Source organism: Vibrio sp. 1751 (assembly GCF_033339895.1).
Classification (GTDB): domain Bacteria; phylum Pseudomonadota; class Gammaproteobacteria; order Enterobacterales; family Vibrionaceae; genus Vibrio; species Vibrio alginolyticus.
This window is the reverse complement of sequence record NZ_JAWOVM010000015.1, coordinates 1-57,671: the sequence shown is the minus strand read 5'-3', so window position 1 is coordinate 57,671 and position 57,671 is coordinate 1. Positions and strand designations below refer to the sequence as shown.

Below are 57,671 nucleotides of genomic sequence, written 5' to 3'. Positions count from 1 at the left end.
GCCTTTGGGGGGCAATAATGGTCGGTTTGTTTGCCTCGTTATTTGGTGGTTCTAATACGTTAATATCAGAACCGACAGGGCCAATGACGGTAATCATGACCGCAGTATTAACCAGTATGATGGCGAAATACCCAGAAACGGGCATGGCTATGACTTTCACGGTTGTCATGATGGCTGGCGCATTCCAAATCCTATTGGGGACGTTAAAACTGGGTAAATACGTTACCTTAATGCCTTATAGCGTTATTTCCGGGTTTATGTCTGGCATTGGTGTGATTCTTATCATTCTGCAGTTATCGCCTTTGATGGGACATGCTGCGCCTTCAGGGGGAGTACTCGGAACGTTATCTGCTTTGCCGGAGACCATTTCTAACCTTAAATTCAGTGAGTTGTTTTTGGGACTACTGACTTTGGGGATTCTTTTTTTCTTCCCTAAGCAATATCGTAAATACGTTCCTGCACAGCTCGTGGCATTGGTCGCGGTAACTTTATTGTCTGTGATTCTCTTTGATACAGAAGATATTCGTCGTATCGGTGAAATTCCTGCTGGGTTACCTTCTCTCGTCGCCCCTTATATTGACACAGATATGTTTGTCGAGATGGTCATTGATGCATTAGTGCTCGGCACATTAGGTTGTATTGATACTTTGTTAACGGCGGTTATCGGTGACTCATTAACTCGTAAAGAACACGACTCAGATAAAGAGCTGCGAGGTCAAGGGTTAGCTAACATGATCTCAGGCTTGTTTGGTGCGCTGCCGGGGGCGGGGGCTACCATGGGGACGGTAACGAATATCCAAGTTGGGGCTCGTTCGCCATTATCTGGTGTGATTCGTGCACTAATGTTGGCGTTGGTTGTACTGGTTGCTGGCGGGTTAACAGAGCCAATCCCGATGGCTGTGTTAGCAGGCATTGCGGTGTATGTTGGCTTTAACATCCTAGACTGGAGCTTTATTCAGAGGGCACATAAGGTAAGCTTTTCCGGAATGGCGGTGATGTATGGCGTTATGTTGCTTACAGTATTCGTTGATCTTATCGTTGCGGTGGGTTTAGGCGTCTTTATCTCGAACATTATCATCATCGAGCGTTTGAGCCGAGAGCAGGCGCGACAAGTAAAAGCGATCAGCGACGCGGATGAAGATGATGTGCCGCTGACTGACAGCGAGCGTGGTTTGTTGGATCGTGCTAATGGTAAAGTGCTGTTCTTTTATCTTTCCGGTCCGATGATCTTTAGTGTTTCTAAAGCCATTTCACGTCAGCACTCTAGTATTTCGGACTATGACGTGATGATTCTCGATCTTACGGATGTACCAATGATTGATGTGACCGTCGGTTTGGCGTTAGAGAATGCGATTAAGGATGCTCTCGATGCCAATTGTGCCGTGTATTTATTATGCCCGAATGAGCGAACACGAGAACAGCTAGAGAAATTCCATGTGATTGACCTTGTGCCTGATGAAAATATGTACCAATTCCGTTACGAAGCATTGAATGCGGCGGTGGCACATGTTGAGGCAGACCAGTATCAGCGCATAACGGCGTAATCATTCTGACAGTTAAAAACGCAACAGTGTCCTGTTACGTTTTTTTATGCTCTATTTTGTCTTACTCAGAGATAACCTTTACGAGGTAAGGGTTATATTTCCAATATTATCGAAAGGTTTATTTGTAATCATCGTTATTCAACGATAAACTGATGGACCTCCAATACGATACCCAAGGCGATTTTGTAGTAAACCGCTGCTAAATATGAGTCGGTATTAGTAATCACAAACAAACGGCAATCAAGACCTTATGTACGCATTAGAAATTGAACAACTGCGCAAGACGTATGCAGGTGGCTTTGAGGCGTTAAAAGGTATAAGTCTCCAAGTGAAAAAGGGTGACTTCTACGCGCTTCTGGGTCCCAATGGTGCAGGAAAATCGACCACGATTGGCATCATTTCCTCCTTAGTGAATAAAACCTCCGGAACGACGAAAGTTTTCGGTTATGACATTGATACCGACCTCGAATTGGCCAAGCAGAATTTAGGCTTGGTGCCACAGGAGTTCAACTTCAACCAGTTTGAAACCGTTGAGCAAATTGTGATGCAGCAAGCTGGCTATTACGGTGTGTCTAAAGTATTAGCCAAAGAAAGAGCAGAAAAATACCTGAAAAAATTGGATTTATGGGAAAAACGCCAAGAGCGTGCTCGTAACCTATCCGGTGGGATGAAGCGTCGTTTAATGATCGCAAGAGCTTTGATGCACGAGCCGCAATTACTCATTTTAGATGAACCAACGGCTGGAGTGGATATTGAACTACGCCGCTCAATGTGGGGGTTTCTGAAAGAGATCAACCAAGAGCAAGGAATTACGATTATTTTAACGACACACTACCTAGAAGAAGCGGAGATGCTGTGTCGAAATATCGGCATTATTAATCGTGGTGAGCTGATTGAAAATACCACCATGAAGGCGTTACTAGGTAAGCTAAGCGTCGAGACATTTATCTTGGATATTGAGTCAGAAGTCGAGGTGCCTGAGCTTGAAGGTGTTAATCGACAAAGTATTGTTGATGGCTCTTTAGAGATAGAACTAGATAAGAGCCAAGGATTGAATTCGGTATTCAGTCAGTTAACAGAGCATGGCATTAAAGTTCTCTCAATGCGTAACAAAGCCAACCGACTTGAAGAGTTGTTTGTCAGCATTGTAAGAGAGGGGAGTAATTAAATGTACGGTTTATATTGGACGGCATTTCGCAGCTTGCTGAGCAAAGAAGTCACTCGTTTTACACGTATTTGGGTGCAAACCTTAGTGCCGCCAGCCATTACGATGACGTTGTACTTCATCATTTTCGGCAATCTTATTGGCTCTCGAATTGGTGAGATGAGCGGCTTTAGTTACATGGAGTACATTGTTCCAGGTTTGATCATGATGTCGGTGATCACTAACTCATACTCGAACGTGGCGTCGTCATTCTTTAGTGCAAAGCTACAGAAGAACATTGAAGAACTGCTGGTGGCACCGGTACCAAACTATGTGATTATTGCTGGCTACGTGATGGGCGGCGTGACTCGAGGTTTGTTGGTCGGTGCAATTGTTACTTGTGTGTCACTTTTGTTCGTTGATTTGCAAGTGGAGCACTGGGGCATTATTGTCGCGACTGTCTTCATGACGTCGGTGGTATTTGCTCTCGGTGGCTTGATCAATGCGGTTTACGCAAAAACGTTTGACGATATTTCGATCATCCCTACGTTTGTATTGACTCCTCTAACTTACTTGGGAGGTGTCTTTTATTCGATTAGTCTTCTGCCTGAATTTTGGCAAGGCGTTTCTAAGATCAACCCAATCGTCTACATGGTGAATGCGTTCCGTTACGGCTTTTTAGGTGTCTCGGATGTAGGCATTATCACTTCATTTAGTGTACTTGCAGTGTTTGTTGTTGCACTGTATGCCATTGCGTATTATCTAGTAACCAAAGGGATTGGGCTAAGAAGCTAAGCCATTCTCATAAAGCAAAGAGCGGCGATTCACGCTGCTCTTTCGCATGCATAACAATACATACCCATACAATTTTTCGGTTTTTATCATGGTAGGTTTCAATCATTTGTAATAAATGAGTGATCCTATGAATATTGTCCCGCCGCCGCCTTTCTCCTATCAGTTACTTAAGCCCAAATATTGGTCTGTATGGCTGGCATTTGGATCTTTAGCGATTCTTGTTAATGTACTGCCATACGTAGTATTGCGAATCTTAGGTAGAAGCATCGGCTGTATTGCGATGCATGTAATGAAGCGCCGACACAAGATCGCTCTGCGTAATCTCCAGCTGTGTTTCCCTGATTTTACGGATTGGCAATGTAAGGACGTAGTACGAAAAAACTTTCAATATACTGGAATGGCGATCATCGAAACCGGTATCGCTTGGTTTTGGCCAGATTGGCGGATACGTTGGATAACCTCTATTGTTGGAAAAGATCGTTTACTCGCTGAGGAAAAGAATGGACGTGGTGTGTTGGTGGTGTGCAGTCACCATTTAAACTTGGAGATAACCGCTCGTATTTTTAGCCAGTTTGCCCAAGGTTATGGCGTTTATCGCCCAAATTCGAATCCTGCTTATGAGTTTATTCAACATCGAGGTCGAACTCGTTTTGGACATCAAATGATTGATCGAAAAGACGTGAAATCAATGCTCAAAGTTCTGAAAAAGGGTCATCGACTTTGGTATTTGCCCGACCATGATTATGGCGTTAGCCATTCTGTTTTTGCGCCGTTTTTTGCTGTTGAACAAGCGGCGAGTACCGTCGGGTCTAGTGTTCTCATTGATGCAACAAAGTGCGCGGTTATATCTGGCGTTACAGTGAGTAAAAATCACCATTACACGCTGTACATTGGAAAAGACATTAGCGAGCGTTTCGAGAGACGTAATGCGGTTAAAGCGGCAAGCATCTTGAACCAAGAGCTTGAGAAAATGATAAAACGTGATATTCCAGCGTGGATGTGGCTGCACAAGCGGTTTAAAACTCGCCCTGAAGGGTTAGATTGCGTCTATACGTAGAGTATAAAAAAGGTCGACTAAGAGTCGACCTTTTTACTTTTATGACTCAGAGCTTACTCTGCGCTCTCTGAGTTTGTATTGTTAGATTCAGCTTCTTCCTTCGCTTCGACAACCATATCTACCGTTTGGTTATCGATAAGACGAGCCTTGCCTAGGAACGCAGACATCAGAATGACAGCTTGTGTCGTTTCTGGTGTGATCACTTGTAATGTACGAGCATCACGAATGAAGATCTCATCAGGGTGCAGACCTGCAGCTCGAAGTTGGTCGCTTGCATCTTCGATGATCGATGCGTAGTCATCGCGGCCACCGCGAATGGCACTGCTGATCCAACGCATTGTACGAGCAAGTACAGGCGCACGTTGACGCTCGTCCAGCGTAAGCAAGCCATTGCGTGAACTCATTGCTAAACCGTCCATTTCACGTACGGTTGGTACACCGATGATTTCAATGTCCATTGCTAGGTCATCAACCATCTTGCGGATAACAGCAAGTTGTTGGAAGTCCTTCTCGCCGAAGCACGCGACATCCGGTTGTACGATGTTAAACAGCTTATTCACAATCGTCGTCACGCCACGGAAATGACCTGGTCGAGACGCGCCTTCGAGAATTGTTGATAGGCCAGGGACATCGACGAAGGTTTGCTTGTCCAGACCTTCTGGGTAGATAACTTCTGGTGTTGGCGTAAATACCACATCGACCCCTTCAGAGGTTAACTTGCTTAAGTCTTCCTCTAGCGTGCGTGGGTAATTATTTAAATCGTCTGCACGATCAAACTGCATCGGGTTAACAAAGATGCTTACGACAACGATATCAGCGTATTCGCGTGCTTTACGCACTAAGGTTAAGTGGCCTTCGTGAAGGTTGCCCATGGTAGGGACAAACGCCACTTTACGACCTTCACGTTTAAAGGTTTTAAGGTGTTCACGAACTGCTGAGATTTCCGCAAAAGTTTGCATGCATTTATCCTCTAGGCAATGGTATGAGCGTCGTCTGGGAATACACCGTTGGCTACATCTTCAATGTATTTAGTAACGGCTTTGCGCATATCACCTGTTTCAGCAAGAAAGTTTTTGGAGAATTTCGGCATGTAGTTGGCAGAAATACCAAACATATCATGCATTACGAGAATTTGACCATCTGTTACGTTACCTGCACCAATACCGATAACAGGAACGTCAAGCACTTGCGTAATACGTTCAGCAAGCTCAGCTGGTACGCATTCTAGTAAGACGATTTGAGCGCCTGCTTCTTGCAGCGCTAATGCGTCTTTTACCATGCGGTCTGCTTTTTCTTGATCGCGACCTTGGATTTTGTAACCACCAAAAATATTAACAGCTTGAGGAGTTAAACCAAGATGAGCACAAACTGGAACTGATCGTTCAGTGAGCATTTTCACCGTGTCGACAAGCCAGTCACCACCTTCAATTTTTACCATATTGGCACCAGCACGCATCAGTTTAGCCGCATTTTCGCAAGCTTGCTCTGGCGTGGTGTAGCTCATGAATGGCATGTCTGCCATCAACAAACAATTTGGGCTACCAGCGCGTACGCAACGAGTATGGTAAGCGATATCATCGACCGTTACTGGCAGAGTATCGTTGTGACCTTGCAAAACCATACCTAGAGAATCACCAACAAGAAGTACTGGCATTTCTTGGCTTTCAAACAGTTGGGCAAAGCTCGCATCATAAGCGGTTGAAGTAGCAAATTTACGACCTTCTTGCTTCCACTTGATTAGGTCGTTGATGGTCATTTTTTTCATGGTTTTATCCTTACTAGGAGTTGGCTATGACTGCCAGATACTGAGGCCGTTTCTATCTACTTGTTCCAGTAGTTTAGAGACCTCGGTCCCATCAGGGAGTTGTAAACTTGGTGCAATTTCCGCAAGAGGGTAGAGTACGAATTCACGCTCTTTCATTCCATAATGAGGAACGATCAGCCTCTCGGAATTAATCACCTCATTGCCATAAAGCACAATGTCGAGGTCCAAGGTTCTTGGTCCCCAGCGTTCGTCTTTACGGACACGCCCTTGTTCTTGCTCTATGGCTTGTGTGCAATTGAGCAATTCAATAGGCGTCAAACTGGTGTTAATAGACACAACCGCATTGATGTAATCCGGTTGGTTTTGTGGCCCCATTGGCGTGCTGCTGTATAGCGAAGAAGCTTGAACAAACTCTGATTTAGGCAGCGTTTTTAATGCTTCAATCGCTTGCTTCGCTTGGCTGACAGGATCAGCCAAGTTACTGCCTACCGCAATGTACGCTGTAATCATGATTTGGGCTTACTCTTTTTCTTGCGATAAGTTTTACGGCGGCGCTGGCCTGTTTTCGGTGATTGACCGTCTAAGTCGGCAGCCATTGCTTGACGCATTTCTCGGCCTGCATTTTGAAAAGTTTCCCACCACTTGGCAAGCTTCTGAGTGTCACCACCTTCAATTTCACCGCGCATTTCAAGAAAATCAAAGCCAGCTCTAAATTTATTGAGCTCCATAAGACGGAATGCACGTTTACCGTTACGTCGTGGAAGACGAAGCTGTAACTGCCAAATCTCGCGAATGGTTGCGGTGTGGCGTCTTGGAATGGCAATTGTGCGAACTTGCTCGTCAAGAATGATGTTGCTCGCTTCCATAATGGCGTCGTAATGGCCTAAGTTGCGCTCTTCCATCAGTTCATCGGCTTTCGCACACAGTGGGTACCACAGCATTGCAGCAAACATAAATGCTGGATTGATGCGTTTCCCATCTTCGATGCGCATGTCGGTAGAATCTAGGACAAGATCCAACATCTGCTCAGTGTGAGAGGAGTAATCTTCTGTAAAGTGCGCTGCAATCGTCGGGAATAGTTGCTGGAATAGGTTGTACTCACGCAGTAGGTGGTAGGTTTCTAAGCCATGACCGGATTGCAATAATTTGAGTGACTCTTCAAAAAGACGCGCTGACGGAATGTCACCGAGCAACGGTGCCATGTGTTCGATTGGCGCTGCGGTGTCTTCTTCAATATCAAAGTCTAGTTTTACCGCGAAACGAACCGCACGCAGCATGCGCACAGGGTCTTCACGGTAGCGTGTTTCTGGATCACCAATCAGTCGAATTAGGCGATCTTCTAAATCTTCAATACCACGTGCGTAGTCGTGAATCGAGTAATCTGCGATGTTGTAGTACATCGAGTTAATCGTGAAATCACGGCGCTCAGCATCTTCATCGATGGTGCCGTAGACGTTGTCACGCAGCAGCATACCCTCTTTTGATTGCTGAGAAATGCTCTTATTCTTTTGCTCTTGGTGGTGACCACGGAACGTCGCAACCTCAATGATGTCTCGGCCAAACATAATATGAGCCAAGCGGAAGCGGCGACCAATCAAACGGCAGTTACGAAATAGCTGTTTGATCTGTTCCGGCGTTGCGTTGGTCGCAATGTCAAAATCTTTTGGTTTTTGTCCAAGCAGTAAGTCTCGAACCCCGCCACCCACAAGAAAAGCATCGAAACCAGCACCATTTAGGCGGTACAGTACCTTCAGCGCATTATCACTGATCTGCTTACGCGAAATGTTGTGCTCTTCACGAGTTATTACATTGAGAGCGAGCTCTGGAATTGTGGCAGGTTCGCTTGGTGTATAGTCGTTTGTATTCATGTGCATCTGGCAATAACTGGGTTTAATCCAATCTTGCTTTGGTTAGTTTTATACGCCTCTAGGGCCTAATTTGCGGCTAATGATAGCCTACACAATGCCATTTGAGAATCACGGTGTGATCTCGATCTCTGCTGGAAGCTGTTCCAACCGCCAGTTTTCGCAGCCCCAACGAAGAATATCTTCTATGTTGGCCGCCCTTACGGTTTCAGGTATCTCGAAACCTAAAAATGTCATGGCGCGCAATAGAGTAGGTTTTGGTGTATCTATATCAATAGCCGTCGCGTGATTTTGTTTCGACAATTTATTGCCGTTGTTGTCCATCGCCAATGGTAAATGCAAGTAGCTAACTTCAGGCTGACCAAGTATTTGGTACAGGCTAATTTGACGCCCTGTCGGCTCGATTAAGTCTGCACCTCGCACGACTTCTGTGACGCCTTGGTCGATGTCGTCCAATACTACCGCAAGATTATAAGCAAATAATCCATCTCGACGTTTAATAATGAAATCTTCATTAACGAGTTGCTCTGGAATAGTAATGGTTCCCCGCTTTTGGTCGAGGAAATGAGCGACAGGCTTGGTCATTTTTAGGCGAATCGCGCCGTCTTTCAAGTTTTTATCGCGGCAAGTGCCAGGATAAAAACCGCCATGCTCTTTAATTTGCTTACGAGTACATTGGCAATAATAGGCTTCTCCATTTTCGAGCCATTTGTTTATTTGAGCTTGGTAAAGGTCGTGACGTTCGCTCTGGTATACCACTTCTCCATCCCAATGCAGCTGATAGGCCTTGAGTGCCTCTAGGATAAGTTGCGCTGCACCTGGCATTTCTCTTGGTGGGTCTAAGTCCTCAATACGTACTAACCAAGCTCCGTTTTGTGCTTTCGCTTGAAAATAACTGCCAAGAGCGGCAATCAGTGAACCAAAATGCAGTGGACCAGAAGGAGATGGGGCGAATCGACCTACATAGCGTGTCATGCGTGTATCTCGAATTTAGTAAACAAATAGGGTGCGAAGGTAGCCAAAACAAAAAGGGAGCCTGAGCTCCCTTCAACAATCATAATGCTGGGTGATTAACCTTGCATTTGCTTCTCTTTGATTTCTGCAAGTGTTTTACAGTCAATACAAAGGTCAGCGGTTGGACGTGCTTCAAGACGGCGAACGCCAATCTCTACGCCACAAGACTCACAGAAGCCAAAATCGTCTTCTTTGATTTTATCCAAAGTCTTTTCAATCTTCTTGATCAAACGGCGTTCGCGGTCACGGTTACGCAGTTCTAGGCTGAACTCTTCCTCTTGAGAGGCGCGGTCAACTGGATCTGGGAAGTTTGCTGCTTCGTCCTGCATGTGGTGAACAGTACGATCCACTTCAGCTCTTAGCTGGTCGCGCCAAGCTGTTAAGATTTTCGTAAAGTGTTCAACCTGCTCTGGTGACATGTACTCTTCACCAGGTTTTTCCTGATATGGCTCCACGCCGGCAATGGCTAGGATGCCTATCGTTTTCTTCTTTGATTCTGGCATACAGCATCTCCTACTTACACCTAGTCAACTGCTACGCAGTCAATTTAAGGCGGGTATCTATAGCAAAAAGAGGCGGTGCAAGCAAATACTGAATCGCAAAGTTATCGTCAATGTGAAGACGACATCATTTTTTCTCTTAATTGATAAAATCAATAGCGGAAATCAGCTTCATTCCAGTATCGCTCAGTTCAGCTTTGTAGCAGAGAACTTCCACTCCAGCGTCTTGTGCTTGTTTGAGTAATAGTGAATATTTCGCGTCTATATGGTGCGCCGCGGATACTTTTTCAATACCTGAATGTAAAACAGTGAATAAAAGTATGGCTCTACTTCCATTTTGTGCCATTTCTGTGAGCTCTCTCAGGTGTTTTTGTCCCCGAGTCGTGACCGCATCTGGGAAGTATCCTTGTCCAGTAGAGTCGGTCTCATCAAGAAGAGTGACGCTTTTCACTTCTATATAGCACTTTGGCTTGTCGTCTGCGCTGAGCAAGATATCAATTCGGCTATTTTCATTGCCGTATTTCACCTCAGTTTGAAGTGTGTCATAACCACAAAGCTCTGAAATGACATTATTTTCAATAGCCTCTACGGCTAATTGATTGGCGCGCGCGGTATTGATACAAATACGGTGGCCTTGTTCGGTTTCACTCAACTCCCAACTATTGGGGTATTTTCGTTTCGGGTTGTCGGAAGTAGAAAACCAAACTTTGTTTCCGGGCGTTGCACAACCCGTCATTGCACCTGTATTTGCGCAGTGGATTGTACGGATTTCACCAGTATCGAGCTCGATATCGGCAAGAAAGCGTTTATAGCGTTTGAGTAGAGTGGCGGACTCTAAAGCGGGTGTGAAATGCATTTGCTTATTTAGACAAAAAATTTTTTATGTACAATGTTGCCACCATTACACCATAAGGTATTTCCTTTGTCACAATTGCCGATTGAAGCCGTGATGCCTGAGTTGCTGACGGCGGTCAAAAATCAACATCAAGTGATCTTAAAAGCGGCGCCTGGTGCCGGTAAGTCGACTTACTTCCCTTTGCAGTTACTCTTAAATCATTCGGTTGATGGAAAAATTATCATGCTTGAGCCAAGACGACTCGCGGTGCGTAACATTGCCCGTTATCTTGCTGAGCAATTGGGAGAGCAAGTAGGTCAACGCGTGGGTTATCGAGTCCGTGGTGAGGCAAAGGTAAGCTCAGCAACGCAGCTGGAGATCGTAACCGAAGGGATTATGACTCGGATGATCCAAACAGACCCGGAGTTGGATGGGGTTGATCTACTGATCTTTGATGAGTTTCATGAACGCAGCATTCATGCCGATACCGCTTTGGCATTCAGTTTAGAAGTTCAAGAGGCATTGCGAGACGATCTCAAGCTGGTGGTAATGTCAGCAACGCTTGATCAACAAGCATTACAATCGCTGTTGCCAGAAGCCAGTTACATTGAATCTGAAGGGCGCAGCTTTGATGTGGCAATGCGCTACCAGCCGTTAGGTGTGAACGAGCATTTACCTACGAGTATGGCAAAAACAATAGAAAGTCTTATGAACAAAGAGTCTGGATCTTTGTTAGCTTTCCTACCGGGTGTTGGTGCCATAAAACAAGTTGAAGAGCGGTTGTCTCATTTAGCGGATGATATCGACGTATGCCCACTTTATGGTCAACTGAGCTTTGCAGATCAACAAAAAGCGATTACGCCAGCAGAACAAGGTAAGCGTAAAGTCGTTCTAGCGACCAACATTGCAGAAACTTCACTAACGATTGAAGGCATTCGCCTCGTCGTTGATTCTGGGTTAGAGCGTATTGCCCGCTTTGATTTGAAAAACGGTTTAACACGCTTAGAGCAAACACGCATTGCACAGTCTTCAGCGATTCAGCGTGCAGGACGAGCGGGACGAATAGAAGAGGGCATTTGTGTTCGTCTTTATTCTGAAAACCAGTTCAAGCAGCAACCGCTGGTTCCCCAACCCGAAATTTTGCATTCCGATTTAGCTAGTTTAGTTATGGAGCTTGCCTTTTGGGGAGCGAGTGATATCCACGATCTAAAGTGGCTTGATGTTCCCGCTAATGCGTCATTGGAACAAGCGAAGCAGCTATTGGTGTCATTGGGACTACTGACGGAAAAAGGGCAATTAACGTCCGAAGGAAAACAGGCGCATGAACTAGGCGTTGAGCCTCGTGCGGCTGCGATGCTAATTAAAGCGCAATCTTACAGTGATAAGATGTTAAATGCTGCTTTGGCGGCGGTCGCACTGATTGAAGAGCCAGAGAGAAATGTTACCAATATCGCTCATAGCTTGCATCGTTGGCTTGTTGGTACTCATCCAAAAAAGTCGATGTTGTTCAAGCGTGCTCAATCTCTAGCGTACAAATTGGATACGGTGTTTGACCTGAAAGGCGTGGATGAAGATGCATTACCGCTGGTGTTAAGTTTGGCATTTCCAGATCGCATTGCGCAGCAGCGCACAAATCAATTTGGGCGATTTACTTTGGCTAATGGTCATGGTGCAGAATGTCGTCAGGAAGACATGCTAGGTGGCTGTGAGTATTTGGTTGCCGTTGACTTAATGCGTTCTCATTCTAATTCAAGTCAAATTCATTCGGCATGTGAATTGGATGTCAATATATTGCGAACGACCTTTGATACGCTATTTTCGTCTGAAGAAGTAGTGGAGTGGGATGAAAAAAGAGGCCGTCTAATAGCTGAGCGACAAACAAAACTCGGTCTGCTGGTCGTTGAACGCGAGCCGTTGCCAAGCCCGGGCAAAGAAAAAATGACACAAGCTTTACTCACGTATGTCCGCCGCCAGGGCTTACAGAGTCTAAACTGGACACCGGCAGCGGAGAGCTTGTTAGCTCGGATTCGTTGTGCGGTGGAATGGTTACCTGAGCAGTCATGGCCAATGTTTGATGAAGTCAGTTTGCTGGATTCATTAGAGGAGTGGTTAGAACCATACATGACGTCTGTCAGTTCGGTTAAAGACCTGAGCAAGATAAACTTGGTCGAAGCGTTTAATGCTCGATTAGGTTGGCCACTCAATCAACAACTGGATGAATGGTTACCTGAGCATTACCAACTGCCCACAGGTTCAAAGAAGCGTATCCGTTACCAATATGGCCATGAGCCGATATTATCGGTGCGTATGCAAGAAGTATTTGGGGAGAGTGGTTCCCCAACGGTGGCTCTTGGCCGCAAGCGTTTGGTGCTTGAACTGCTTTCACCGGCACAACGTCCATTGCAAGTAACGTCGGACTTGGCGGCTTTCTGGAACGGAAGCTACAAAGACGTTCAAAAAGAGATGAAAGGGCGCTACCCAAAACACGTTTGGCCAGATGATCCTGCCAATCATGTAGCAACAACGAAAACAAAAAGACAATTGAATAATGACTGACAGCAAGAAGCCTAGCGCGAAAAAAGCGCCAGCGAAGAAAAGTACAACCAATAAAGGAGCCGCAAAACAGACTCGACGTACGCCGAGTAAAAAGCCGACTAACGAGAAACGTTCGTGGTTGAAAGTTCTGTGGTCGTTTAGCTGGAAAGCTGGCGTTGCACTTGCCGCTGTTTTGCTGTTTGTTGGGATTTACTTAGATAGTGTGGTGAAAGAACGCTTTGAAGGCCAGCTGTTTGAGCTGCCAACGGTGGTTTATGCCCGTATCTTGAATCTAAGCCCTGGTGAGAATATCACCATCCAAGAACTGCGCAACGAGCTAGATGTGTTGAATTACCGTAAAGTGAGTCAACCTCGTTACCCAGGCGAATATTCCTCTTCTTCCACTCGGATTGAATTGATTCGTCGTCCATTCGAGTTTGCCGATGGTCCCGAGCCGGATCGTCACATTATGCTGCATTTCTCTGATTCCGGCTTGCAACGTATTCAGTCTTTAGAATCTCGAGGAGACCTTGGTTACTTGCGCCTAGAACCGAAGATGTTGGGCATGCTGGAGAAAGACCGTGATGAACAGCGCCTTTTCTTACGTCGTGATCAGTTCCCTGAAATTTTGGTGGATGCACTGCTTGCGACCGAAGACCGGGATTTTTATCAACATGACGGGGTGTCACCGCTCGCGATTGCACGTGCATTGGTTGCGAACATTAAGGCGGGTCGTACTGTTCAAGGTGGTAGTACGCTGACTCAGCAATTAGCAAAAAACCTATTTTTGACTCGTGATAAAACACTGTGGCGTAAAGTTCGAGAAGCGTATATCGCGCTAATTTTGGATTACCGTTACAGCAAAGATCGTATCTTAGAAGCCTACCTAAACGAAGTGTACCTAGGTCAAAGTGGAGGTGAAGCGATCCACGGGTTTGGCTTGGCGTCGCGTTACTATTTTGGGCAGCCAATCCAGGAGTTGCGAATCGATCAACTGGCGATGTTAGTTGGGATGGTAAAAGGGCCGTCTTACTACAACCCAATTCGTTACCCTGAGAGAACGAAAGAACGTCGTGATCTCGTTCTGCGCCTGTTAATGCAGCAAAACATGTTGACTTCAGAGCAGTATGAACAAGCTGTAAGTCGTCCACTCGATACGCAAAGCAAGCCACGTATTGCGAGCCGTCAGCCAGCTTATTTCCAACAATTGAGTATTGAATTAAAAGAAAAAGTTGGGGAGCGATTTAAGGCAGAGACCGGACTGCGCGTATTTACGTCTCTGGACCCAGTATCGCAAAGCAAAATGGAACAAGCTATCGCGAAAAAGATCCCAGAACTAGCTAAACGGGGTGGTAAAGAGTTAGAAGCCGCTGCTGTGGCCGTTGATCGCCATAGTGGTGAAATCCGTGCGATGGTTGGTGGTAAACGTGTCGGTTATGAAGGCTTTAACCGCGCGCTCAATGCCAGTCGTCCAATTGGTTCTTTAGTGAAACCAGCGATTTACTTAACGGCTCTAGAACAACCGGATAAATACAACCTAGGCACGACGCTACACGACACGCCGTTAAGTCTGAAGAGCAGTAAAGGTAACGTGTGGACGCCGCGCAACTACGATAGAAAATATCGTGGTGATGTGCCACTTTACATTGCTTTAGCGAAATCACTTAACGTACCAACCGTGCGCTTAGGTATGGCACTTGGCATTCCTGAAGTCTCCAATACTTTAGAGCGTTTGGGCGTGAACAAAGACGAAATTCGCCCAGTGCCTTCGATGTTTTTGGGTTCGTTTTCTTTGACGCCATTCGAAGTCGCACAGATGTATCAGACTCTGACGAATTCAGGTAAGCGTGCAAAACTGACCGCTCTGCGCTCAGTCATGGATATGGAAGGTAATGTGCTGTATCAATCCTTGCCTCGTTCATCAAGAGCCGTGGATGAACAAGCTGCATGGCTAACGACCTACGCGATGAAACAAGGGGTTGCTCAAGGCACTGGCCGCTTCTTACAAAGCCAGTTTGGTTGGGCTGCATTGGCAGGAAAAACGGGTACCAGTAATGACAACCGCGATAGTTGGTTTGTCGGTGTTGATGGTCGTGAGGTGACGACAATTTGGCTAGGCCGCGACGATAATAAACCCGTGAATCTAACGGGGTCGAGTGGTGCATTACGAGTGTACGCAGAGTACTTGAAGCAGCGTATTCCTGAGCGCTTAGAGCTCCCATGGCCAAGAGAAATCACCACATTAGGGTTCAAGCCTACATCTGATGGAGGTTTAGAAATGAACTGCCGTAGTGATTACAAACTGCCGGTTTGGGATAAAACCGGTCAGATAAAGCAACAGTGTGAGAAGAAATCAAACTGGTTAAATAGCATATTTGATTGGTAGCATCGCCAAATCAACAACATTAGCTTGTTTATCTGATTAATTCTTAGTACATATTAGGGCGTGTTAGTACAGTACTGCTAGCACGCCCTACTTGATCAGATATTCAATAAAGGAAGAAGTGAATGTTCAAAAAGCTGTTATCAAGCCCATCGGTTCGCAACTTTGCGCTTTGGGTTAGTACCTTTTTGATGATCACTCCTTCTGTTTCCCTCGCAAACTCTCTAACAAAAACGGATGACTTGGAACCTCGACCAAAGGTGGCGGTTGTGCTCGCTGGTGGCGGAGCGAAAGGGGCGGCACACATTGGGGTTTTAAAAGCATTGGAAGAAATGCAGATCCCTGTCGATATTGTGACCGGTACCAGTATGGGCGCCTATGTGGGTGGGCTCTATGCCACGGGGATGAGTGCTGATGAAATTGAGAGTTTTATCTACACCGTCGATTGGGGCAGCGGTTATCGAGATCGTGTTGACCGTAGCCAACGTCGAGTTCGTGACAAAGAGTATGAAGACCGCTATCAAATTAATACCGATCTCGGCTTAAGGTTCGGTGAGGTACGAGCACCAACGGGTGTGGTGCAAGGCCAGAACATGTTGCGAGTATTGCGTGAGACTACAGGGAACTTAGGGCGATTCGATTCTTTTGATGATCTTGCCATTCCCTATCGTTCTGTTGCGACAGATATTCTTGCCCTAGAAGAAGTCGTACTGGGCAATGGTTACCTTGTGGACGCCATGATGGCTAGCATGTCTGTACCAGGAGCGCTTCCTCCCTATAAGCTCAATGGCCATATGCTTGTCGATGGCGGTGTCGTCAATAACATGCCTGTCGATGTGGCTCGCGCCATGGGGGCTGATGTCGTTATTGCCGTCGATATTAGCACCGACTACAAAACCGAAGATGAATTTACGGGGCTGTTTACTGTCGCGGACCAACTCTCTAACTATCTCGTTCGTCGTAGTACACAACAGCAAGTGGACGAGCTTGAACCTCAAGATATCTATATTCGTCCCAATGTGGGCACCATGGAAACTGTCGAGTTCGACAAAATGCCTTGGGCTTTTCAAGCTGGGTACGATATTACCAAGCAGTTAAAAGACAAGCTGAAAGGGTTGCGCTTGTCCAATGCGGACTATCAAAAATACATCGATCGCAAACAAGAAGTTCGTAAAACTTTGATTTATGGCGATCAGCGTGTGGTTGATGACATAGTGATTGTTAATAACACGCACTACAGCGATGTGTTGTTGACGAATCGTATTGAATTAGAAACCGGACGTCGTATTTCAACGGCCGAAATTGAGAAAGCCGTTGAAAACCTCTACGCGTTAGATCGGTTCGAGCTCATCACTTATCACTTTGAAGAGGTTGATGGTGAGACATTGTTGGTTTTTGATGTTAACGAGAAGTCGTGGGGGCCTAATTATCTCAACTTCCGATTTTTTCTTGAAGATGACTTCGATACAGATAGCCAGTACGGCATAGGAATATCGACCAACTTTACCAATTTAAACTCTCATGGCGCGGAGTTGGCGTTCAACGTAGAAATGGGCACGGATAAGCTGATTGAAGCTGAGTTGTATTCCCCTGTTTTATCTAGCCAAGAACTTTTTGTATCGGGGCGAATTTCCTATGGTAGTGAGAGCCGAAACTTACCTTTAACAGAGCCTCAAGCACCAGATTTAGAGTCAGTAAATGACTTTTTTCCGGTCACTTACGATGATTTTACAACAGAGTTAGCGATAGGTATCCAACCCACATTGTGGCAAGAACTTCGATTTGGCGCTCGCTACTCAACCGGAGATATTGAGCTTTCTACTTTGGCTTCTGCTGGTAAATTGGATTTTGAACGTCGTGGCCTGTTTGCCAATTATCGCCTAGATACACTTGATGATTTCGCATTTCCGACTCGTGGGCTTTTAGTCGATCTCGAATATTTAGTGTCTCATGATCAAAGTCCTCAAGGCGTTAGCCTTTTAGAAACTGACAAAATTATTGAAGATACCGTTTATGAAATCTCTGCACGATTTAAAGGTGCAGTGAGTCATCAGCGTCATACTTTAGTCGGACATGCTGAATATAGTTTTGTAGAGAGTAAAAACTCATCTTTACCGCTTGATCCCAGAGAGTTGGGCGGCTTCTTAAGCCTATCGGGAATCCCAAGAAATAGCCTGATCGGACAGAACTTATTTTTCAGCAGTTTGGTGTACCGATATAAGTGGTTTGATAATGATTTCGGATTGTTTGAAGCTCCAGTCTACCTGGGCGCATCGGTCGAATATGGCGGTGTTTGGTCTGATAATGATCTGAAACTAAACGAAGCGCCGCTTTACAATGCTGGCTCCATCTTCTTTGGTGTTGACTCACCAATAGGACCAATAATGTTGGCATACGGTCGTACCGAGCAAGATTTGGATGCTGTGTATTTGATCGTAGGAACATCGTTTAATTAATCGGGTATGAGAAAGCAAAAACTTGGCATATTTGGTCAAAATTAGCAGAACTTTAGTCGTAAGTTGCTATGTTGGTCAAAATGATAAGATTTTAATTTAAGGTTAAATTTGCTATTATTTTGCCCACAGTTTGGCCTCTACGGCGCTGTTTCTCAATCATAATTGAATGAAAACAAGGGCAATGGAGAGCCAAGTTTCCAAGGATGTTCACTCCTTTACTTTAACAATAGTAATAATAGAGGAGGAACCGCAATGAGAGGAAAAAGTCGTGCTTGAAGCCTACCGTAAACACGTCGAAGAGCGTGCTGCTGAAGGAGTTGTTCCTAAACCGCTAGACGCAGAACAAGTTGCTGGACTTGTAGAACTTCTGAAAAATCCCCCGGAAGGTGAAGAAAAAGTCATTCTTGACCTACTTGAAAACCGTATCCCTCCAGGTGTTGATGAAGCTGCTTATGTAAAAGCGGGTTTCCTAACAGCAGTAGCAAAAGGTGAAGTTAAATCACCATTAGTGAGTCGTGAAAAAGCGGCTGAACTGCTAGGCACTATGCAAGGTGGTTACAACATCGAACCGCTAGTTGAGCTATTGGATGATGAAGCACTGGCAGAGATCGCAGTAAAAGCGCTGTCTCATACGCTGCTAATGTTTGATGCTTTCTATGACGTAGAAGAGAAAGCAAAAGCAGGCAATGCGCATGCACAGAAAGTACTTCAATCATGGGCTGATGCTGAGTGGTTCCTTTCTAAGCCTAAGCTTGAAGAAAAAGTCACTCTAACCGTATTTAAAGTAACAGGTGAAACGAACACGGATGACCTTTCACCTGCACCTGACGCTTGGTCTCGTCCTGATATCCCAGTACACGCACTGGCGATGCTTAAAAACGAGCGTGAAGGAATAAACCCTGATCAACCGGGTACTATTGGCCCGATCAAGCAAATTGAAGAGTTAAAAGACAAAGGTCATCAATTGGTTTACGTTGGTGATGTTGTTGGTACTGGCTCTTCACGTAAATCTGCAACCAACTCAGTGCTTTGGTTTATGGGTGATGATATCCCTTACGTTCCAAACAAACGAGCTGGTGGGTATGTGCTTGGTGGCAAAATTGCCCCTATCTTCTTTAACACAATGGAAGATGCTGGCGCACTACCAATCGAAGTTGACGTAACTAAGCTCAACATGGGCGATGTTATCGATGTTTACCCATATGAAGGTAAAGTTTGCAACCACGAAACTGGTGAGGTTCTAGCTGAATTCTCGCTAAAAACAGAAGTACTGATTGATGAAGTTCGTGCTGGTGGTCGTATCCCATTGATCATCGGTCGTGGTTTGACAGACAAAGCGCGTCAATCGCTAGGTCTTGAGCCTTCGGACGTATTCCGCAAACCTGGTGAAATCGCAGATTCTGGCAAGGGTTACACGCTTGCACAGAAAATGGTTGGTAAAGCATGTGGCGTAGAAGGCATCCGTCCTGGAACCTACTGTGAGCCGAAGATGACGACAGTAGGCTCGCAAGATACTACAGGCCCTATGACTCGTGATGAACTTAAAGACTTGGCGTGTCTCGGCTTCTCTGCTGATCTTGTCATGCAGTCTTTCTGTCACACATCGGCTTATCCAAAACCAGTAGACGTTAACACTCACCATACACTTCCGGACTTTATTATGAACCGCGGTGGTGTATCTCTTCGTCCTGGTGACGGTATTATCCACTCATGGCTAAACCGTATGCTACTACCGGATACTGTCGGTACGGGTGGGGACTCACATACTCGTTTCCCTCTGGGTATTTCATTCCCAGCAGGCTCGGGCTTGGTTGCCTTTGCAGCTGCGACAGGCGTTATGCCGCTAGACATGCCAGAGTCAATCTTGGTTCGTTTTAAAGGTGAAATGCAACCGGGTATTACACTGCGTGATCTTGTTCATGCCATCCCTTACTACGCGATTCAGCAAGGTCTACTAACGGTAGAGAAAGCGGGCAAGATCAACGAATTTTCTGGCCGTATCCTTGAGATTGAAGGCTTAGAAACGCTAACGGTTGAGCAAGCATTTGAGCTTTCTGATGCATCTGCAGAGCGTTCGGCGGCAGGTTGTACTGTGAAATTGTCTCAAGAGTCGATCGAAGAGTACTTAAACTCTAACATCGTGATGCTGAAGTGGATGATCTCTGAAGGCTACGGTGATCGCCGTACTATCGAGCGCCGCATTACAGCAATGCAAGAGTGGCTAGCAAACCCTGAGCTGATGCAAGCAGATAAAGACGCTGAATACGCACATGTGATTGAAATCGATATGGCTGAAATCAATGAGCCAGTACTATGTGCACCGAATGACCCAGATGACGCTCGTTTGTTGTCTGAAGTACAAGGCACAGCGATTGATGAAGTGTTCATCGGTTCTTGTATGACGAACATCGGTCACTTCCGCGCAGCAGGTAAATTGCTTGATAAGTTCAATGGCCAGTTAGCAACGCGCCTTTGGGTAGCGCCACCAACAAAGATGGATAAAGACCAACTGATTGAAGAAGGCTACTACGGTATCTTCGGACGTGCAGGGGTTCGTATTGAAACGCCAGGGTGTTCACTTTGTATGGGTAACCAAGCGCGTGTTGCAGATAAATCAACAGTAATGTCGACTTCAACGCGTAACTTCCCGAACCGTCTGGGTACTGGTGCGAATGTTTACCTGTCGTCAGCTGAGCTAGCTGCAGTAGGTGCAATTCTAGGTAAGATTCCAACCAAAGAAGAATACCTAGAATACGCGAAGCAAATCGACGCTACGGCAACGGATACGTACCGCTACTTGAACTTCCATAAAATGGATCAATACACCAAGAAAGCGGACGAAGTGATCTTCCAAGAGCCGGCATAATCAGAAATGCACAATTCAAAAGCACCTCACATGAGGTGCTTTTTTTATGGGAGCAATTCGCTATACTCGCACCAAATTGATACGAAATAGGCAATCTCGGTGGAATTTGAATTCATTCGTAACACGTTGATGGGCGAGTACTACGTAAAATGTAGCATGGGACATGAGATTGTAGGGCGCTGGTTGCAAGAAGAAATTGGCAAAGATCCGATGAAGATTGCACAAGTTGAAAAGCTAATTGAGCAGTCATTTTTAGCGCCTTCTCAGGAGCATAACCTAACAGGCACGGAAATTAGCTTGATGATTCAGGGCGACGAAGTTCTTGTACAAGAAAACGCATTAGCCCATGAATATGATGTCGAGATGGAAAGTGAGTTCGACTTCTACAATGCAGAAAGTACAGCAAGTTGTGGGATAGAGGATTTCATGACACTTATCGAACAATGGAAAGACTTTTTGAACATTTAATGCACAGTTTTGGGTAACTTCTCTGCCGTTGCTTTAAATTTGTGAAAAGGGCGCACCGATATGGTGCGCTCTTTTTGTTTATAGATATGTAAATTGAGGTTAGCTTTTATTATTCAATGACTTAAAAACTTGGCACGTAGATTGGATTATAAGAAGTGTTTCAGGATGAAAGCTTCGGAGATAACTCAATGAAAATAATCAATGCCATTATTAAGCCGTTTAAATTAGACGATGTACGAGAAGCATTGGCTGATGTCGGTATCGAAGGGATGACAGTATCAGAAGTTAAAGGGTTCGGTCGTCAAAAAGGTCATACGGAATTGTACCGCGGTGCAGAGTATCAAGTTGATTTCCTACCAAAGGTGAAAATTGAAATCGCGACTCACGCAGACAATGTAGATCGTGTTGTTGAAGCAATTACAAAAGCTGCGCAAACCGGAAAAATCGGCGACGGTAAAATTTTTGTTTACGATCTGAACCAAGCGGTGCGTATCCGAACTGGCGAAATGGACGCAGAAGCACTTTAAGAATTCAAAGGATTGGAGATACTTATTATGGAATTAACAACAACAGTAACCGAGTTACGTTACGCACTTGACACCTTTTTCTTCCTCATTTCCGGTGCGTTGGTAATGTGGATGGCAGCAGGCTTTGCGATGCTAGAGGCTGGCCTTGTGCGCTCTAAAAACACAACAGAAATTCTTACGAAGAACATCTGTTTGTACGCCATCGCATGTACGATGTTTCTGATCGTCGGTTATAACATCATGTATGTCGATAATGGAGAAGGAGGCTGGTTACCTTCATTTGGTACGCTAATTGGTACTCAAGGTGAAGGGGCCGACCACTCTTTAGAGTCTGACTTCTTCTTCCAAGTTGTCTTCGTTGCAACTGCCATGTCCGTCGTTTCTGGTGCGGTAGCTGAGCGCATGAAGCTTTGGTCTTTCTTGATTTTCTCTGCGATTTTAACTGCGTTTATCTATCCAATGGAAGGTTACTGGACATGGGGTGGAGGCTTCCTAGCAGAAGCTGGATTTAGTGACTTTGCGGGTTCTGGTATCGTACATATGGCAGGTGCTTCTGCTGCTCTAGCTGGTGTGTTACTGCTTGGCGCGCGTAAGGGTAAGTACGGTAAAAATGGTGAAATTTATCCGATTCCAGGTTCTAACATGCCTTTGGCAACGTTGGGTACTTTTATCCTTTGGTTTGGCTGGTTTGGATTTAACGGTGGCTCTCAGTTGATGGTTTCAGATTTTGAGAATGCTACAGCGGTTGGTCAGATCTTTCTAAACACTAACGCAGCAGCGGCTGCCGGTGCAATTGCGGCGCTATTCGTTTGTAAAACTACTTGGGGTAAAGCCGATTTAACGATGATTCTCAATGGCGCGCTAGCTGGCTTGGTTGCCATCACTGCAGACCCTCTATCGCCATCACCACTGTACGCGGTTGCGATTGGTGCAGTGTCGGGTGCACTAGTTGTATTCAGTATCATTGCTCTAGATAAACTTAAAATTGACGATCCAGTAGGTGCTATCTCAGTTCACGGTGTGTGTGGTTTCTTCGGCCTAATGGTAGTGCCACTGAGCAACGGTGATGCAACGTTTGGTGCACAGCTTTTAGGTGCCGTAGTTATCTTTGCTTGGGTATTTGGTGCCAGCCTAGTTGTGTGGGCAATCTTGAAAGCAACCGTTGGGATTCGCGTTACAGAAGATGAAGAAATGGAAGGTATGGACATGCATGATTGTGGTGTTGGTGCTTACCCAGAGTTTGTTACGGTGAAATAATCATTAGCTTGTAATAAATGGTTACACACTTAACACAATAAAACCTGCTCCGATGAGCAGGTTTTTTAATATTCGTCATTGTCTTCTTATTGAACATACATATAATAACGCAACTGATAAACGTTATCATTAGCATGGTAAAGGATTAAACAATGAAAAAACTGCTAACTCTTTCAGCACTAACTTGCGCTACTCTAGCTCCAACAGCAATGGCTGCTGAAGAAGTGAACGTCTACTCTTACCGTCAACCTTTCCTAGTTGAACCTATGTTCAATGAGTTCACTAAAGAAACTGGCATCAAAGTAAACGTAAAATTTGCTAAAAAAGGCTTAGCAGAAAAGCTAGCTCAAGAAGGTGAGTACAGCCCTGCTGACGTTATTCTTACGACAGACATCAGCCGTCTAGCTGAACTGACAAACAAAGGTTTAGTTCAGAAAGTCGATAGCAAAATCATTGAAGAAAACGTACCTGCTCAATACCAAGATAAAGAGAATGAGTGGTTTGCTCTAACTCTACGTTCTCGTAGCGTTTATTCATCACGTGATCGCGTAGGTAAACTAGGCGCAGATTTCAACTACGCAGACTTAGCTAAGCCAGAGTTCAAAGGTAAAATTTGTACTCGTAGCGGTAAGCACCCGTACAACGTTTCTCTAGTTTCAGCAATGATTGCTCACAATGGCGAAGCAGAAACCAAAGAGTGGTTGGAAGGTGTGAAAGCAAACCTTGCTCGCAAACCACAAGGCAACGATCGTGCACAAGTTAAAGCGATCAAAGAAGGCCTATGTGATGTTTCTCTAGGTAACAGCTACTACCTAGGTAAAATGGTTAACGACAAAGAGCAAAAAGCTTGGGCTGATGCAGTTTACATCAACTTCCCTAACCAAGAGACTACAGGCACTCACGTGAATATCTCTGGTATGGCGATGGCGAAGTACTCTCCAAACAAAGACAATGCTGTGAAGCTAATGGAATTCCTAACGGGTGACAAAGCGCAGCAAATGTACGCAGAAGTTAACTATGAGTACCCAGTTAAAGAAGGCGTGAAGCGTTCTGAGCTTGTGGAATCTTGGGGTGACTTTAAAGCAGACAAGCTTTCTCTAGACGATATTGCAGCCAACCACGAAGCGGCAATTAAGCTATTAGACGAAGTGAAATTTGACCTTTAATTCCTTGTGGGGGTATAACAGTACCCCCATTTGATTAAAGGATATGAGATGTATTTGCAACAGCATTTGTATTTCATACAGCCTTGCAGTAATTAGGCGATGAAAGATAAACACTCTTTATGGAAAGCCAGTAGTGGGGTAATAACTCTGCTACTGGTTTTGCCGATCTTAGCGATCTTCTACACCGCAATTGGTGAAACGGATGATTTGTTTGCTCATTTAATGGCAACGGTCATGCCGACTTATATTTTTAACACGGTTGCGCTAACTGTTGGCGTAATGGTGCTTTCCTTAATTCTTGGTATTCCAAGCGCTTGGATAATGGCCATGTGTAAACTGCCGACCGAAAAATGGTTGCAGTGGGCATTGGTACTACCTCTTGCAATGCCAGGTTATATCATTGGTTATATTTTTACTGATTGGTTTGATTTTGCAGGCCCGATTCAGATCTTTTTGCGTGATGTAACCGGATGGGGACCTGGCGAGTATTGGTTCCCTGACATTCGTACGTTGCCTGGTGCGACCTTTGTGTTAGCTTTGGTGTTGTATCCTTACGTGTATTTATTGTGCCGGGCTGCGTTTATGGAGCAAAATGTCTCTTTATTGCAAAGCGCGCGTTTGCTCAAGTGCTCTCCATGGGAAAGCTTTTGGCGCATCTCGATGCCGTTAATAAGACCCTCTATCGCAGTGGGTTTATCATTGGTCGCAATGGAGACCATTGGTGACTTTGGTACGGTAAGTTACTTCGCGGTGAATACGTTAACCACAGCGGTCTACGATACTTGGTTGGGGTACTCTAATCTTAATGCGGCAGCCAAGATTTCTGCCATGATGCTCGTCATTGTAGTACTGCTTCTTAGTGCAGAACGATACAGCCGCCGTAAACAAAAGCTTTTTCAAAGCCAATTTAACAGTCACGAAGATTTTCGTTACGAGTTGACGGGCTGGAAAAAGTGGACCGCACTGGTTTGGTGTTGGGGCTTGGTTTCAGTCGCTTTTATTTTGCCGCTACTACAGCTGATTGATTATGCGATCACTTATTTTGCGCAGAGTTGGACCTCAGAGTTTCGTGAATACGCATGGAATAGCTTAGTTGTGTCTGTTATTGCTGCGATTATTGGTGTTGCTGTCGCACTGATCGTTAACTTTACCCATCGAGTCAATGGTAAACGAGAAAGCTTGGCATTTATGCGTCTTTCTTCTATGGGCTATGCAGTACCAGGAACGGTACTAGCCATCGGTGTGATGGTCGCTGTGCTGTTTATGGATCATCGTGTCAACGACGTTGCTAAAGCCATGGAGTGGGGAAGACCGGGACTTATTTTTTCTGGCTCCATGTTCGCCCTGGTTTTTGCCATGGTTGTGCGCTTTTCAGCGGTGGCGATTGGTAGTATCGAAAGTAATTTAAATAAAATTTCTCCGTCGTTAGATATGGCATCGCGCACTATGGGTTGTAAGCCCAATGTCATGCTGTGGCGCGTGCACTTTCCGCTGGTTAAGCGCGGTGCACTGATTGCAGCTTTATTAGTGTTTATCGAGTCGATGAAAGAGCTTAATGCGGCTTTGTTACTTCGTCCGTTTAACTTTGAAACACTAGCCACATACGTTTATAACTTCGCCTCGGATGAGCATTTAGAATTGGCCGCTTTGCCAGCGGTTCTGTTGGTTCTTGTTGGGTTGATCCCGCTTGTTGTTGTTAACCGTTCACTGGAGCAAAATCACTGATGAGCTGTGCATTATCAATTAAAAACCTAACGTGCCAATATGATGATCAAACCGTACTCGAATCATTGTCTCTTGAGGTAGAACAAGGGCAGATTGTTTGTTTGCTAGGAGCTAGTGGCTGTGGGAAAACAACACTATTAAAGGCCGTTGCGGGATTATTGCCGTTAACGTCAGGCGAAATGAGTCTAAATTGCGTCACAATTGATGATGGGGAAAACTGGTTGCCGCCAGAACAGCGTAATATAGGGATGATTTTCCAAGATTACGCACTTTTTCCTCACTTGACGGTGGAGCAAAACATTGCCTTTGGCTTAAAGCAGTGCTCGACAAAAGAGAAAAATGCCAAAGTTCAAGAGATGTTAGAACTCGTGCATCTTCAAGGTTATGGCGATCGTTATCCTCATCAATTATCTGGTGGACAGCAGCAGCGTGTTGCGATTGCTCGCTCATTAGCTTACAGCCCAGACTTACTGTTACTGGATGAACCGTTTTCTAATATTGATACGCAAGTTCGCCATGAGTTGATAAGTGAGATCCGTAAGATTTTTAAGGCCCAAGGTGTGACTGCCATTTTTGTTACGCATAGCCGTGAAGAGGCTTTTGCTTTCGCCGATAAAATGGCAGTGATGAACAATGGAGTCATCGAGCAATATGGCACAGCATCTGAGCTTTACTACCAGCCTTCAAGTAAATTTGTCGCTGATTTCTTAGGTGGTGGCAGTTACCTTGCTGCTAAACGGGTTTCGAATTCAGAATATGAAACCCACTTGGGCGTGGTTGAAGCCACGGCTCAACAAGATATTCCAGTACAGGCGGAGTGCTCTTTACTGCTAAGACCGCAGCATGTGCAAATTCAATCCGATGAAGATAGTTCGGTAACCGTATTGGAACAGCATTTTATGGGTGATCACTGTCGTTATGTGATTAACGCGAATGGTGATCGTTTGTTAGCTACAGCTTCGCAAGCATTAAATATAGGTGAGTCCGTCGCGGTAAAAATTGAAACGCAAGGCGTCCTGGCATTTGCTTAACGCTCCTGAGTATCTTTGCTATCTCGTTTACGACTTTCCAACATACAATAAAAAAGCCCGGCAGTGGGGCCGGGCAAGTGCTCTTCTCCTGTTGATGAGCGCCTTTTCAGACAGTGTTGACTCTCATCATAGTGCTCGAAGCGGGCACAAGGTTCAGTTATAAAGACAAGAAGTCTTTAAACTGTTGAAGAACACGTTCCGCAGTGTCCTTATCTTGCATCTCTGCAAAAATTCGTAGCAGTGGCTCAGTGCCAGAGAAGCGAGCGATGATCCAACCGCCGTTTTTGAAGTAGACTTTCGCACCATCTTCATAGCTGACTTTTTCGATTTCAAACTCAAACTCAGGCAACTGTTTTTCAACATAAATTTTGTTGAACAGAATGTCCTTTTGCGCTGGTTTGAACTTACAATCGCCTTCTGCCATGTAGGCATAGCCGTACTTGCTGTAGATTTCATCCAGCAACTCAGACAGCTTCTTGCCGGTTACTGAAATCATTTCTACCAATAGACTTGATGCGAATACGCCGTCTTTACCTTTGATGTGGCCGCGAATGGTTAGGCCGCCAGAGCTTTCCCCGCCAATCAGTGAGTCATCCGCTTCCATTTTGGAACTGATGTGCTTAAAGCCTACAGGAACCTCAAAGCATTTTTCGCCATGATCTTCGGCGACTTTATCGAGAAGGTGTGTGGTTGCGATGTTACGTACCACGGAGCCTTTCCAGCCTTTGTATTCAAGTAGGTAGTAGTAAAGCAGCAGTAGCACTTCATTTGGATGAATGAAGTTACCTTTTTCGTCGATAATACCAAGACGGTCCGCATCGCCATCAGTACCGATGCCAATATCGTAACCTTGCTCTTTCACTAGGTGCATCAAACGGTAGAGTGTTGCAGCGCTTGGCGAAGGCATTAACCCACCGAAGTCTGGGTTTTTGCCATCGTTAATCACATCAACGTCACAGCGGCCGTTGATTAATACGGTTTGCAGTGCGTTTTTCGCGACACCAAACATTGGGTCGATCAAAACACGTAAATTCGCCTTCTTGATCGCTCCGATGTCGATAAAGTCGATGATTGAGTCAACGAATTCGTTCATCGGATTGATGATTTCAATCAGCTTATCTTCAACCGCTTGTTCAAAGTCGACGCTTTTTACATCTTGCGCAGTGAGCGCGTCTATTTGTGATTCGATTTTTTGGGTGATGATTTCATCTGCGTCACGACCACCTTCAATGAAGACTTTAATGCCGTTGTAATCGGCAGGGTTGTGTGATGCGGTAATACATGCCGAGTATGCGCAGCCCATTTCTTTCGCTTTAAACATTACGATAGGTGTTGGGACAAATTTGTCGATAAAGCTAACCATAATGCCGTTTGCTGCTAGAACTTCAGCGAACCAACGACCTGCTTTATCGGAAAGAAAACGACGGTCATAGCCAATCACAAAACCGCGATCAGCAACCGATTCGTTATTCGTGATGTTTGCAACTGCTTGGGCAACCAAGCGTACGTTATCTTTGGTGAACTCCTCACCAATAAATGCACGCCAACCGCCTGTACCAAATTTGATCATGATTCGATCCTCGATAAGAGCGGCATCCCACCGCGTCTTAAATCTTTGCTAGCGAACCGATGCACTTGTAAAACATAAATGCACCGGATAAATCAAAAGGGGAGAAGGACTCCCCCAAAAGATGATTAACCTAGAGTAACGATAACTTCGTTTACTGAACCTTCCGCTTGAACTGGTACAGATGCACCATTTACAGCTTCACCGTTCACGGTAATCGACTTAACGCCTTTGCTTACTGAGTCTGGGTTAACGACTTTGATGTTGTACGTTGCTCCTAGCCATTGGCGAGTCACTTCGAAACCAGGCCAGTTCGTTGGGATACATGGATCGATAGTTAGGCCATCGAAGCCTGTACGCACACCAAGAATAAAGTTGGTAACAGCGAAGTAAGCCCAGCCTGACGTACCTGTTAACCATGGGTGGTTTGCACGACCGTGGTCTTGGTGGTCACGACCCATGATGAACTGAACGTATGAGTATGGTTCTGCAATACGTTTTTCGATGATGTCGTTCTGGTTGTATGGGTTTAGCGCATCGTAGAACTTCATTGCACGATCACCACGACCCAGTTTCGCTTCAGCTACCCAAGCCCATGGGTTTGGATGCGAGAATATCGCACCGTTCTCTTTTACGCCTTGGTAAACACGAGTTACGAAGCCGATATCATCATTCGGTGTTGCAAAAGATGGTGAGTTTAGGTGGAGGCCGTATTCAGAGAATAGGTTCTCATCGACAGCGTCCATCGCTTTTTCGCCGCGCTCTTGAGATACCGCACCAGAAAGTACCGCAAGTGTGTTTGACTCTAGGTGTACACGACCTTCTTTTTGTTGCGCTGTACCGATCTTTTCGCCGTTTTTCGTTAGACCACGGATATACCAGCCGCCTTCTTCGTCCCAAAGGTGTGTTTCACACGCTTCACGCACGTTTGCTGCCATCTCGGTGTATTTTTCAACGTCGGCTTCCTTACCTAGGTATTTCGCTAGGTCGATGAACTCCTGCAGTGCCCAGAAATGTAGGAACGACACCATTGAAGATTCGCCGCCACCTAGGTTCAGACAGTCGTTCCAGTCTGCACGCAGACCTTTACAGATACCGGTTTGACCTACGTATTCAGCCGAGAAGTCTAGCGCGGCTTTCATGTGGTCATAAACCGTTGCATCGCCACCGTCGGCGTAAGGGATCACTTCGTCGAAGAAGCTGTGCTCACCGGTTTCCATCACGTACTTACAGATGGTTGGAACTAGCCATAGGTGATCATCAGAACAGGTGTCTTCGATGCCGTGAATTTTGTCTTCATCAGAAGGTGTTGGAACTACGGTTGGAGATTTAGATGGTTTAACATCCGCTTTTTCTGGATCAAACCAATCTGGATCGAATAGGTGTAGACCGTAGCCCGCTTTTACTTGGCCGCGCAGTAGGTCAACGATACGTTTGCGCGTCATTGCTGGGTTAGCGTGAGGAACTGAGATTGCATCTTGCGCTGTATCGCGGTAACCAAGACCTGTACGGCCTCCCACCTCGATGAATGAAGCAAAGCGAGACCACACCACACACGTTTCCGCTTGGTATAACGTCCAAGCGTTGATCATGGTATCTAGACCTTCGTTTGGTGATTTCACTTGGAACTTGCCACAACGCTCATCCCAGTGTGCTTTGATACCCGCAAATGCGTTGTCGACTTCTGCAAGGTCTTGGTACTTAGCACGCAGACGCTCTCCGTTGCCTTTACCGATACCGAGAATGTAAGCAAAGCGAACTTCTTCACCCGGCTGAATAGTAAATTGCTTATGCAAAGAGCCACAGTGGTTGTAACAAGTTTGCGCTGTATTGAAACACTTACCTTGTTCTACCGCTAACGGGTTTGCTTCGTCACGGTATAGGCCTAGGAAGCTGTCACGTTGGCCGTCGTATGAATCTGGGGCAAATGTTGAAGCTAGGTAGTAGAAGCCTTCGAAATCGTTGGTGTTGTAGTACAGGTCGTACTCTATCACGCCTTCGTTGTAAGCCGTACCTGCCGAGTACAGAGACATCTGATGGTTTTGGTTATCAGATTGAATGTGGCTGAATGAGAACTCAACAAATGAGAATGCACTGATCGTACGTGGTTTGTCAGAGGTGTTTTTAATCACTACATCCCAGATTTCAGCGTCTTCGCCTTTTGGCACGAACAGAGTTTTTGTTGCGGTAATACCGCTGTATTCACATTTGAACTTAGAGTAAGACAAGCCGTGACGAACTTCGTAGTTTGCTTCGTCTAGGCTCTTCGCAACTGGTTGCCAAGAGATTGACCAGTAATCACCTGTCTCATCATCACGCAAGTAAACGTAGTGTCCTGGGCGATCGAATGTCGCATTTGGACGGAATTTAGTAACACGGTTGTATTCTGGAGAGTTGTAGAACGAGTAGCCACCCGCGTTGTGCGAGATAACCGTACAGAACTTCTCAGTACCTAGGTAGTTGGTCCATGGTGCTGGTACGTCAGGGCGAGTGATGACGTATTCGCGATTCTCGTTATCGAAATAGCCGTATTTCATTTGTGTCTTTCCTTTTTACGAAGCTGCATCAGCAGCCAAAATTTAAAAACTCTTCAAGCGTGATGTTTCGACATCAGTTTTGTATTACTTCCACGGTTTACGGTAATTCACTCCCTGCAAATCAAGCAGAGGTAGATGGCTTTTCAAGCGTGATAAATAGTCGGTCCAATCTCGGTGTTGTTTGTCTGTCCAACATGCTTCTGCCATTGCAGTTAAACGAGGGAAGATCATGTAGTCCATGCGAGGTTGGTTATTGATAATTTCGCACCATAATGCTGTTTGAATGCCCCAAATGCGCTTACGTATTGGGTCGTCAGCAGGCACTTCAGCGAGCGGCTCGTAGTTGTAAGCTTTTTCTAGTGGCAGTGGGTTTGCCCAGTCCACGCCCGGTTCTTCAGGTGCGTAGTCTTGGGTCATATCTAGGTAAGTGGTTTGTGCTGGTTGCAGCACCACATCAAAGCCTTGGCGAGCACAGTTCAAGGCCGCTTCTTCGCTTAGCCATGAGTAGATCACCGTATCTTTACTGACTTTGTCGCCGTGTTGAGCTTCTTCCCAGCCCAGCATGCGTTTGCCCAATTTACGAAGTTTGTCTTCGGCATAACGCAAGAAGTGTCCTTGCAAATCTTTGTAGTCGCTGTAACCCAGTTGTTCCATTAGTGCTTGGCATGCTGGGCTTTTTGACCATACGCCGTTAGGTACTTCGTCGGCACCAATATGAACGTAAGGCGCAGGAAAAAGCGCAGAGACTTCTTCTAGCACTTTGTCGATAAATTCATAGCTCCCCGGCAGAGCTGGGTTAATGACGTTGTCGTTGTAATGCTGAATACTGCGGTATTCGGTGGTATCTTCCGCTTCTACCAATAGGTGTGGTAACGACTTGATGGCGGCTCGGCAATGACCAGGTACATCAATTTCAGGAATGATGGTGATGCCGCGTTGCGATGCAAATTCGATAACGTCTTTGATGTCTTCTTGTGTGTAGAAGCCGCCGTAACGTTCATCAAAGTGCGTGTACTGTGGTTCATTGATCTCATCCAATCCGCGCCAAGCACCAATATCGGTCAGTTGAGGCAGTGATTTGATTTCAATTCGCCACCCCTCATCGTCGGTAAGATGCCAATGGAACGTATTGAACTTGTAATGAGCCAGTTGGTTGATCAAGCGTTTGACTTGCTTAACGGAGTGAAAATGACGAGCACAATCCAGCATCATACCGCGGTAACGAAAACGTGGCCTGTCCTTGATTGAACAGCAAACTACTTCCATTGAGTTAGGTTGATCGCCAACTTTGATTAGTTGTAATAACGTTGCACAAGCATGGGTAAAACCAGACGAAGATCCTGCTTCAATTTTGATTGACTCTTCGGCTACTTTCAGTTTGTAAGCGCCTTCATCCAAGGTTGGGTTGCCTTTGAAGATGATCTGACTGCCATTGTCTGATGCGAACTCAAATTGGTGAATGCGCTTAAGCTCATCAAGTAGCCATTCTTTAGCTGAATTGGCCAGGCTTGAATAAACCGCGACGCCAGCATGATGATCAAAGCTAAAATAGTGATCGCTGACCTCAATATGGTTTGGTTTTGGCAGCAAGGGCTGTGCATGGGTTAAACTTGCAGGAATCTCACTGCGTTCACGGTATGGTGAAGCTAATACGATAGGCGTGACATCCACTTGTGCGCGCTGTGGGTTTCCATCAACGACAAAGTTGATCATCGCTTCGTTAAAGCCATCCGAGTAATAACGGAATGGGTTCGAACCAATACTGAATTCACAGTAATAGTGATGGTTGGCAGCCAGTACCACCCCTTCTGGCTTAAGTGTGCAAAAACTACCAATTTGAGTCAGTTGACCATTTGAAACGCTGTCTGGAAGAATGTAACGATCGAAAGCGAAAGTTAAGCTCCAGCTGTTTAGGTCTTGGTCGCTCAAGTTATGAAAGGTGAGGCCAAAGCGGCAGTTTTGTTTCTGCTCAGAAAGGACCACGAGATCAACACGATATTCCATATCTACTCCTACGCCGCACTGAGCGAGTAAAGGTTATGTTCTGGTTTGCCAGCAAACATAATTGCGCCTTCAATCGCGTCAAACTGTGGCTCAACAATCCATTGCTGAACTGGTGGTGAGAGCCAACGTAAAATGCGTTCAGCAATGCTACCCATTAAACAAATACGTGTTGCGCCGCGCTTGTTTAATGCCACGAGAAACATTTCTATATCCGCTGCGGTTTGCTTCAGTATTTCAATGGCCAGTGCATCGCCTTGTTCCGCATGTTGGAAAATAGCCGGAGAAAACTGCCCATAATCACGAGGAAGCGCCTGTTTTGACCACGCCACCACGTTGTCGACCTCATTTTCGAAATGCGTCATAAAGTGTTGTGCTAGGGGCGTTTTTTCTCTGATGCCATCTTCAGCTAACAAAACTTGCTGAACTAGGCGTAGCCCCATCACTGCGCCGCCACCTTGATCCGAAATAGGGAACTCACGACCACCGACAACGTGTTGCTCCAATCCTTTAAGGTAGATGCCACAAGAACCGGTTCCCGCAATCATGATTGCGCCATCTTCGCCATTGTGCGCACCAACGCACGCACCGTAAGCATCGGTATTCAGAGTTATACTGGCAAATGGATGAGGAAGAGACATGAAGGCTTGCCAAGATGCTTTGTGCTCTGCGCCAGCAAGGGCTAAGCCGACGTGCATCGACGCGAAATCTTGTTGTGTTAGACCGCCTTGCTCGGTAGCCGAAGTGATGGATTCAAGAATCGAAGCCATTGCTATTTCAGCACCTAGCATGATGTTGGCACTGCCGCTTTTGGCCTCGCCAAGAAAATTACCTTGTGAATCTTTAATCCTGGCTCGACATGACGTGCCGCCACCATCGATACCGACAAAATACATTCCCATGATTATTCTTCCTTCATATTTTTAGAGGTCGCCAACTGAGAAACATGCTGAGCTTGACTCATTATCGCGAGTAAGTACCAAGCGCCATGCGGGATCCATTGTTCGCCCCAGCGCCAGTTTTGTAACACGTCTTCTTTTTGTGCTGGTGGGTTAAATGCAATGTCTTCCTCGTCTTCAAAGCCGCCAGTGATTCCGTTACACACGCCACCTTTTGCGTTGAAGAAACCATATTGAGGGAGGTAATCAGGGTTGTTACGACCATGGCCATCTAGCATGCACATGTCGTATGGGTTTAAGCCTACAACCCAGTTCAATGCATCTTGAGCAAACACAGAAAGTTGTTGCTGTACTTCTTGCGACGCTATATGCGGTTGAGCAAGGTACGACATGGTCGCGAGTGAGCCCAGTCGAGCATTCTCGCCTTGCCACCAATAGCCGGATTCATTGTTGTGTGCGACAAAAAATGCCTCGCGTTTTGACTCATTTACGCCTTTAACATATTGGCGAGGGTAACCGAATGGGTTGATCACTTTATTCGATATTGTGATCTCAAACTCACACGCTAGGTTGACGATACGTTTTACCGATTCCGCTCGTGCTGAGTCGTCTTCAATTGATAGATATTCGCATAGGGCAATAACTGGTAGACCAGCTTCGGCTGCGTGAAAATATGGACGGCTGCCGTCTTGGTTTGCTGACCAAAAGTGTTGAATCTGCTCGTCGCTCATTTGGCGTGCAACTAAACGTTGCGCCCACAAACGGCTCTCTTCCAAGTAGCGAGTTTCTTTGGTTGCTTTAAACAGTTCTACACAAGCCAGTAGCGCACAGTATTCGTCGATAATGTTTTCTTCCCCATCATTGAGGTACTGCGTATTGTGCTCTTTTAAGTGCCAGTAACCATTTTCGGCAGCGTTGCGGTATTTTTGTTGATCGTATTCACCGTGAACACTTAAACGCGACGCTGCCGCTAGCGCTGCAATGGCGACACCGCCACCTTGTCGAAAGCCTGCTTGATAGTCGTCAAATTTGTGACCAAGTTGAGTTTCGTACGCGCAAATCTCGCGTTGCGCAGTATCTTTGCTCCACTTGTCAAAGACCGTCATGTAGAAAAAGCCTTTTTCGTTTTGCATACGCACAAGAAAGTCTGCACCGAACAGGGCTTCTTCAATCAGACGTGTACGTGTGAAAGCTGCAATGTCTTCGCTTCCTTCAAGCAATGAAACCCCTTTTAGGATGTTCCAAACCACCATTGGGGTTTGTTGAGGATTCAAATAATTCGCGTATGAAAGGTGACTTAAATACTTGCTAACGTCTCCTGATGCGTCGTACCAGCCGCCGTGTACATCAACCTTTTTATTGGAGTTTAGTACTGGAAGTTGTCGATCTTGTTTATCGAAGATCCCGCCGCAACGTTGCGATTTGAAGTAGTGGATCACATCTGACAAAGTTTGATCCAACAGAATGTGTTCGCCAACGATGAAAGAGGAAGAGCGCGTATCTTCTACTTGCAAGAAATAGTCACCTGACGTTGTGAAAGAGGAAAAGTCGATGAGGTAGAAATAGCCCTGATGCCAGTTCGCCACTTTACCTTGTTCTTCAACCGCAAAAGTTGCCACGGTTTGCTCGCTAGTGGCACAAATCAATTGAGCAGTGTAAGAAGACAAGTGTGGTTGTTCGGTCTGGATAATGGCTTTCTTTGGGCCCAGACGTTCATAACCAATGTGGTTAGTCAGTAGCAGCATTCAATGTCTCCGGGAAACGATAAAAACAGGAATGGGTCAGGCTGAACCTGACCCTCGTTATGATTAATCTTCAAATAAGTAACAGCGGACAAAGTGGTTGTCGGACAGTTGAGTGACGCCCGATAGTCGTTCGCGACATTTGTCGGTAGCGTGTACACAACGTCCAGCAAATGGACAGCCGACAGATTCTGGTGTCCAAAGTGGGATTTCCCCTTTGTTGCCTTTCAGTTTCTCGTGAATAGACTTCGATGGATCTGGAACCGCAGATACCAACAGTTGCGTATATGGGTGTTGAGGATCGTGAATGATTTCTTCAGTATCGCCCCATTCAACCATGTGACCTACGTACATGACCGCGAGATCTTCAGCAATGTAACGCGCTGTTGCGATGTCGTGAGTGATGTAAAGCAGAGACATTTGTTTCTCGAACTTCATCTCTTCCATCAAGTTCAGAACACCGGCACGGATTGATACATCGAGCATCGATGTTGGCTCATCCGCCAATACCACTTCAGCACCAACTGCGATGTTACGAGCTAGGTTTACACGTTGACGCTGACCGCCAGATAGCTGGTGCGGGAACTTTTGCGCCGTTTCTTTTGGTGGAATAAGACCAACTTGTTCAAGTAGGTCGTACACACGCTCTTCCAGTTCTTTCTTGTTGCCCGGTGCTACTTTCTTATGAATCAGCAGCGGGCGCGCAATATGGTGGAAGATATTGTGCGTTGGGTTTAGCGAGCCAAACGGGTCTTGCCACACCATTTGTACACCTTCACGGTAGGTCATTAAATCGTGACGAGAGGTGATGTCTTGGATATCACGACCTTTGTATTCAATGATGCCATCGGTTGGTGCGTACATTTTTGCAATCATTTTTGCAGTAGTAGACTTACCTGAACCAGATTCACCTACCACTGACAAGCCGCGGCTCTTGTACATTTTGAAAGAGACGTCGTTGATTGCGCGCATCTTAGATTGTTTGATTGAGTTACTGTTTAAAGGGAAGTCCTTAACGACATTTTTACCCTCAATCAGCAGTTCGCCGAATTGTTTGCTCATAATTCTCTCCAGTGTAATTTTTGTTCTTAGCTAGCGTTTTTTTGTTGTTAAACCTTAGCTTGAGCAATGGTGTCGCCGTACAAATGGCAATTTGAGAGGCGACCTGGTTCAATTTGACGTAATTGGGTTGGTACACGTGTACATGCTTCATGTACGCGATCGCAACGAGCTTGGAAGCGGCAGCCCCGTGGTACTTCTAGCAAGTTCAACGGGTTACCTGGAATACCAGTCAATTTGGTCTTTGGTCCAGTTAGTGGAGGGAAAGAGCTACCCAAACCTTTGGTGTAAGGGTGGTAAGGACTTTCCAGAATTTGCTTAGAAGGCGCGACTTCAATCAACTCACCTGAGTACATGATGCCGATACGATCCGAGAACTCGACCATCAATGACAAGTCATGTGTGATGAACAGAATTGAGAAACCAAACTCTTCTTTAAGCGCGTAAATTTTTTGTAGAATTTCACGTTGAACCACTACATCCAATGCGGTAGTCGGTTCGTCCATGATGATCATTTTTGGGTTCAGAGCCAAAGCGATTGCGATTACTAGACGTTGACGCATACCACCAGAGAACTGGTGCGGGTAATCACTCAATCGGCTAGGGTGGATATCAACGATTTCCAGCAGACCTTCAGCGCGTGTTTTTGCTTGAGCGCGAGTCATATTGGTATGACGCATGATGACGTCACAGAACTGCTCTTCCATGGTTAGAACAGGGTTCAAAGCGTTCATCGCACTCTGGAATACCATCGACATTTCACTCCAGCGGAACGCTTGCATGCGATCATCGCTGTACTGAAGGATATCTTCACCGTTGAAGATAACCTCACCACCTGTGATAAACGCTGGTGGCTTATGAAGGCGCATTAGTGAGAAGGCAACAGTGGATTTGCCACAGCCAGATTCACCAGCCAGACCGAATACTTCACCTGGTGCAATGTCGAAGCTCACGTTGTTACAGGCGCGGACATCGCCCGCGTCTGTGATGTAGTCTACGCATAGGTTACGGATGGAAATTAGTGGTGCAGTCATGATTATTTATCTCCGCTCCATAGTGCATTTTGTGGTGCCAGTTCAGGCTCACGCTCTTTCTTGTCTTTTGCTGCTAGTTTTTTCCAGCGTTTCATGCCTTTGTGAGAACGAAGTTGAGGGTTCGCAATTTCGTCAACGGCAAAGTTCAACAGAGCAAGACCAGTAACCAGTAGTGTTAGGGCAATACAAGGTGCTAGTACTTCCCACCATGCGCCAATCAGCATGGCTGATGAGGTTTGCACGTTGTAAAGCATGATGCCCCAACTGATCGTGTTGGCATCACCCAAACCTAGGAACGAAATTACCGCTTCAGTGTTGATCGCCAGCATTACTGAGCCAATGAAGCTCGCACCGACAATTGGGATAAGGTTTGGTAAAATCTCAACGAAGATGATGCGGAATGAAGACTCTCCCAATACTTCGGCAGCTTTAACGAACTCTTTCTCGCGTAGTGCCATAGTTTGAGAGCGGACAACACGTGCACCCCATGCCCAAGAAGTACCAGCGATAATCAAGGCAATGGTGAGTGGGCCTGCTTCACCGATAAAGGCCGCCAACACGAATAGCAATGGATACTGCGGGATTACTAACATGATGTTCATCGCGGCACTCAATACGTCATCCACTTTACCGCCGAAGTAACCTGCCGATATACCAATGACTGTTGCTAAGAAACACACGATGATGCCAGCACCAAAGCCTACACCCAGTGATACTCGTGCACCGTAAGCCACCTGCGACCAGATATCGCGACCCATTCGGCTAGTACCTAATACGTGGTCGGCCTTTTTAGACATAAGCAGTGTACGACGATCGTCTGCTAGGTTTTTAGCGACCCAACCATCAGGGTTGTTTTGTGCCTGTTTTACAACAAAGCTTGGGTATTCGTGTGGGTTACCGGTTCGCTTGTCTGGCGCATGCTTTGTAAGTAAAGGAGCGGCAATCGCAACGAACACGAACAGCGTAACAATGCCAAGACCAATGCGAGCAAATGCGTTACCTAAAATAAGTTTGAATAGTTCTTTCATGATTATTTGCCTCCCGTACGTAGGCGAGGGTCTAGAATCATGTACAGCATGTCAGCCATTAAGTTGAAGCACAGCATGAACATCGTCATGATAATTAACTGACCTTGAAGTACTTGGTAGTCACGAGCGTGAATTGCGTTCAATAGAACAGTACCTAGGCCTGGGTAGTTGAAAATCATCTCGATGATTAATTGACCTCCAATGGCCATACCTAAAGACATAGACAGTGCGGTAACACTTGGAAGTAGTGCGTTACGTGCGGCGTAATTAAAGACGACGCGGTTTTCACTCAGCCCTTTACCTTTAGCCATCGTGATATAGTCTTCGGCGAGAAGGTTGATCATGTTGTTACGCATGTTAACTAGGAAGCCACCAATTTGAACGATGGTTGCACAGAATAGAGGTAATACAGCGTGGTAACCCACGTTCTTGATGAACTCCCAGCTTGTCCAATCAGGAATAGTACCTGGCGTGTAAGCATAGCCAGATGGGAACCATTTCAGGCCAATCGCAAAGGTAAACAGCGCTAACATTGCGATAACCATTTGTGGAATAGCTTGAATGATCAATGTACCAGGCGTTACGAATGCATCGTACTTACTACCGCGCTTCCAGGCGGCAAAAATACCAAGGACAGAAGCGATGGAGAAAGAAAGTACAACCGCAGTACCAGCTAGAAATAGTGACCAGCCAAATGCACTACCTAGTAAAGAATTAACTGAAAGTGGGTAGAACTGGATTGAGGTGCCCAATTCCCAACTTAGAATGTTTTTAATGTACGAGAAGTACTGAATGTAAATTGGCCCATCAACGAAACCGAGCAGTTCTTTCATTGCTGCGATTCGTTCTGGAGTCACCTGTACTGAAGCATTAGCAAACATCATGGTAACTGGGTCACCAGGCATTGCTCGCGGAATAATAAAGTTTAACGTCGCTGCAACTAAGAGCGCGACAAGATAGAACGACAAACGTCTTAAAAAATAACCCATAACTCACACCTTACTCACCCAGATTTTTTCCCTGTTTCTGGTTTCAGGTCGCTCCTAGCGAAATTTAGAGCGAAAAATCCCCTGACGACGAGCGCCACATATTGGTTTCGTTAACAAGGGATTTTTATAGGCGGCACACGGGATGTATGCCGCTTGAAATGAACTTCTACTTATTTAACTGGTTTTAGGTCCAGTACGTGAAGTAGACGCTCTGGGATACCTGCCCAAATGTTTGGACGGCCCTTAGGGTTTTCTTCGTTCCACCAACCAGTGAAGCGAGTTGTGTTGTATTGGTACATGTACGCGCCAGATAGCACAGGAATAGTTACTTGGTCCTGAGCAATGATCTTCTGAATGCCATGAGCGATCTCTAGCTGTTCTTGCTTATCTGCTGTCTTGTAGAAGCTGTTAAGAAGACCGTCTAGCTTATCGTTCTTGTAGAAGTGCATTGCAAAGCGAGGCATGCCGTCACCAGCTTGTAGCTTCGAGTTGTAGCCACTATCCCAGTACAAGTGTGGATCTGCACCGTGGAAGTAGTTGGTGTAAGCAACGTCGTAAGTACCTTCTAGCATTGCTTGGTTGTATACCGAGAAGTCCGGTGTACGAGCACGAGCTTTAATGCCCACTTCTGCTAGTTGCTCAACGGCTAGTTGTACTGTGTTGTTGAAGTCAGTCCAACCGTTTGGTGATTGAATTAGAAGCTCGAAAGACTTGCCAGATGGTGTATCCACAAAGCCATCTTTGTTTACATCTTTGAAGCCAGCTTTAGCTAGAAGCTTTTTCGCACCTTCCGCGTTGTATGTGTTGTAGCCTTTGTACTTGTTGTGCGTCTCTTCATCAGACCAAGCTTCGAATGCGTAGCCAAGGCCAGATGCGAAGTCGTTCACTGTACCGCCGCCGTAGAAAGCGATATCAATAATAGTTTGACGGTCTAGCGCCATAGAGAACGCACGACGGAAGTCAACGTTAGTTAGCGCTTCGTTTTTCGCAGCGTCTGGGTTTTTGAAGTTCACTACAAATGCTTGAGTACCCGCTGGTGGGTACCAGTAGTGGTGATTCGGACTTGCTGCAGCGTACGTACGGTCGATGTCTGGTACGAATGAAGACGTCCAGTCCATTTCGCCGTTAACGATTTTGCCCAAGAATTGGTCGTTGTTCGCGATTTGCGGCACACGCAGACAGTCTACATCTAGGTTGTCTGCATCCCAATAATTCGGGTTCTCACACTGGATATATAGCTGCGGTGTGAAAGTGTCGATTTCGGTAAATGGACCACTGCCTACTGGATTTTCGTTTGTGAATGTTGCTGGATCTTTTACTTTGCTCCATACGTGCTTAGGTACGACGGGTACTTTCGCAATTTCGTAAGGAACGTTTGAGTTTGCTTCGCTTAGACGGAATTTAACTTGGTAGTCGTTAACTTTTTCTACGCCAGTCACCCAAGAGTTGATACCAGATTGGTCTAGCTCTGGCTTCTCTTTAACTAGGTTGAAAGAGTAAACAACATCATCAGCGGTAAACGCTTTGCCATCAGACCATTTTACGCCCTTACGGATATCGAAGGTTACGCTCATCAGGTCATCAGCCATGGTAAAGTTTTCTGCTAGACGAAATACAGGCGTATTACCGTGCATTTCGTTAAAAACAACGAGCGGCTCGTAAATAAAGTCGGTTGTTGTGTGCAGGTTAGTTGCACCCAAGAAAGGGTTAAAGTTACGAACGAAAGTTGTAAACTCTTTAGGGTGGATAGTCAGTTCACTGCGTTCAGCCGCAGTAGCTACCGATGCAAAACCTGTAGTAGCCGTTGCAATAATTGCTGTTGCTAGTGCTGTTTTTTTAATATTGGCAAGCATAGCTGTTCCTTACTATTTGCTTTCATTTCACTAAATGGAATTGAATGTCATCAATTGATAAACACTCTCTAAGACCTACCTCTTGTACATGCCTTACTCATTACAACATTGAGTTTCGCCAAGAGTGGCCTGTAGGCCTTAGGCAGGAGTAAGAAAACACCTTATCCATAAAATAATCAAACTTGATTCCCGTTAAAAACGTTAAAATCTCTGAGCTCTCCGTTATAAACGTTATTTTGGCTAATTTTAACCAGCATTGGGCCAAAAAATAAACGTTGATATGCGTCGCAGTTTATATCCTTGTTAATAATGAATGTTGGTGATTACTAACCTGTTGGTCCTTTTTAAATATACGTTTCTTGCTTGGTTTCTAGGTTCGGAGATCTCGCTCACATGCAGAAATGGTGTTAATTAATCAGCTAAAAATTAATCTGCCGTTCTGTTGTGATTAAGTTCGCAATCTCTATCAATAGTTCGTCAAAATCCGCTTGTTATCTGAAAAATGGCCTTTTTTATCGACAGTTTTCTTCCGTTTGTTGTCCTTTTTTTATTGTATGAATGAAGTTTTTCGGTTGCTCGAACTTACCTAGTTAAGACAAGTTAAATGGATAAGGTCGTACGTTTTGAAGACCAACAATAGATAGCGTTGTCTAACCAAATGTTCGTTATTGGAAATATGTTAACGGGGTAGGAAGAGGCGGTCTCTTTTATCTCTAGGAAGGGAATACTCGAATAACAAAAAAGCCCAGCATGCACGCTGGGCTAGTTTTTTGATAAATATTAGCTGGTCAATAGTCGCTGTAGTTTATCTCGTTGTGCTTCTATGTATGCTCTCTCGGGGCTCTGTTCTTTGCAGTGTTCGAGAATGAACTCTATCGAGCTTAGCACCGTTCTCCAACGTGGTGTTTTGGGTAATGTTTCTATACGCATGTATTTATCTAAAGTGCGTGTTTGCAAAGTACTACGGTCTAGATAAACGCGCCACAAGCCACTTTGCTCTGCAAATGCGAACTTACTTTCACCCGTTACAGATTCCCAATACTCTAAAGCATGTGTCATTGCGTCTACTAGAACTTCTCGCATAAGTTCTTGCTTGTCTTTTTTATTACCGAGCGCTTTGTCTGCAAGGCGCGTAAATTCTCCGCCAAGCTCTTTTAGCTTTTGTAATTGGTCTTTGTCACCATCAAATGCATAACTTGAAAGCACTTCTACGGCGGTTTCTAGATTATGTATGCGAGCGGCACTGGCTCCACCGCCGACATTAAAGATGTACATGATATCTAACCCTGAACCTTCAGGGAGCTTAAGAATGTCTGCTTCGATGTTCTGACGAATATCTTCAATATAGATATCAATCTTGCCACAGTAATGAGGTTGTTTGACGGTTAGATATTTAGGGGCAATCAGCTCATCAGCAGATGAGCGCTTTAGCTGTTCTAAGCTGCGCTTGAATAGCTTACAAGCAGCTTCGTTAGCAAAGCGAATACGCTTGTCTTCACGTAGACAGATGATAGCTTCAGGAGCCGATTCTAGCTGTTCCAACAGACGACCTTGAGTCTCAAGTAAGCTTGCTTCAACGACTGCTCGCTGTCTAAGTTCAGACTCTAGCACTTTGTTTTCCATATGGCGCATTTCTGCTTTACTTGCCGTTAAATGCGCTTGGATACGTGCCGCCAACTCTTGTTTATTAAATGGTTTCGATAAATAGTCGTTGGCTCCTGCTTCAAAACCTCTTACACGATCTTCTGTTTGACTGAGTGCGGTGAGCATAATGATTGGCAACTCGGCATGATCATAGGTTTCACGTAGTTCACTACAAACTTGGTAGCCGCTCATGCCTGGCATCATGATATCCAATAACAGAAGTTCCGGCTTCTCTTGCTCGACGAGCGCTAACGTTTCTGGCCCATCGGAGACGGTACGCACACGATAGCCCTCTAAACGTAAAAAGCTTTCAAGCACGCGTAAGTTTACTGGTTCATCGTCAGCAACATACAGTAACGGGCCGTCTGGGTTCTCTGGAAGTGATAAGTCTTCGCGGTTCTCTACATTAACTTCAGGAATTTGGAAGTGCCCGTGCGCAGCTAGAGTCTGGGTTGCTTGGATTTCTTCTTCACTGGCGAGCGGTAAAGTGAAACTGAAGGTAGTTCCGACCATTGGTTGGCTACTGACGTATAACGAGCCTCCCATTAATTCGATCAATTGCCGGCTAATGGAGAGCCCAAGCCCTGCACCTTGACGATAACGGCTCGCGTCTTGCCCTGCTTGGATAAGTGGTTCAAAAATATGCTCAAGTTGTTCTGCGGGAATTCCTTGTCCAGTATCCACGACTTGTACGCGTACATGATCATCTACCACATTAGCGGAGATAACAATTTTACCTTCTGAGGTGTATTTAATCGCATTGCCAATCAGGTTATATAGCACTTGTTCAAGGCGTTGCGGGTCAGCTGACACTGCTTTTAAATCCGCTGGGACTTGGTTGATGATGCGGATGGTTTTACTTCCAAGTAAATGGCTAGAAAGCTCTAAAACCAATCGTGTTGCACTGCCCAAACTCACTGCTGATTTCTGGATATCCATGCTTCCATAACGCATTTTATGATAATCCAACAAGTCATCGACTAGATTAGCGAGACGCTGACCACTTTTAATGATGATATCAAGCTGATATTTCTGGCTAGCGGGGATCGCGCCATTGGCGCCGGACGCTAAGGTTTCAGCAATCCCGACCATGCCGTGTAACGGTGTACGAAGTTCATGAGAAGTCGTGGCTAAGAATTCATCTTTTAATTTATCGGCCAATTGCAGTTCTTCATTCTGTTTTTGAATGATCTGTATGTTGCTTTCTAGTTCTTCATTTTGCTTCTTAATGGTTTGAATCTTCTCTCGAATAGAGCGTTGCATTCGTTCAAAGCTTAACGCAAGCCGACCAATTTCATCTTTACGAACAGTATTAAAAGACGTGTCATCAAGATCACCTGCAGAGACCTTTTCGGCAACCCAAGTCAATTTCAGCAACGGAGAAGTGATAAAGTTTGATAAATAGTGAGAAGCGATCACCACAAGGATAATGGCGATCAACATAGCGATAACGAATAGTTTTTCGAGTTGATGGATACGAGCGAAAGCTTCGTTTTCTGGTAACTGTACGACGAGCGCCCAAATCACACCACGAGTTTCAATCGGTGCATAAGCCGCGATGATCTCTTCACCTAAACCGTTTGTGTAAGTGCCGACACCAAATGCACCAGAGAGTGCTTTATCGATCACTTCTAAACTGTTCTTAATATCGTCTTGTTTCGTGTTAATTGTGCGAGGTTGGTGATCATTTCCAACCAGCAAGGTGTTAATTGATGACTCTCGGTTGGCGTCTGCGGCTAACTTAGTGATGCCATTATTTGGCAAGCGGAACATGGCATAGCTGTGTAGATAACCTTGCTGAACAATTGGTGCACCTAGCCAAGCGACTGATTTCCCCCCTTCCAGCTCGAAGTCAGACACAATCACAGGAGTGTAGTCTTCGTTTACTTTTCGACGTTCAGTCACATCATCGGCGAGACGCTTGAAAGTTTTGCCAAGTGCCGAGTCTTTGTAGGGGCCTGATAACAAGTTCGTTCCGTAGTTATCGTCTTTGTTGATCGAGTAGGTGACGTTACCATTGATGTCGACCAGCAAAATGTCATTAAAATCAGAGCGCTTGAGGAGCTCTAAGTAGGCCCAATGATAGCGTTTATGTAAAAGCCGGTAACGTTCACTTCCTACATAGTTGGATGACTCGGGTAACGTTGAGGTTTTGATTTGGTCTCCGCTGCCCTCGATGTAGCGCTGTTGGGCGTTTTTACGAGACTCTTCAATATCATTGCCTAAACGACTAAAAGCATTGACGAGACCGTAGAATCGGCCACCACTGGCGTAAGCCAACTCTGAGCGCACAAAGCCCATGACTTCGGTTTCTCGTGCCTCAAAGTAGTCGATGATTTGCTGCTGTTTTGTATCTCGAACAGACAGTAAGTGCGAGGTGCTTTGTTCTTGCAGATCTTTACTGTGGGACTGCAAGAAAAAGATCGCAGTAATGGTAAGAGGTGTGATACTGAGCACCAGAAATGCGGTCATCAGTGTACTCTGAAGGCGCTTAAATTTCTGTTTTTTGTAGAATTTAAACATGGATAAGATTACAACTCATAATGGGCAGTTCTAAAACATACTTCGCTGCCGAGGTTCTCGTTAAAAACGGATAAGATGTTCAACTAGATAGAATTAACAAAATTAACGAGTTTTTTTTCTTTGACAAGAAAGTTAGTTGTAAAGCGTGCAGGGTGACGCAGTTTTTCTTATGAGTGTTGAATTTATGAGAAAAAATCGCGCAGGTTTGTGCCCGCGCGGGGGGAAGTTATGATTTTTTCGCGTAGTAGATAGAAAATTTATTGGTCTTATTTAGCGTCTCGCAATTATTAAACGCCCGCTCGATAATTGGTGGGTATTTTAAGAAACTATTCGCGACAATCACCATTTCGCCGTCTTTGGTTAAATATTGTGGTGCCTGACCCAACAAGGTTTCCGCTGCGTTGTAATTTGTGTCTAGACCACTGTGGAATGGCGGGTTGCTGACGATAAAGCGGTAGTCTTTTGCGGTATCCGAGTATATATCTGATGCAAATACGCGTCCGGATAAACCATTCGCTTCTAATGTGGCTTGGCTAGAAGTGATCGCATAAGCATTAATGTCACACATCTCAATCGCGATCTCTGGATTCGCTTTCGCCATAAACGCACCGAGTACACCTGCACCACAACCAAAGTCGAGCACTTTGCCCGACAGCTTAGGTAAGGCTTCAAGCAGCAATCGGCTACCTAAGTCGAACTCGCCATGGCTGAATACGCCAGGTAGGCTCTTAACCGCTAGCGACTGCTCACCGAGTGTAACAGTGTAAGACTTAAACCAATCTGCTTGGTTGAAAGGTTTTGGTTCATTGAGGCAATTACCCCAGTAAAATGAGCAGCGACGAGCAGAGTCGTACTTGTTCACAGGGCCGTATTCTTGGAACATCTTCTCGATGCTCTTGATGCCGGAGCGGTTTTCACCAACGATGACGATTTCGGTGTTAATGCCCAGTTTCGCCATCAACATCGCCAGCAAGTATTCTGCTTCGGCTTTTGCTTTTGGCCAGTATAAAAGGACCATGTCTGCTTTTGTTTCAACATCAAACACAGAGCCAAAATGACTTTTCACTTTGTCAGAGGTTTGAATTTGGCGGTAGTAGCTATAGTTGGAAGTAAACACTTCAACAGACTCACAATGAGCCACTAACTCAAGAGGAAATAGGTCTTCAACTTCACCAGCGACTAAAACGTGTTTTCCGTTGAAGTATTCAAGTTGGCGCTGAGCTATTTGGCTAGGAGCGATATAAGCAGACATAAATTTGGTTCATCAGAAATAATTTGGGGCAGATTTTCGCACAATCTGCCCCAAGCTTGAAGTGATTAAGCGGTGACTAGCTGTTGTCTTGTTGGTTAAGGAAGTCTTTGAATTCTTCCTCGTAGATATTAAACAGTACCATGGTCACGGCAAAAATAAGTGGGCCGTAGATAAGACCAATCAAACCAAACAGATGCAGACCACCCAGTAATGAGAAGAAAATCATAAGGGTATTCATGCCGGCGCTGCCTTGCATTAGCAACGGACGCAATAGGTTATCTATAGAGCCAACGACAACTACACTCCACACCGTCAAGAAGATAGCCCAAGTCATATCGCCTGTTAAGAACAAGTACGCTGCTGCAGGAATCCAGATTAGTGCGGTTCCTACCACTGGAATGAATGATGCAAAGCCCATCATTGTTCCCCAAAATAACCCAGGGAAGCCGGCGAGCCACATACCGATACCGCCAGCCAGACCTTGAGCAATCGCTGTCATGAATGAGCCCATTACGGCTGATTTAGAAACTTGCTCTATCTCTGTCAATATGCGGTCTTCTTGGCTACGTGAGAGTGGCAGGATATGACGAATCGCAGAGATAATTTTGTCGTGGTCACGAAGCAGAAAAAACAGCACAAACAGCATTAGGAAGAAGTTCATTAGGAAGTTGGTTGCGTCTCCTAAAATCTTTGCGCTGATAGCAACTAAGTTAGAGCCAAACGATGTGGCAAATTGCCCAATTTTCTCAGCGATGGCTTTGGGCTCGATTTTATCAAAAGGTAAGTACTCATTAACAATCGCTAAGCCTTTGATAACGAAAGGATGTTGGAATATATCTTGGATACCACCATTGGTAACCCAATTATATGTATTTTGTGAGAAAACAGAGCCTTGCTGAACAATGGCGGCAAACACAAATAAAAGCGGGATAACAATAATAAACGTCAAGACGACACATGACAGCAGTGCCGCCATATTGGGGTGCTTGGGAATTTTCTGCTCAAACCATTCGTGTATCGGAAACATGAGCAAAGAAATGATAAAAGCCATCACAATGGAATTGATATATGGCTCAACCAATAAGTAGCAAGCAAAAGCAGCGGCGAGTAAAGCAACCATTAGTACTCGGTGACTCGACGTTATTTTTACATTATTTGGCATGGTATTAGTCCAACTTACAGGTGACGTTTACGGTTTATGCCTTCAATGATGGCGTGTAACCTTTATTACTTTGCACTCTTAACTCTTTCAAGCTTATGACAATGCCGAATTAGAGCAGGGCGATGTACCTTGCTATAATGACTACAAATCAGTCGGTTATCAATCAAGAGATGAGCTATGGGTTGTTGCAACGGTGATAAAAAGTGTCAAACCGAGAAAAAAGCTAAGCGAATACCGTGGTTTGGCATTGTCGTTGGGGTATTAGCGATATTGGTTATTTTGAATTGGCAATAAAAAAGGACCGTTACGGTCCTTTTCTAAATGCGTTATCGCCGTTTTTAGCGATTATTTCGCTTCTTCTGCAAGAACAGCAAAACAGCGGTCAGCAGCTTCTAGTGTGGCATCAATCTCTTTTGAACCATGAGCGAGTGAAGTAAAGCTCGCTTCAAACGCAGATGGCGCAAGGTAGACACCGTGTTTTAGCATTAAGTGGAAGAAACGCTTGAAGCGTTCTACATCGCAGTTCGTTACGTCTTCGTAGCAAGTTACTTTTTCTTGGTCAGTGAAGAAGAAGCCGAACATACCGCCCACTTGGTTAACAACTAGCGGAATACCGTGTTTTTCTGCTAGAGACTTAAAACCTTCAGCAAGTTGTTTCGTTTTAGAAGCTAGGCGCTTTTCGTTGCCTTGTTCTTTTAGAAGGTTCAAACATGCGTAGCCTGCTGCCATTGCGACAGGGTTACCGGAAAGGGTACCAGCTTGGTAAACAGGGCCTGTAGGTGCAACGTATTGCATCACTTCTTTACGGCCACCGAAAGCACCTACTGGCATACCGCCACCAATCACTTTACCCAGTGTCGTTAGGTCGGGTTTGATGTTGTAGTGTGCTTGCGCGCCGCCTAGAGCAACACGGAAGCCTGTCATTACTTCATCAAAAATTAGTAGCGCGCCTTCTTGATCACAGATTTCACGTAGCCCTTCGTGGAAGCCTTCCACTGGTGGAATACAGTTCATGTTGCCTGCTACTGGCTCAACGATGATACAAGCAATTTCGCCTTTGTTAGCAGCAAATAGCTCGCGTACAGAATCTAGGTCGTTGAATGTTGCTGTTAGCGTGTGCTTAGCAAAATCTGCAGGAACGCCAGGAGAGCTTGGTTGACCTAGAGTTAGTGCACCAGAACCTGCTTTTACTAGCAAGCTGTCAGCGTGGCCGTGGTAACAACCTTCAAATTTCATGATCTTGTCGCGACCGGTGAAGCCACGTGCAAGGCGAATCGCGCTCATCGTAGCTTCAGTACCAGAACTTACCATGCGGATTTGCTCCATTGATGGAACAAGCTCAGAAACTAATTCTGCCATCGCGATTTCAAGTTCTGTTGGCGCACCGAAGCTAAGACCGCGTTGCGCTGCATCAATTACTGCTTCGCGGATAACCGCGTGGTTGTGGCCAAGAATCATTGGACCCCAAGAGCCAACGTAATCAATATACGCTTTACCATCGGCATCAAAAATCAGTGGACCGTCTGCTCGTTCGATAAATAGCGGAGAGCCGCCAACGCCGTTGAATGCACGAACTGGTGAATTGACACCGCCAGGGATGGTTTGCTGAGCTTTTTGATACAGCTCTGATGATTTGGTCATGGGGTTATCCTCTTTTGATTGCTCGGACCAAGTGGAGCGCATTGTACCTAGCTATAATCAAGTTAGAAACGTTTTGCTTAATTTATGTGTTGTTTCGCAGTGTAATCTTATATATCCGCATCTGTTATAAAGAATCGGCGGCGAATACTTGAACGAGTTTGTCAGGTATTGGATAATCGTCTCAATTAGCACAAATTTGACGTCTTGCTTCAGGCTTGACGCATTACACGAGTGAGAGAGGTCTTCGTGAGCGAAGTAAACGTACCATTATCTTTTTCTGACGCAGCAGCATCTCGCGTTAAAGCATTGATTGCTGAAGAAGAAAACCCAGCATTGAAACTGCGCGTATACATTACTGGCGGCGGCTGCAGCGGCTTCCAATACGGCTTTACTTTTGATGAAAATGTAAACGAAGGCGATACGACAATCGTAAACAGTGGTGTAACACTGGTTGTAGACCCTATGAGTCTGCAATATCTCGTTGGCGGTATTGTTGACTACACAGAAGGGTTGGAAGGAGCGCGCTTCTTCGTAAATAATCCAAATGCAACGACAACATGTGGTTGTGGTGCATCGTTCAGTGTGTAATTAACACCTAACAGGCAGCTAATGGCTGCCTGTGCTTTATGTAGAAGGATGTCACGTAAAGCACACGCTCGCAGATATGCAGAGAAATAATAAAAAGGACTTTATATGTCTGGACTTTCTTTTGGACGCCGAATTGTCGAGCGCCCTTGGCTAGTATCTCTTATCCTCGTCTTACTTCTTGTTGCGTGGCTAACCATCGGCCAACTCAAAGCACAAGATGATCATCCTAACTCTTCAACATCCACGAACACGACACCACTTGCAAAGGTGATGTTTGATACTTTTCTTGCCGAACCTACCAGTAAAACCATTGAATTGTATGGACGAACAGCGCCCAATCGTCAAGCGCGTCTTGGCGCCGAAGTTGCCGGTAAAATAGTCAGTCTTAACATAAAGAAAGGCCAAGCGGTCAAACAGGGACAAGTGATCGCAAACATCGATAAGCGCGACCTTGGCATTCAACTTAAACGGGCCCAGGCGATGCTGTTGGTTAAAGAAAAAGAGTTTAATGCAGCTAAATCGCTAAAAAGTCGAGGACTGCAAGGTGAGGTTGCGTTTGCGACAGCGCAAGCAGCGTTGGTAGATGCACGTGCGAATTTGAGTAACGTGCAAACGGCTTTAAGAAATACTGAGGTTAAAGCGCCATTTGATGGCATCGTAGATCACCACTTTGTTGAGTTAGGTGATTTTGTCGGGATTGGCGATCCTATTGCGACGGTCATTGATTTGGATACTTTAGTGATTGAAGCCGATGTCAGTGAACGGCATATACAATACCTTAAGGAAGGCCTAGAAGCCGACGTAAGAACCATTAACCAACAGCATCATCAAGGTAGTGTGCGCTACATTGGACGTGTTTCTTCTGCTTCTACTAATACATTTCCAATTGAAATCGAAATTGATAATCAAGACGCAAGAATTCCTGCTGGTATGAGCGCAGAAGTACAGCTACCTTTGAGTGAAGTGTTGGCAGTAAAGATTACGGCTGCCATGTTAGCACTCGATGAAGAAGGTAACTTAGGTGTCAAGACACTGCGTAATGAGCATGTTGAGTTTGTTCCAATTCAACTCGTTAAGGCCGAGGATGATGGTGTGTGGCTCTCTGGGTTAGGAGAGCGTGTAGACATTATCGTGCTGGGACAAGGTTTTGTGCGAGATGGTGATCAAGTACTGGCCAATAAAGTTGATGACGTAGTTATTGAAGCGGCTAATGAGTAGTAAGGAGCACCTATGTACACTCTGATTGATGCTGCGTTATCTCGCGCTCGCACTATGCTGACATTGTTGGTGATGATATTAATTGCAGGTGTCATTACTTACGTCACAATCCCCAAGGAATCGAGCCCTGATATTACCATTCCTATTATCTACGTTTCTGTTGGGCATCAAGGCATTTCTCCTGTCGATGCCGAGCGTTTATTGGTTCGTCCAATAGAGCAAGAGCTGCGTTCAATTGAAGGCGTAAAAGAGATGACCTCTGTGGCATCAGAAGGTCATGCTTCGGTGACGCTGGAATTTAGTGTCGGAGTGGATCTTGATAAAGCGATGGCAGATGTGCGTGATGCGGTTGATCTTGCGAAGCCAAAGTTACCAGAGGACAGTGATGAGCCGACGGTAAACGAAGTCACGTTTGCATCTGAAGAGCCTGTTTTGACCGTTGTGCTCTATGGCACCGTACCAGAGCGAACCATTGTTCAGATTGCCAGAACGTTACGTGATCGTTTGGAAAGTTTCCGTCAGGTTCTTGAGGTTGAAATCGCAGGAGATCGCGAAGACATCGTGGAGATAGTTGTCGATCCGCTATTGATGGAAAGCTACGGTCTCGATCAAGCGGACATCTATAATTTAATTGCCTTGAATAACCGAGTTGTGGCTGCGGGGTTTGTCGATACTGGGTATGGACGCTTTTCGGTAAAAGTCCCATCGGTTTTTGATTCACTGAAAGATGTGCTTGAACTACCGATCAAGGTGAATGGCAAAGAGGTGATCACTTTTGGCGATGTGGCGACAGTACGACGTGCATTTCGCGATCCTGAAAGTTTTGCTCGTTTAGATGGCGAATCTGCCATCGTTTTGGACGTAAAAAAACGGGCAGGGGAAAACATCATTGAAACGGTTGAGCTGGTAAAAGAAGTACTGGCTCTGGGACAGAAGCGCGCCGAGTGGCCCGACAATTTGCAAGTTAAATATACTTGGGATCAATCCGACGATGTCAAATTGATGCTCAGTGATCTACAAAACAATATCTTATCCGCAATTATCCTCGTAGTTATCGTCATTATTGCCATATTGGGGGTTAGGACCGCGCTTCTCGTGGGGATTTCTATTCCAGGATCGTTCTTGACTGGGTTGTTGGTGTTATCGGTATTTGGGCTGACGGTCAATATCGTCGTACTGTTTGCTTTAATTATGGCGGTAGGCATGTTGGTGGATGGTGCCATTGTGGTGACAGAGTTTGCAGATCGGCGCATGCAAGAAGGAACGCCACGTAAAGAAGCCTATCGAGATGCAGCAAAGCGAATGGCCTGGCCGATTACCGCATCCACAGCAACCACATTGGCTGCGTTTGCTCCGTTACTTTTCTGGCCAGACATCACTGGTGAGTTCATGAAGTACTTACCACTTACTTTAATTGCTACCTTGGCCGCTTCGCTGATGATGGCTTTATTGTTCGTTCCTGTCATCGGTGGGATCATTGGCAAGCCTCAAGTAGTCAATCAGAAAGCTCAGCGAGAAATGGTGGAGCTGCATAACGGCAACTTTGAAAAAGCGACAGGCATTACCAAGCTTTATTACCAGACTCTGTCGGTAGCGATTCGTCATCCATGGAAAGTCTTACTCAGCGCGATACTGCTAGCGGCAGGTGTCGGCTTCACTTACAACAAAGCTGGCTTGGGTGCAGAGTTTTTCCCTGAAGTGGACCCTGCCTTTTTTACCGTTAAAGTTCGTTCTTATGGTGACTTGTCTATTCACGAAAAAGATGTTGTTATGCGCGAAATCGAGAAGGTGATGCTCGGTCATGACGAGTTTGAAAGTGTCTACACGCGCACAGGATCGAGCGATAATGGGGACGAGATTGGCCAGATTCAAATAACGCCTGTGGATTGGCAGTATCGACGCAAAGTGAAAACCATTATTGAGGAACTAAAAGAGACGACAGACCGCTTTTATGGTGTTGAACTTGAGTATAAATTCCCGGACGCAGGACCGCCTGTCGAGCATGATCTCGTGATTGAAGTGTCATCACGAAATTTGAGTGTTAGTGCGTTAGATGAAGCAGCCAAAAAAGTACGACATTGGGCTGATGGTAATCCTGCACTGACCAACTTGAGTGATACCACTAATAAGGAAGGGATTGATTGGCAAATTGATATCCAGCGAGATGACGCTTCTCGCTTTGCTGCGGATGCTACCTTAGTCGGGAATACCGTCCAGTTTGTTACGAATGGCTTGAAAATAGGCGATTATTTGCCCGATGATGCGGATGAAGAAGTCGATATTTTGGTGCGCTATCCGCAAGATAAGCGCGACATAGGTCGATTTGATCAACTGAGAGTGAAAACGGCAGCTGGTCTGGTACCGATTACGAATTTTGCTCAAATCAAACCAGATCATAAGCAAGACACTATTCGTCGGGTCGACGGTCATCGAGTTATCAATATTAAAGCGGATATGGTGGAAGGTTACAATTTGGCGCTTGAGTTACCTAAGATTGCCGCTGGAATGGAACAGCTCGACTTACCGGAAGGTATTGAATATAAGATTCGGGGTCAAAATGAAGAGCAGGAAAACTCATCAGCATTCTTGCAAAATGCTTTTATTGTCGCGCTTGGTGTGATGGCTTTGATTTTAATTACGCAGTTTAATAGCTTTTATCAAGCTTTCTTAATCCTTAGTGCAGTGCTGTTTTCTACCGTTGGTGTCTTCGCTGGATTACTTATTTTCCAAAAGCCATTTGGCATCATTATGTCGGGAATTGGAGTGATTGCGTTGGCTGGTATCGTGGTAAACAACAATATTGTTTTAATCGATACTTATAATCAGATGCGTAAACGTGGTTTAGAAAAATCTGAGGCTATTTTACGTACGGGTGTGCAGCGTTTAAGACCCGTTTTACTTACGACGGTGACCACCATATTAGGCTTATTGCCAATGGTGTTAGAAATGAACATCGACTTAGTTAATCGGAAAGTGGAGTTTGGCGCACCAAGCACTCAATGGTGGTCTCAGCTTGCGACCGCTGTCGCGGGTGGTTTGGCGTTTGCGACTTTGCTAACGTTAGTTCTGACACCGTGTTTGCTTATGCTCGGGAGAGAGCATCACTCCGAACAGTAAGCTTTATCGTGATGATATCGACAAAACAAAAAGGGCAGCTTCGCTGCCCTTTTCAATACCTGGCTTACTTCATTGCTAGCAGTTTGCTGTAGCGTTCAAGCTTGTCCATGCTAATTTTCGCGTTTGCCATGAAAGTTTGTCTCGCTTTGCCTGTCAGGGATTTAGATTGTGGCAAATTCACCGTGCGCGGGTTTTTATGGACACCATTCACAAGGAACTCATAGTGCAGGTGAGGGCCAGTTACACGGCCAGTTCCGCCAAGCGTACCGATGGTTTGGCCTTGCTTAACGCGTTGACCAGCTCGTACAGTACGTTTGGTTAAGTGCAGGTACTTGGTAATGTAAGTATTACTATGTTTAATGAAAACGTAGTTACCATTAAATTTGTTGTAAGACGATTTTTGAACGACACCATCACCAGCCGCCCAAATCGGGGTGCCCACTGGTGCTGCATAGTCCGTGCCTCTATGAGGACGAACGCGTCCCGTCACTGGATGTAAGCGGCGTGGGTTGAAGTTAGACGAAACTCGACGGAAATCCAACGGCGCGCGTAAGAATGCTTTTTTCATTGCACGCCCATTTTCGTCGTAATACTTGCCACTTTTCTGATCCAATATTGCGGTAAAGGTATCGCCTTGGTTTTTAAAGATCGCAGCAATGATTTTTCCACGGCCGATTACTTCTCCTTCTACCACTTCCTCTTGGTAAAGTACTCGGAAGCTATCGTTTTTACGAATATCTAAAGCAAAGTCGATGTCCCAACCAAATATGCCAGCCAGTTCCATGATTTGGTTACCATTTAATCCAGAAGATATTCCTGCATTCCAAAAGTTTGATTTGATGGTGGCTTCTGCGTAGTTGTACTGGAAGTCGACTTCTTTCTTATCAACTTCAGAAACGTACTTGCCGTCTTTTAATGTGATACGAAAAGTCTCGAACGCGCTTAGTGTTCTTCTTAGCTGCACCAAGTCGTTATTTTCGTCAAAACCAAATTGCAATCGGTCACCAGGTCGAAGCCGAGTTAACTGTTTTTCCACTTCTTTGTCTGATGACACCAGTTCATGTAATAGACGAGCAGAAAGCCCTACGCGACTAAATAAGATGGCAGCACTCTCGCCATTTTTTACCTTGTATGTCTCCCAGCGCAGCACGGCGGGAACCGCAGGCGATGAACTATTTAGTGCACTGAGTTCGAGGGAAACTGGCACAGGATAATGTTGACCAACTTTTAATCGGCTCTGCTGCGGGTCTAGGTCTTGCGGATCAGGTAAAAAGAAGAGCGCGAAGATAATCAGCGCACTAAAAAAACCGATCAATACTTTGTGCAAGAGTGGAAGTCGGACAAAAATCGAATGCATGAGGTACTTGATTGCTAAATTAAACGGAAAAAGTGACAACTACCTAGTCTAACGTGTTTCAAAATGCATCGCTATTCAAGTAATATGTTCAGCTATTATATTTTTGCCAAATCTGTGGGAGTGAACAAGAATGGCGAGCATTGAAGCTGCACTAGCCGAGATTAAGCGCGGTGTTGAAGAGCTGATTCCAGAAGAAGAGCTAATCGCAAAACTAAAAGAAGACCGTCCTCTACGTATTAAATTGGGCGCTGATCCAACAGCACCTGACATTCACCTAGGCCATACGGTTATTTTCAATAAGCTTCGCTTGTTCCAAGAACTAGGTCATGAAGTGACGTTCCTAATCGGTGACTTCACTGCAATGGTTGGTGACCCAACAGGTAAAAACACAACTCGTCCACCGCTAAGTCGCGAAGACGTATTGCGTAACGCTGAAACGTACAAAGAGCAAGTGTTCAAAATTCTCGATCCTGCAAAGACTAAAATTCAGTTTAACTCTGAGTGGCTGTCTGAACTGGGCGCAGAAGGTATGATTCGCCTTGCGGCAAACCAAACCGTTGCTCGTATGCTAGAGCGTGACGACTTTAAAAAGCGTTACGCGGGTGGTCAGCCAATTGCTATTCATGAGTTCATGTACCCACTTCTACAAGGCTGGGACTCAGTAGCAATGGAAACGGATGTTGAATTAGGTGGTACAGACCAGAAGTTCAACCTTCTAATGGGTCGTGAACTGCAAAAGTCTCACGGTCAAAAACCTCAGGTTGTACTGATGATGCCGCTTCTAGTGGGCCTTGATGGCGAGAAGAAGATGTCTAAGTCAGCAAACAACTACATCGGTATCAGCGAAGCGCCAAGCGAAATGTTTGGTAAAATCATGTCTATTTCTGATGACCTAATGTGGAGCTACTACGAGCTGCTCTCTTTCCGTCCTCTGGAAGAGATTGCTCAATTCAAAGCTGATGTAGAAGCGGGCAAAAACCCTCGTGACATCAAAGTATTGCTAGCAAAAGAAATTATTGCTCGTTTCCACAGTGAAGCCGATGCCGATGCAGCAGAGCAAGAATTCGTAAACCGTTTTGCGAAGAACCAAATTCCTGATGAAATGCCAGAGTTTGACTTTGACGCAGGTCGCCCAGTGAGTAATCTGTTGAAAGAAGCAGGTTTATGTCCATCATCGTCAGATGCGATGCGCATGGTTAAGCAGGGCGCTGTGAAGATTGATGGTGAAAAAATTGCGGACAGCAAATTTGCTCCAGAAGCGGGTACTTACGTGTTCCAAGTAGGTAAACGTAAATTTGCTCGTATTACTATTCAGTAATCCATAATGACTGCAAATGAAAGCGTCCGAAGGGCGCTTTTTTTGTATGAAAATTTAGCAAAAACGGCAAAGTAAAACTTCCATACCTGATGAACTTTGCTACTATACTTGCGCTGCCAATAATGGCAGCGCTATCGGAGATTTACATGAACAATACCGACCATCCTCCCAGTCGTTGGGTGAGTAAGATTAAGGGAGCGAAATAACCC

Annotated in this window: 40 protein-coding genes (1 of these 40 running past the window's edge); 18 read left to right on the top strand and 22 right to left on the bottom strand. The window is 45.4% G+C overall.

Annotated features, from left to right (window positions below; translation table 11 throughout):
• The 4 genes from R7041_RS08015 to R7041_RS08000 all read left to right on the top strand — a co-directional run.
• Window positions 1–1,544: the 3' portion of a SulP family inorganic anion transporter gene (locus tag R7041_RS08015; RefSeq protein WP_005379997.1), read on the top strand. 127 nt of this gene lie to the left of the window's left edge; 1,544 of the gene's 1,671 nt are visible here — the last part of the coding sequence; its start codon lies off the left edge, out of view; the stop codon is at window positions 1,542–1,544.
• Window positions 1,545–1,794: 250 nt separating this feature from the next.
• Window positions 1,795–2,712, top strand: coding sequence for an ABC transporter ATP-binding protein (locus tag R7041_RS08010; RefSeq protein WP_005380000.1), 918 nt, complete (start codon window positions 1,795–1,797; stop codon window positions 2,710–2,712).
• Window positions 2,713–3,483, top strand: coding sequence for an ABC transporter permease (locus R7041_RS08005; RefSeq protein WP_064354286.1), 771 nt, complete (start codon window positions 2,713–2,715; stop codon window positions 3,481–3,483).
• A gap of 127 nt (window positions 3,484–3,610) precedes the next feature.
• Window positions 3,611–4,540: a Kdo(2)-lipid IV(A) acyltransferase gene (locus R7041_RS08000; RefSeq protein WP_064354285.1), complete on the top strand. Its 930-nt coding sequence runs from the start codon at window positions 3,611–3,613 to the stop codon at window positions 4,538–4,540.
• Between the two features lie 53 nt (window positions 4,541–4,593).
• Here R7041_RS08000 and panC read toward each other — a convergent pair whose 3' ends face one another.
• From panC to sfsA, 7 genes are all read right to left on the bottom strand, one after another.
• Complete coding sequence (gene panC / locus R7041_RS07995) at window positions 4,594–5,499, bottom strand: pantoate--beta-alanine ligase (protein ID WP_005380005.1); 906 nt, start codon at window positions 5,497–5,499, stop codon at window positions 4,594–4,596.
• 11 nt (window positions 5,500–5,510) lie between these two features.
• The gene (gene panB / locus R7041_RS07990) at window positions 5,511–6,305 is read right to left on the bottom strand and encodes a 3-methyl-2-oxobutanoate hydroxymethyltransferase (protein ID WP_005386592.1); all 795 of its coding nucleotides are present in this window, start codon (window positions 6,303–6,305) and stop codon (window positions 5,511–5,513) included.
• A gap of 24 nt (window positions 6,306–6,329) precedes the next feature.
• Window positions 6,330–6,815 carry a 2-amino-4-hydroxy-6-hydroxymethyldihydropteridine diphosphokinase gene (folK, locus tag R7041_RS07985; protein ID WP_005380007.1) on the bottom strand — a complete coding sequence of 162 codons (486 nt, stop codon included), beginning with the start codon at window positions 6,813–6,815 and terminating at the stop codon, window positions 6,330–6,332.
• A complete protein-coding gene (gene pcnB, locus R7041_RS07980; protein ID WP_005386589.1) occupies window positions 6,812–8,179 on the bottom strand; it encodes a polynucleotide adenylyltransferase PcnB in 1,368 nt (455 codons plus the stop codon). Before pcnB ends, folK begins: the two co-directional genes overlap by 4 nt.
• A 102-nt stretch (window positions 8,180–8,281) precedes the next feature.
• Window positions 8,282–9,145, bottom strand: a complete 864-nt coding sequence (gene gluQRS, locus R7041_RS07975; protein WP_005386586.1) for a tRNA glutamyl-Q(34) synthetase GluQRS — start codon at window positions 9,143–9,145, stop codon at window positions 8,282–8,284.
• Between the two features lie 95 nt (window positions 9,146–9,240).
• On the bottom strand, window positions 9,241–9,687 hold the full coding sequence (gene dksA / locus R7041_RS07970) for an RNA polymerase-binding protein DksA (RefSeq protein ID WP_005386584.1): 447 nt from the start codon (window positions 9,685–9,687) through the stop codon (window positions 9,241–9,243).
• A gap of 136 nt (window positions 9,688–9,823) precedes the next feature.
• Window positions 9,824–10,540: a DNA/RNA nuclease SfsA gene (gene sfsA / locus R7041_RS07965; protein WP_017635909.1), complete on the bottom strand. Its 717-nt coding sequence runs from the start codon at window positions 10,538–10,540 to the stop codon at window positions 9,824–9,826.
• Window positions 10,541–10,606: 66 nt separating this feature from the next.
• Between sfsA and hrpB the strand changes: the two genes are divergently transcribed.
• The 10 genes from hrpB to R7041_RS07915 all read left to right on the top strand — a co-directional run bounded on the left by hrpB (window position 10,607) and on the right by R7041_RS07915 (window position 26,933).
• Window positions 10,607–13,075 (top strand): ATP-dependent helicase HrpB, encoded by a 2,469-nt coding sequence (hrpB, locus tag R7041_RS07960; protein WP_258512284.1) that lies wholly within the window; start codon window positions 10,607–10,609, stop codon window positions 13,073–13,075.
• Window positions 13,068–15,440, top strand: a complete 2,373-nt coding sequence (gene mrcB / locus R7041_RS07955; protein WP_017820402.1) for a penicillin-binding protein 1B — start codon at window positions 13,068–13,070, stop codon at window positions 15,438–15,440. Before hrpB ends, mrcB begins: the two co-directional genes overlap by 8 nt.
• A 122-nt stretch (window positions 15,441–15,562) precedes the next feature.
• On the top strand, window positions 15,563–17,893 hold the full coding sequence (locus R7041_RS07950) for a patatin-like phospholipase family protein (RefSeq protein ID WP_005380018.1): 2,331 nt from the start codon (window positions 15,563–15,565) through the stop codon (window positions 17,891–17,893).
• A gap of 268 nt (window positions 17,894–18,161) precedes the next feature.
• Window positions 18,162–20,759, top strand: coding sequence for a bifunctional aconitate hydratase 2/2-methylisocitrate dehydratase (gene acnB, locus R7041_RS07945; protein WP_064368754.1), 2,598 nt, complete (start codon window positions 18,162–18,164; stop codon window positions 20,757–20,759).
• Window positions 20,760–20,858: 99 nt separating this feature from the next.
• Complete coding sequence (locus tag R7041_RS07940; protein ID WP_064368753.1) at window positions 20,859–21,227, top strand: YacL family protein; 369 nt, start codon at window positions 20,859–20,861, stop codon at window positions 21,225–21,227.
• Window positions 21,228–21,415: 188 nt separating this feature from the next.
• On the top strand, window positions 21,416–21,754 hold the full coding sequence (locus R7041_RS07935; RefSeq protein ID WP_005386570.1) for a P-II family nitrogen regulator: 339 nt from the start codon (window positions 21,416–21,418) through the stop codon (window positions 21,752–21,754).
• 27 nt (window positions 21,755–21,781) lie between these two features.
• Complete coding sequence (locus R7041_RS07930) at window positions 21,782–23,011, top strand: ammonium transporter (protein ID WP_005386568.1); 1,230 nt, start codon at window positions 21,782–21,784, stop codon at window positions 23,009–23,011.
• A 152-nt stretch (window positions 23,012–23,163) separates the two neighbouring features.
• Window positions 23,164–24,177, top strand: coding sequence for a Fe(3+) ABC transporter substrate-binding protein (locus tag R7041_RS07925; RefSeq protein ID WP_005386566.1), 1,014 nt, complete (start codon window positions 23,164–23,166; stop codon window positions 24,175–24,177).
• A 99-nt stretch (window positions 24,178–24,276) separates the two neighbouring features.
• A complete protein-coding gene (locus R7041_RS07920) occupies window positions 24,277–25,902 on the top strand; it encodes an ABC transporter permease (RefSeq protein ID WP_064368752.1) in 1,626 nt (541 codons plus the stop codon).
• Window positions 25,902–26,933 (top strand): ABC transporter ATP-binding protein, encoded by a 1,032-nt coding sequence (locus R7041_RS07915; RefSeq protein ID WP_005380055.1) that lies wholly within the window; start codon window positions 25,902–25,904, stop codon window positions 26,931–26,933. Before R7041_RS07920 ends, R7041_RS07915 begins: the two co-directional genes overlap by 1 nt.
• Window positions 26,934–27,090: 157 nt before the next feature.
• On the opposite strand, the gene R7041_RS07910 is transcribed toward R7041_RS07915, so the two are convergent.
• The 14 genes from R7041_RS07910 to hemL all read right to left on the bottom strand — a co-directional run bounded on the left by R7041_RS07910 (window position 27,091) and on the right by hemL (window position 49,864).
• Window positions 27,091–28,503 (bottom strand): phosphoglucomutase/phosphomannomutase family protein, encoded by a 1,413-nt coding sequence (locus R7041_RS07910; RefSeq protein ID WP_064368751.1) that lies wholly within the window; start codon window positions 28,501–28,503, stop codon window positions 27,091–27,093.
• A 125-nt stretch (window positions 28,504–28,628) separates the two neighbouring features.
• Window positions 28,629–31,037: a GH36-type glycosyl hydrolase domain-containing protein gene (locus tag R7041_RS07905; RefSeq protein ID WP_005380050.1), complete on the bottom strand. Its 2,409-nt coding sequence runs from the start codon at window positions 31,035–31,037 to the stop codon at window positions 28,629–28,631.
• Window positions 31,038–31,121: 84 nt separating this feature from the next.
• A complete protein-coding gene (locus R7041_RS07900) occupies window positions 31,122–33,041 on the bottom strand; it encodes a beta-N-acetylhexosaminidase (protein WP_262651828.1) in 1,920 nt (639 codons plus the stop codon).
• A gap of 8 nt (window positions 33,042–33,049) precedes the next feature.
• Window positions 33,050–33,940, bottom strand: coding sequence for an N-acetylglucosamine kinase (locus R7041_RS07895; RefSeq protein WP_017635903.1), 891 nt, complete (start codon window positions 33,938–33,940; stop codon window positions 33,050–33,052).
• Window positions 33,941–33,942: 2 nt separating this feature from the next.
• Window positions 33,943–35,682, bottom strand: coding sequence for a glycoside hydrolase family 9 protein (locus tag R7041_RS07890; RefSeq protein WP_206949407.1), 1,740 nt, complete (start codon window positions 35,680–35,682; stop codon window positions 33,943–33,945).
• A 63-nt stretch (window positions 35,683–35,745) separates the two neighbouring features.
• The gene (locus R7041_RS07885) at window positions 35,746–36,741 is read right to left on the bottom strand and encodes an ABC transporter ATP-binding protein (protein ID WP_318114824.1); all 996 of its coding nucleotides are present in this window, start codon (window positions 36,739–36,741) and stop codon (window positions 35,746–35,748) included.
• 47 nt (window positions 36,742–36,788) lie between these two features.
• Entirely contained in the window at window positions 36,789–37,772 is a 984-nt protein-coding gene (locus R7041_RS07880; RefSeq protein ID WP_005380040.1) for an ABC transporter ATP-binding protein, read from the bottom strand.
• 2 nt (window positions 37,773–37,774) lie between these two features.
• On the bottom strand, window positions 37,775–38,800 hold the full coding sequence (locus tag R7041_RS07875; protein ID WP_047102642.1) for an ABC transporter permease: 1,026 nt from the start codon (window positions 38,798–38,800) through the stop codon (window positions 37,775–37,777).
• Window positions 38,801–38,802: 2 nt separating this feature from the next.
• On the bottom strand, window positions 38,803–39,789 hold the full coding sequence (locus tag R7041_RS07870; RefSeq protein WP_005380038.1) for an ABC transporter permease: 987 nt from the start codon (window positions 39,787–39,789) through the stop codon (window positions 38,803–38,805).
• Window positions 39,790–39,959: 170 nt separating this feature from the next.
• Window positions 39,960–41,642: an ABC transporter substrate-binding protein gene (locus R7041_RS07865; RefSeq protein WP_005380037.1), complete on the bottom strand. Its 1,683-nt coding sequence runs from the start codon at window positions 41,640–41,642 to the stop codon at window positions 39,960–39,962.
• 780 nt (window positions 41,643–42,422) lie between these two features.
• Window positions 42,423–45,809: a response regulator gene (locus R7041_RS07860; protein WP_054579089.1), complete on the bottom strand. Its 3,387-nt coding sequence runs from the start codon at window positions 45,807–45,809 to the stop codon at window positions 42,423–42,425.
• A gap of 226 nt (window positions 45,810–46,035) precedes the next feature.
• Window positions 46,036–47,061 (bottom strand): 16S rRNA (guanine(1207)-N(2))-methyltransferase RsmC, encoded by a 1,026-nt coding sequence (rsmC, locus tag R7041_RS07855; protein WP_033905578.1) that lies wholly within the window; start codon window positions 47,059–47,061, stop codon window positions 46,036–46,038.
• A 76-nt stretch (window positions 47,062–47,137) separates the two neighbouring features.
• The gene (locus R7041_RS07850; protein ID WP_005386541.1) at window positions 47,138–48,223 is read right to left on the bottom strand and encodes an AI-2E family transporter; all 1,086 of its coding nucleotides are present in this window, start codon (window positions 48,221–48,223) and stop codon (window positions 47,138–47,140) included.
• A gap of 345 nt (window positions 48,224–48,568) precedes the next feature.
• On the bottom strand, window positions 48,569–49,864 hold the full coding sequence (hemL, locus tag R7041_RS07845; RefSeq protein WP_206949405.1) for a glutamate-1-semialdehyde 2,1-aminomutase: 1,296 nt from the start codon (window positions 49,862–49,864) through the stop codon (window positions 48,569–48,571).
• A 246-nt stretch (window positions 49,865–50,110) separates the two neighbouring features.
• On the opposite strand from hemL, the gene erpA reads away from it, so the two are divergent.
• The 3 genes from erpA (at window position 50,111) to vmeK (ending at window position 54,787) form a co-directional block, all read left to right on the top strand.
• Complete coding sequence (erpA, locus tag R7041_RS07840) at window positions 50,111–50,452, top strand: iron-sulfur cluster insertion protein ErpA (protein ID WP_005380031.1); 342 nt, start codon at window positions 50,111–50,113, stop codon at window positions 50,450–50,452.
• A gap of 105 nt (window positions 50,453–50,557) precedes the next feature.
• Window positions 50,558–51,670: an efflux RND transporter periplasmic adaptor subunit gene (locus R7041_RS07835; RefSeq protein WP_258512279.1), complete on the top strand. Its 1,113-nt coding sequence runs from the start codon at window positions 50,558–50,560 to the stop codon at window positions 51,668–51,670.
• A 12-nt stretch (window positions 51,671–51,682) separates the two neighbouring features.
• Window positions 51,683–54,787: a multidrug efflux RND transporter permease subunit VmeK gene (gene vmeK, locus R7041_RS07830; RefSeq protein WP_206949403.1), complete on the top strand. Its 3,105-nt coding sequence runs from the start codon at window positions 51,683–51,685 to the stop codon at window positions 54,785–54,787.
• Between the two features lie 64 nt (window positions 54,788–54,851).
• On the opposite strand, the gene R7041_RS07825 is transcribed toward vmeK, so the two are convergent.
• Window positions 54,852–56,144, bottom strand: coding sequence for a peptidoglycan DD-metalloendopeptidase family protein (locus R7041_RS07825; RefSeq protein WP_005386530.1), 1,293 nt, complete (start codon window positions 56,142–56,144; stop codon window positions 54,852–54,854).
• A 130-nt stretch (window positions 56,145–56,274) separates the two neighbouring features.
• Between R7041_RS07825 and tyrS the strand changes: the two genes are divergently transcribed.
• A complete protein-coding gene (tyrS, locus tag R7041_RS07820) occupies window positions 56,275–57,462 on the top strand; it encodes a tyrosine--tRNA ligase (protein WP_017820416.1) in 1,188 nt (395 codons plus the stop codon).
• The last annotated feature ends 209 nt before the right edge of the window (window positions 57,463–57,671 follow it).

Excerpts from the sequence above, each read along its gene's own strand:
- R7041_RS08010 (WP_005380000.1), top strand. The coding sequence starts at position 1,795 with ATGTACGCATTAGAAATTGAACAACTGCGCAAGACGTATGCAGGTGGC.
- R7041_RS08005 (WP_064354286.1), top strand. The coding sequence starts at position 2,713 with ATGTACGGTTTATATTGGACGGCATTTCGCAGCTTGCTGAGCAAAGAA.
- R7041_RS08000 (WP_064354285.1), top strand. The coding sequence starts at position 3,611 with ATGAATATTGTCCCGCCGCCGCCTTTCTCCTATCAGTTACTTAAGCCC.
- panC (WP_005380005.1), bottom strand. The coding sequence starts at position 5,499 with ATGCAAACTTTTGCGGAAATCTCAGCAGTTCGTGAACACCTTAAAACC.
- panB (WP_005386592.1), bottom strand. The coding sequence starts at position 6,305 with ATGAAAAAAATGACCATCAACGACCTAATCAAGTGGAAGCAAGAAGGT.
- folK (WP_005380007.1), bottom strand. The coding sequence starts at position 6,815 with ATGATTACAGCGTACATTGCGGTAGGCAGTAACTTGGCTGATCCTGTC.
- pcnB (WP_005386589.1), bottom strand. The coding sequence starts at position 8,179 with ATGCACATGAATACAAACGACTATACACCAAGCGAACCTGCCACAATT.
- gluQRS (WP_005386586.1), bottom strand. The coding sequence starts at position 9,145 with ATGACACGCTATGTAGGTCGATTCGCCCCATCTCCTTCTGGTCCACTG.
- dksA (WP_005386584.1), bottom strand. The coding sequence starts at position 9,687 with ATGCCAGAATCAAAGAAGAAAACGATAGGCATCCTAGCCATTGCCGGC.
- sfsA (WP_017635909.1), bottom strand. The coding sequence starts at position 10,540 with ATGCATTTCACACCCGCTTTAGAGTCCGCCACTCTACTCAAACGCTAT.
- mrcB (WP_017820402.1), top strand. The coding sequence starts at position 13,068 with ATGACTGACAGCAAGAAGCCTAGCGCGAAAAAAGCGCCAGCGAAGAAA.
- R7041_RS07950 (WP_005380018.1), top strand. The coding sequence starts at position 15,563 with ATGTTCAAAAAGCTGTTATCAAGCCCATCGGTTCGCAACTTTGCGCTT.
- R7041_RS07935 (WP_005386570.1), top strand. The coding sequence starts at position 21,416 with ATGAAAATAATCAATGCCATTATTAAGCCGTTTAAATTAGACGATGTA.
- R7041_RS07930 (WP_005386568.1), top strand. The coding sequence starts at position 21,782 with ATGGAATTAACAACAACAGTAACCGAGTTACGTTACGCACTTGACACC.
- R7041_RS07925 (WP_005386566.1), top strand. The coding sequence starts at position 23,164 with ATGAAAAAACTGCTAACTCTTTCAGCACTAACTTGCGCTACTCTAGCT.
- R7041_RS07920 (WP_064368752.1), top strand. The coding sequence starts at position 24,277 with ATGAAAGATAAACACTCTTTATGGAAAGCCAGTAGTGGGGTAATAACT.
- R7041_RS07915 (WP_005380055.1), top strand. The coding sequence starts at position 25,902 with ATGAGCTGTGCATTATCAATTAAAAACCTAACGTGCCAATATGATGAT.
- R7041_RS07910 (WP_064368751.1), bottom strand. The coding sequence starts at position 28,503 with ATGATCAAATTTGGTACAGGCGGTTGGCGTGCATTTATTGGTGAGGAG.
- R7041_RS07905 (WP_005380050.1), bottom strand. The coding sequence starts at position 31,037 with ATGAAATACGGCTATTTCGATAACGAGAATCGCGAATACGTCATCACT.
- R7041_RS07900 (WP_262651828.1), bottom strand. The coding sequence starts at position 33,041 with ATGGAATATCGTGTTGATCTCGTGGTCCTTTCTGAGCAGAAACAAAAC.
- R7041_RS07895 (WP_017635903.1), bottom strand. The coding sequence starts at position 33,940 with ATGGGAATGTATTTTGTCGGTATCGATGGTGGCGGCACGTCATGTCGA.
- R7041_RS07890 (WP_206949407.1), bottom strand. The coding sequence starts at position 35,682 with ATGCTGCTACTGACTAACCACATTGGTTATGAACGTCTGGGCCCAAAG.
- R7041_RS07885 (WP_318114824.1), bottom strand. The coding sequence starts at position 36,741 with ATGAGCAAACAATTCGGCGAACTGCTGATTGAGGGTAAAAATGTCGTT.
- R7041_RS07880 (WP_005380040.1), bottom strand. The coding sequence starts at position 37,772 with ATGACTGCACCACTAATTTCCATCCGTAACCTATGCGTAGACTACATC.
- R7041_RS07875 (WP_047102642.1), bottom strand. The coding sequence starts at position 38,800 with ATGAAAGAACTATTCAAACTTATTTTAGGTAACGCATTTGCTCGCATT.
- R7041_RS07870 (WP_005380038.1), bottom strand. The coding sequence starts at position 39,789 with ATGGGTTATTTTTTAAGACGTTTGTCGTTCTATCTTGTCGCGCTCTTA.
- R7041_RS07865 (WP_005380037.1), bottom strand. The coding sequence starts at position 41,642 with ATGCTTGCCAATATTAAAAAAACAGCACTAGCAACAGCAATTATTGCA.
- R7041_RS07860 (WP_054579089.1), bottom strand. The coding sequence starts at position 45,809 with ATGTTTAAATTCTACAAAAAACAGAAATTTAAGCGCCTTCAGAGTACA.
- rsmC (WP_033905578.1), bottom strand. The coding sequence starts at position 47,061 with ATGTCTGCTTATATCGCTCCTAGCCAAATAGCTCAGCGCCAACTTGAA.
- R7041_RS07850 (WP_005386541.1), bottom strand. The coding sequence starts at position 48,223 with ATGCCAAATAATGTAAAAATAACGTCGAGTCACCGAGTACTAATGGTT.
- hemL (WP_206949405.1), bottom strand. The coding sequence starts at position 49,864 with ATGACCAAATCATCAGAGCTGTATCAAAAAGCTCAGCAAACCATCCCT.
- R7041_RS07835 (WP_258512279.1), top strand. The coding sequence starts at position 50,558 with ATGTCTGGACTTTCTTTTGGACGCCGAATTGTCGAGCGCCCTTGGCTA.
- vmeK (WP_206949403.1), top strand. The coding sequence starts at position 51,683 with ATGTACACTCTGATTGATGCTGCGTTATCTCGCGCTCGCACTATGCTG.
- R7041_RS07825 (WP_005386530.1), bottom strand. The coding sequence starts at position 56,144 with ATGCATTCGATTTTTGTCCGACTTCCACTCTTGCACAAAGTATTGATC.
- tyrS (WP_017820416.1), top strand. The coding sequence starts at position 56,275 with ATGGCGAGCATTGAAGCTGCACTAGCCGAGATTAAGCGCGGTGTTGAA.